At 73.4% G+C, this 57,671-nt stretch carries 33 protein-coding genes and 1 pseudogene (2 of these 34 cut by a window edge); 18 read left to right on the top strand and 16 right to left on the bottom strand.

Annotated features, from left to right (window positions below):
- From ACIQ87_RS08205 to ACIQ87_RS08185, 5 genes are all read left to right on the top strand, one after another.
- Positions 1–8,671 carry the 3' portion of an SDR family NAD(P)-dependent oxidoreductase gene (locus tag ACIQ87_RS08205; protein ID WP_402403294.1) on the top strand. 3,188 nt of this gene lie to the left of the window's left edge, so only the last 8,671 of its 11,859 coding nucleotides appear in the window; its start codon lies beyond the left edge, outside the window; its stop codon occupies positions 8,669–8,671.
- Positions 8,672–8,790: 119 nt separating this feature from the next.
- Positions 8,791–12,012: a type I polyketide synthase gene (locus ACIQ87_RS08200; protein WP_402403291.1), complete on the top strand. Its 3,222-nt coding sequence runs from the start codon at positions 8,791–8,793 to the stop codon at positions 12,010–12,012.
- Between the two features lie 97 nt (positions 12,013–12,109).
- On the top strand, positions 12,110–12,652 hold the full coding sequence (locus tag ACIQ87_RS08195; protein WP_402403288.1) for a TetR/AcrR family transcriptional regulator: 543 nt from the start codon (positions 12,110–12,112) through the stop codon (positions 12,650–12,652).
- A gap of 684 nt (positions 12,653–13,336) precedes the next feature.
- Positions 13,337–15,445, top strand: a complete 2,109-nt coding sequence (locus tag ACIQ87_RS08190) for a flavin monoamine oxidase family protein (RefSeq protein ID WP_402403286.1) — start codon at positions 13,337–13,339, stop codon at positions 15,443–15,445.
- Complete coding sequence (locus ACIQ87_RS08185) at positions 15,442–17,274, top strand: alpha-keto acid decarboxylase family protein (protein WP_402403283.1); 1,833 nt, start codon at positions 15,442–15,444, stop codon at positions 17,272–17,274. Before ACIQ87_RS08190 ends, ACIQ87_RS08185 begins: the two co-directional genes overlap by 4 nt.
- Before the next feature lie 113 nt (positions 17,275–17,387).
- Here ACIQ87_RS08185 and ACIQ87_RS08180 read toward each other — a convergent pair whose 3' ends face one another.
- Entirely contained in the window at positions 17,388–17,591 is a 204-nt protein-coding gene (locus tag ACIQ87_RS08180; protein WP_045694210.1) for a cold-shock protein, read from the bottom strand.
- Between the two features lie 504 nt (positions 17,592–18,095).
- Between ACIQ87_RS08180 and ACIQ87_RS08175 the strand changes: the two genes are divergently transcribed.
- The gene (locus tag ACIQ87_RS08175) at positions 18,096–18,323 is read left to right on the top strand and encodes a hypothetical protein (RefSeq protein ID WP_402403282.1); all 228 of its coding nucleotides are present in this window, start codon (positions 18,096–18,098) and stop codon (positions 18,321–18,323) included.
- A gap of 249 nt (positions 18,324–18,572) precedes the next feature.
- On the opposite strand, the pseudogene ACIQ87_RS08170 reads toward ACIQ87_RS08175, so the two are convergent.
- From ACIQ87_RS08170 to ACIQ87_RS08140, 7 genes and pseudogenes are all read right to left on the bottom strand, one after another.
- Positions 18,573–18,680, bottom strand: a pseudogene (locus ACIQ87_RS08170) (family 1 glycosylhydrolase); the annotation flags it as partial.
- Positions 18,635–19,927: a TIGR02679 family protein gene (locus ACIQ87_RS08165; RefSeq protein WP_402403279.1), complete on the bottom strand. Its 1,293-nt coding sequence runs from the start codon at positions 19,925–19,927 to the stop codon at positions 18,635–18,637. The pseudogene ACIQ87_RS08170 and the gene ACIQ87_RS08165, both read right to left, overlap by 46 nt.
- Positions 19,924–24,021 (bottom strand): TIGR02680 family protein, encoded by a 4,098-nt coding sequence (locus ACIQ87_RS08160; RefSeq protein ID WP_402403276.1) that lies wholly within the window; start codon positions 24,019–24,021, stop codon positions 19,924–19,926. Before ACIQ87_RS08160 ends, ACIQ87_RS08165 begins: the two co-directional genes overlap by 4 nt.
- A gap of 16 nt (positions 24,022–24,037) precedes the next feature.
- Complete coding sequence (locus tag ACIQ87_RS08155) at positions 24,038–25,252, bottom strand: TIGR02678 family protein (protein WP_402403273.1); 1,215 nt, start codon at positions 25,250–25,252, stop codon at positions 24,038–24,040.
- Positions 25,249–26,763 carry a TIGR02677 family protein gene (locus ACIQ87_RS08150; RefSeq protein WP_402403270.1) on the bottom strand — a complete coding sequence of 505 codons (1,515 nt, stop codon included), beginning with the start codon at positions 26,761–26,763 and terminating at the stop codon, positions 25,249–25,251. Before ACIQ87_RS08150 ends, ACIQ87_RS08155 begins: the two co-directional genes overlap by 4 nt.
- 690 nt (positions 26,764–27,453) lie before the next feature.
- Entirely contained in the window at positions 27,454–28,794 is a 1,341-nt protein-coding gene (locus ACIQ87_RS08145; RefSeq protein ID WP_402403267.1) for a GH1 family beta-glucosidase, read from the bottom strand.
- Between the two features lie 165 nt (positions 28,795–28,959).
- Positions 28,960–30,474: a sialidase family protein gene (locus ACIQ87_RS08140; RefSeq protein ID WP_402403265.1), complete on the bottom strand. Its 1,515-nt coding sequence runs from the start codon at positions 30,472–30,474 to the stop codon at positions 28,960–28,962.
- A gap of 396 nt (positions 30,475–30,870) precedes the next feature.
- Between ACIQ87_RS08140 and ACIQ87_RS08135 the strand changes: the two genes are divergently transcribed.
- Complete coding sequence (locus ACIQ87_RS08135) at positions 30,871–31,392, top strand: SigE family RNA polymerase sigma factor (protein ID WP_402403263.1); 522 nt, start codon at positions 30,871–30,873, stop codon at positions 31,390–31,392.
- Positions 31,382–32,419 (top strand): hypothetical protein, encoded by a 1,038-nt coding sequence (locus tag ACIQ87_RS08130; protein ID WP_402403260.1) that lies wholly within the window; start codon positions 31,382–31,384, stop codon positions 32,417–32,419. Before ACIQ87_RS08135 ends, ACIQ87_RS08130 begins: the two co-directional genes overlap by 11 nt.
- A gap of 214 nt (positions 32,420–32,633) precedes the next feature.
- Here the strand turns inward: ACIQ87_RS08130 and ACIQ87_RS08125 are convergent, their stop codons facing one another.
- Positions 32,634–34,058, bottom strand: a complete 1,425-nt coding sequence (locus ACIQ87_RS08125) for an MFS transporter (RefSeq protein WP_402403375.1) — start codon at positions 34,056–34,058, stop codon at positions 32,634–32,636.
- A 159-nt stretch (positions 34,059–34,217) separates the two neighbouring features.
- Between ACIQ87_RS08125 and ACIQ87_RS08120 the strand changes: the two genes are divergently transcribed.
- Positions 34,218–34,643, top strand: a complete 426-nt coding sequence (locus ACIQ87_RS08120) for a winged helix-turn-helix transcriptional regulator (RefSeq protein ID WP_392875880.1) — start codon at positions 34,218–34,220, stop codon at positions 34,641–34,643.
- A 127-nt stretch (positions 34,644–34,770) separates the two neighbouring features.
- Here ACIQ87_RS08120 and ACIQ87_RS08115 read toward each other — a convergent pair whose 3' ends face one another.
- The 3 genes from ACIQ87_RS08115 to ACIQ87_RS08105 all read right to left on the bottom strand — a co-directional run bounded on the left by ACIQ87_RS08115 (position 34,771) and on the right by ACIQ87_RS08105 (position 38,406).
- A complete protein-coding gene (locus ACIQ87_RS08115; RefSeq protein ID WP_402403256.1) occupies positions 34,771–35,964 on the bottom strand; it encodes an MFS transporter in 1,194 nt (397 codons plus the stop codon).
- Positions 35,965–36,988: 1,024 nt separating this feature from the next.
- Positions 36,989–37,534, bottom strand: a complete 546-nt coding sequence (locus ACIQ87_RS08110) for an EF-hand domain-containing protein (protein WP_402403254.1) — start codon at positions 37,532–37,534, stop codon at positions 36,989–36,991.
- Positions 37,535–37,782: 248 nt separating this feature from the next.
- Positions 37,783–38,406, bottom strand: a complete 624-nt coding sequence (locus ACIQ87_RS08105; protein WP_402403251.1) for a LysE/ArgO family amino acid transporter — start codon at positions 38,404–38,406, stop codon at positions 37,783–37,785.
- A gap of 69 nt (positions 38,407–38,475) precedes the next feature.
- Here ACIQ87_RS08105 and ACIQ87_RS08100 point away from each other — a divergent pair, with 69 nt between their 5' ends.
- A complete protein-coding gene (locus ACIQ87_RS08100) occupies positions 38,476–39,393 on the top strand; it encodes a LysR family transcriptional regulator ArgP (RefSeq protein WP_402403248.1) in 918 nt (305 codons plus the stop codon).
- 214 nt (positions 39,394–39,607) lie between these two features.
- On the top strand, positions 39,608–41,698 hold the full coding sequence (locus ACIQ87_RS08095; protein WP_402403246.1) for a HelD family protein: 2,091 nt from the start codon (positions 39,608–39,610) through the stop codon (positions 41,696–41,698).
- Positions 41,699–41,743: 45 nt separating this feature from the next.
- Here ACIQ87_RS08095 and ACIQ87_RS08090 read toward each other — a convergent pair whose 3' ends face one another.
- Positions 41,744–41,935, bottom strand: coding sequence for a hypothetical protein (locus ACIQ87_RS08090; protein ID WP_402403244.1), 192 nt, complete (start codon positions 41,933–41,935; stop codon positions 41,744–41,746).
- Positions 41,936–42,267: 332 nt separating this feature from the next.
- On the opposite strand from ACIQ87_RS08090, the gene ACIQ87_RS08085 reads away from it, so the two are divergent.
- From ACIQ87_RS08085 to ACIQ87_RS08055, 7 genes are all read left to right on the top strand, one after another.
- The gene (locus ACIQ87_RS08085; RefSeq protein ID WP_402403242.1) at positions 42,268–43,110 is read left to right on the top strand and encodes an ABC transporter ATP-binding protein; all 843 of its coding nucleotides are present in this window, start codon (positions 42,268–42,270) and stop codon (positions 43,108–43,110) included.
- A complete protein-coding gene (locus ACIQ87_RS08080) occupies positions 43,107–45,719 on the top strand; it encodes an FtsX-like permease family protein (RefSeq protein ID WP_402403240.1) in 2,613 nt (870 codons plus the stop codon). Before ACIQ87_RS08085 ends, ACIQ87_RS08080 begins: the two co-directional genes overlap by 4 nt.
- A 582-nt stretch (positions 45,720–46,301) precedes the next feature.
- On the top strand, positions 46,302–46,829 hold the full coding sequence (locus tag ACIQ87_RS08075) for a hypothetical protein (RefSeq protein ID WP_402403238.1): 528 nt from the start codon (positions 46,302–46,304) through the stop codon (positions 46,827–46,829).
- A gap of 404 nt (positions 46,830–47,233) precedes the next feature.
- Positions 47,234–48,766, top strand: a complete 1,533-nt coding sequence (locus ACIQ87_RS08070; RefSeq protein WP_402403235.1) for a trypsin-like serine protease — start codon at positions 47,234–47,236, stop codon at positions 48,764–48,766.
- 152 nt (positions 48,767–48,918) lie between these two features.
- Positions 48,919–50,559 (top strand): trypsin-like serine protease, encoded by a 1,641-nt coding sequence (locus tag ACIQ87_RS08065; RefSeq protein ID WP_402403232.1) that lies wholly within the window; start codon positions 48,919–48,921, stop codon positions 50,557–50,559.
- 338 nt (positions 50,560–50,897) lie between these two features.
- On the top strand, positions 50,898–54,392 hold the full coding sequence (locus ACIQ87_RS08060; RefSeq protein WP_402403229.1) for an ALF repeat-containing protein: 3,495 nt from the start codon (positions 50,898–50,900) through the stop codon (positions 54,390–54,392).
- Positions 54,389–54,901, top strand: a complete 513-nt coding sequence (locus ACIQ87_RS08055) for a DUF2247 family protein (RefSeq protein ID WP_402403226.1) — start codon at positions 54,389–54,391, stop codon at positions 54,899–54,901. The genes ACIQ87_RS08060 and ACIQ87_RS08055 overlap by 4 nt, the downstream gene beginning before the upstream one ends.
- A gap of 196 nt (positions 54,902–55,097) precedes the next feature.
- On the opposite strand, the gene ACIQ87_RS08050 is transcribed toward ACIQ87_RS08055, so the two are convergent.
- The 3 genes from ACIQ87_RS08050 to ACIQ87_RS08040 all read right to left on the bottom strand — a co-directional run.
- Entirely contained in the window at positions 55,098–55,877 is a 780-nt protein-coding gene (locus ACIQ87_RS08050) for a response regulator transcription factor (RefSeq protein WP_402403223.1), read from the bottom strand.
- Between the two features lie 117 nt (positions 55,878–55,994).
- The gene (locus ACIQ87_RS08045; protein ID WP_402403221.1) at positions 55,995–56,609 is read right to left on the bottom strand and encodes a hypothetical protein; all 615 of its coding nucleotides are present in this window, start codon (positions 56,607–56,609) and stop codon (positions 55,995–55,997) included.
- Between the two features lie 312 nt (positions 56,610–56,921).
- Positions 56,922–57,671: the end of an FAD-dependent monooxygenase gene (locus tag ACIQ87_RS08040; RefSeq protein ID WP_402403218.1), read on the bottom strand. Its footprint extends 828 nt past the window's final position; only the last 750 of its 1,578 coding nucleotides appear in the window; its start codon lies beyond the right edge, outside the window — the gene reads right to left on this strand; its stop codon occupies positions 56,922–56,924.

Genomic DNA, 57,671 nt, shown 5'->3' with positions numbered 1-57,671 from the left:
CACCTACCACCACCTCACCGAACGCGGCTACACCTACGGCCCCGCCTTCCAAGGCCTCACCAAAGCCTGGCGCGACACCGACAACACCCTCCACGCAGAAATCACCCTCCCCACCGACCTCACCCCCGAAGGCCACACCCTCCACCCCGCCCTCCTCGACGCCACCCTCCACACCCTCCTCATCACCACCACCCCCGACACCCCCCTCCTCATCCCCTTCAACTGGACCGACACCACCCTCCACACCACCAACGCCACCACCCTCCACGCCACCCTCACCCCCACCACCCCCGACACCACCCACCTCACCATCACCGACCCCACCGGCACCCCCGTCCTCACCGTGGGCTCGTTGCACCTCCGGGCGGCCGACCTCACCCCGTCGGCCACCGCCGCCGACCCCGGCCTCGGCCTCTTCCGGGTCGACTGGCAGCCCGTCGCCACCCCGCCCGAGGCGGGGCGTGCCGTCACCCGTGCGGTGCTGGGCCAGGACGTGATCGGCGTCGTCGCGGCGCTCGGCGGGGACGTCCCGCTCCACGAGGACCTGAACGCGCTGCTCGCCGCCGGGCCCGTACCGGAGGAGGTGCTGTTCGCGGTCAGCCCCGGCCGGCCGCCGCGCGGCACGTACGTCCCGGTGGAGCTGGCCAGGGAGGCCCCGAGCCGAGTGCTGAAGGTCCTCCAGCAGTGGCTCGCGGACGAGCGGTTCAGGCGTTCGCGGCTGGTCGTGGTCACCCGCCACGCCGTCTCCACCCGCTACGACGAGACGATCCGGGACCAGAGCCTGGCGGTCTGGGGCCTGGTCCGCACGGCGGAGCGCGAACACCCCGGGCGGTTCCTGCTGGTCGACGTGGACCGGGACGAGGCCTCGCACCGGGCACTGGGCCAGGCGCTGACCGTCACCGGGGAGAACCAGCTCGCGCTGCGCCACGGCGCCGTACTCGCCGCCCGGCTCGGCCGGGAGGCCCCGGGGGGCCGGCTGGCGGAGCCCGCCGGGTCGGCCAACTGGCGCCTCGGCGCGGCGGTTCGGGGCACCCTGGACCATCTGGCGCTGCTGCCCGCCGAGGACCCGGACGCCCCGCTCGGCCCGGGTCAGGTGCGGGTCGGCATCCGGGCGGTGGGCCTGAACTTCCGCGACGTCCTGATCGCGCTGGGCCAGTACCCGGGCGAGGCCCCGATCGCCAGCGAGGGGGCCGGCTACGTCCTGGCGACCGGACCGGGGGTCGACGGGTTCGCTCCCGGAGACCGGGTGATGGGCCTGTTCGAGTCGGGCGCGGGCGGTCCGGTGGCGGACACCGACCAGCGGATGCTGACCAGGGTCCCCGGACACTGGTCCTTCACCCAGGCGGCCGGCGCGCCGGTGGTGTTCCTCACCGCTCTGTACGCGCTGCACGACCTCGGCGACTACCGGGCCGGCCAGTCCGTGCTCGTCCACTCGGCGGCGGGCGGCGTCGGCATGGCCGCGGCCCAGCTGGCCCGCGCCCGCGGCCTGGAGGTGTACGGCACCGCGAGCCCGGCCAAGTGGGACGCGCTGCGCTACCAGGGCTTCGACGACGCCCACCTGGCCAACTCCCGCACCCTGGAGTTCGAGCAGCGGATCCTGGACCTGACCGGGGGCCGCGGCGTGGACCTCGTGCTGGACGCGCTGGTGGGCGAGTTCGTGGACGCCTCGCTGCGGCTGCTGCCGCACGGCGGCCGGTTCCTGGAGATGGGCAAGGCCGACATCCGCGACCCCGAGCAGGTCGCACGGCAGCACCCGGGCGTGGTCTACCGGGCGTTCGACCTGATGGAGGCCGGACCGGACCGGATCGCCGAGCTGCTCGCGGAGCTGTCCGCGGGCTTCGAGTCCGGTCAGCTGCTGCCGCTGCCGGTGGAGGCCTGGGACGTGCACCGGGCCGGCGACGCCTTCCGCCGGCTGCGCCAGTCGCGCCACGTCGGCAAGGTGGTGCTGACCCTGGCCAAGCCGCTGGACCGCGACGGCACGGTACTGATCACCGGTGGCACCGGCACGCTGGGCGGCCTGCTCGCCCGCCACCTGGTCACCGAGCACGGCGTCCGGCACCTGCTGCTCACCAGCCGCCGGGGCCCCGACGCCCCCGGCGCCACCGAACTCGCCGCCGGTCTCTCGGCGTTGGGCGCCGAGGTGGAGATCGTCGCCGCCGACCCCGCCGACCGGGAGGCCGCCTTCGCCCTGGTCGGCTCGGTCGGGCCGGACCACCCGCTGACCGCCGTGATCCACGCGGCCGGGGTGCTGGACGACGGCACCATCGAGTCGATGACCCCGGAGCGGCTGGCCACGGTGGCCCGGCCCAAGCAGGACGCCGCCTGGCACCTCACCGACGCGGTACGGACCCTGGACCTGTCGGCCCTCGTGCTGTTCTCCTCCTTCGCGGGTGTGCTCGGCAACCCTGGTCAGTCCAACTACGCGGCCACCAACTCCTTCCTGGACGGCCTCGCGGCGTACCACCGCAGCAACGGCGTCCCCGGCGTCTCGCTCGCCTGGGGTCTGTGGGGCGCCGAGGCCGGGGACGGCTCCGGCGGCGGCATGGCGGGCGCGCTGGACGGCGGTGCGCTGTCCCGGATGGCCGCCGCCGGGTTCGCGCCGCTGGCCCCGGAGCAGGGCCTCGCCCTGTTCGACCAGGCGCTCGACCGCGACGAGCCGCTGCTCGTCCCGCTGCGGCTGGACCTCGCGGGGCTGCGCGCCCGCGCCGAGGACCGCTCGCTCGCGCCGCTGTTGCGCGGCCTGGTCCGCACCCCGCTCCGGCGTCCTGCGGTCACCGCTCGGGCGGCCACGGGCGGCGGCGGTTCGCTGGCCGACCGGCTGCGCGGGGTGGACGAGGCCGAACGGGACCGGCTGCTGCTCGCCCTGGTCCGGACCGAGGCCGCGGCCGTGCTGGGCCACGGCGGCGCCGAGTCCGTCGGGCCCGAGCGGGCGTTCAAGGACCTCGGCTTCGACTCGCTGACCTCGGTGGAGCTGCGCAACCGGATCAACAGCGCGACGGGGCTGCGGATGCCGTCCTCGCTGGTCTTCGACCACCCGACCCCGGCCGCCCTGGCGGGCCGGCTGCGCACCGAACTGCTGGACGAGGACGAGGCGGCGCCGGTGCGGGCCGTCGCGGTGCCGTCGGCCCCGGCCGAGGACGACCCGATCGCGATCGTCGGCATGGCCTGCCGCTTCGCCGGCGCGGTGACCTCGCCCGAGGAGCTGTGGCGGCTGGTGGCCGAGGGCCGGGACGGGATCACCGACTTCCCGGAGAACCGCGGCTGGGACACCGAGGCGCTGTACGACCCGGACCCGCAGCGGACCGGCACCTCGTACACCCGTCGCGGCGCCTTCCTGTCGGACGCCGACCGGTTCGACGCGGCCTTCTTCGGCATCAACCCGCGCGAGGCGACCGCGATGGACCCGCAGCAGCGCCTGCTGCTGGAGACCGCCTGGGAGGCCGTCGAGCGGGCGGGCATCGACCCGACCGCCCTGCGCGGCAGCGACACCGGGGTCTTCGCCGGCGTGGTCGCGGGCGACTACGTGACCAGGCTCGGGCACTCGCCGGAGAGCGTCGAGGGCTACCTGGCGACCGGGACGACGGCCAGCGTCGCCTCGGGCCGGATCGCCTACACCCTCGGCCTGGAGGGCCCGGCCGTGTCCGTGGACACCGCCTGCTCCTCCTCGCTGGTGGCGCTGCACCTGGCGGCGCAGTCCCTGCGGGCCGGCGAGTGCTCGCTCGCCCTGGCCGGCGGTGCGACCGTGCTCTCCGGGCCCACCAGCTTCGTGGAGTTCAGCCGCCAGCGCGCGCTGTCCGCCGACGGCGTGTGCAAGGCCTTCTCCGAGGACGCGGACGGCACCGGCTGGGGCGAGGGCGCGGGTCTGCTCCTCCTGGAGCGCCTGTCCGACGCCCGCCGCAACGGCCACCCCGTTCTCGCCCTGGTCCGGGGCACCGCCACCAACCAGGACGGCGCCAGCAACGGCCTGACCGCGCCGAACGGGCCCAGCCAGGAGCGGGTCATCCGCCAGGCCCTCGCCAACGCCCGGCTGACGGCCGACCAGGTGGACGCCGTCGAGGCCCACGGCACCGGCACCAGGCTCGGCGACCCCATCGAGGCGCAGGCCCTGCTGAACACCTACGGCCGCGCCCGCGACGCCGAACACCCGCTCTGGCTCGGCTCCCTGAAGACCAACGTCGGCCACACCATGGCGGCGGCGGGGGTCGGCGGCGTGATCAAGATGGTCATGGCGATGCGGCACGCGACCCTCCCGCGCACCCTGCACGTCAGCGAGCCCACCAGCCACGTCGACTGGTCCGGCGGCACCGTCCGGCTGCTCACCGAGGCGCGGCCCTGGCACCCCGAGGGCGACCGGCCGCGCCGCGCCGCCGTCTCCTCCTTCGGCATCAGCGGCACCAACGCCCACGTCGTCCTCGAACAGCCCGTCGAGGAGGCCGCGGAGCCGGCCACCGGGACGGCGGAGCTTCCGCTGCTGATCTCGGCCCGGAGCCCCGAGGCGCTGCGCGAGCAGGCCGGGCGGCTGACCGCCTTCCTGGCCGAGCGGCCCGAGCCGCGGCCCTCCGCCGTCGCCCGCGCCCTCGCCTCCCGCACCCGCTTCGACCACCGCGCCGTCGTCCTCGGCCAGGACCGCGAGAGCCTGCTCGCCGGACTGCGGGCGCTCGCCGACGGCGTGGAGACCCCGGGGGTGGTCACCGGCAGCACGGTCGGCGACCAGCCGGGCCGGGCCGTGTTCGTCTTCCCCGGCCAGGGCAGCCAGTGGGCCGCGATGGGCCGCGAACTGCTCGACTCCGACCCGGAGTTCGCCCGCTACCTGGGCGAGTGCGCCGCGGCGCTGGCCCCGCACACCGACTGGGACCTGCTGGAGGTGCTCACCGAGGCGCCCGGCGCGCCGGGCCTGGACCGGGTGGACGTGGTGCAGCCCGCGCTGTTCGCCATGATGGTCTCGCTGGCCAAGCTCTGGCGCCACCACGGGGTGGAGCCGGCCGCCGTGATCGGCCACTCCCAGGGCGAGATCGCCGCCGCCCACCTCGCGGGCGCGCTGAGCCTGGCGGACGCCGCCAGGATCGCCGCGCTGCGCAGCCGGGCCATCACCCGGCTGGCCGGGACCGGCGGCATGCTGTCCGTGCAGGCACCGGCCGCGACCGTCGCCGAGCGGCTCGCCGAGCGACTCGCCGATGAGCTTGGCAAGGGGCTCGGCAAGGGACTCGGCAAGGGCGAGGACGCGCACGTCGCCGCCGTGAACGGCCCTGCGGCGACCGTGGTGTCCGGGGCGCCGGAAGCGCTGGCGGCGCTCCGGGACGCCTTCGAGGCCGACGGCGTCCGGGCCCGGCTGATCCCGGTGGACTACGCCTCGCACTCCCCGCACGTGGACACGCTGGAGGAGGAGCTGCGGACGCTCCTGGCCGCCACCGCGCCCACCGCGGGCGACGTCCCGTTCTACTCGGCCGTCACCACCGAGCCGCTGGCGGGCACGGAGCTGGACGGTGCGTACTGGTTCCGCAACCTGCGCGAGCCGGTGCGCTTCGAGGAGACGGTGCGACGGCTGCTCGACGACGGGCACACCGCCTTCATCGAGGTCAGCCCGCACCCGGTGCTGACCACGGCGGTGCAGGACACCATCGAGGCCGCGGGCGCGACAGCCGTCGCGCTGGGCACCCTGCGGCGGGACCAGGGCGGTCCGGAGCGCTTCACGCTCTCGCTCGCCGAGGCGCACGTCAGCGGCACCTCCCCCGCCGCCTGGGCGCCCGCCACGCCCGCCGCGCCCGGCACCGCCGTACCGGAGCTGCCGACCTACCCGTTCCAGCGGGAACGCCACTGGCTGGAGGCGACGCACACGGCGGTGGACGCCGACGGTCTCGGCCTGGACCGGGCCGGGCACGCACTGCTCGGCGCGAGCGTGCCGCTCGCGGACGGCGACCAGCTGGTGCTGACCGGCCGGATCTCCGTCCCGACCCACCCCTGGCTGGCCGACCACGCCGTCGAGGGCACGGTGCTGCTGCCCGGCACGGCCTTCGTCGACCTCGCGCTGCACGCCGCCGAGCTCGCCGACCCGGAGGCCGAGGTGCCCGCCGTGGAGGACCTGGTGCTGGAGGCGCCGCTGGTGCTCGCCGGACGGGACGCGGTGACCCTCCAGGTCAGCGTCGGCGCTCCGGAGGAGGGCGGCCGACGGCCCGTCGGGGTGCACTCCCGGACGGCCGGCGCCCCCGGCTGGACCCGGCACGCCGCCGGCTTCCTCGCCCCCGGCGACCCGACGGCCCCCGGCAACCCGACGGCCCCCGGCGACCTGCCCTGGCCGCCGCCCGGTACCGAGGTCGACCTGTCGACGGCGTACGACGAACTGGCCACGCGGGGCTACGCGTACGGACCGGTGTTCCAGGGCCTGACCGGCCTGTGGCGCGACGGCACCGACCTGTACGCCGAGGTGACGCTGCCCGAGGACACCGACGCCACCGGCCACGCCGTGCATCCGGCGCTGCTGGACGCGGCGCTGCACGCGCTGGCGCTCGGAGCGCCGGACGGCGAGCAGGGCCCCCGGCTGCCGTTCTCCTTCGCCGGACTGCGGCTGTACGGGCGCGGCGCCACGGCGCTGCGGGTGCGGCTCACCCGGGCCCAGGACGGCACGGTGGCGCTGAGCGCCGCCGACGCCTCGGGCGCCCCGGTGGCCGGGCTGGCGGCGCTGGCGCTGCGGCCGGTGACGGCCGAGCAGCTCGCCGCGCTGCGAGCCGGCGCCGAGAGCGGCGCCCTGCCGCTGCACACCGTGGAGTGGACCGCGCTGCCCGCCGGCCCCGCCGCGCCCGCCCCGGCGCCGGGCGCCTGGGCGGTGCTCGCCGCCCCGGCCGTCGCCGACCTGCTCGGCGCCCCGGCCTTCACCGACCTGGCGGCGCTGCGCACGGCCGTCGAGGACGGCGCGGCGCCGGTCCCCGAGGTGGTGGTGGCCGCGCTGCCACCCCTGGCCGACTCCGGCCCGGAGGAGACCCGGGCCGCGCTCGGCGGGCTGCTCGCACTGCTGCGCAGCTGGCTGGACGACGAGCGCTTCGCCGCGTCGAGGCTGGTGCCGCTGGTGCCGGGCGGCGCCGCCGGGGACACCGGCGCGGCGACGCCCGCGGCGGCCGCACTGTGGGGCCTGCTGCGCACCGCGCGGACGGAGAACCCGGACCGGCTGGTGCTGGTGGACCTCGACCCGGCCGACGAGGCCGCCGTGCTGGCCCTGCCGACCGCCCTGGCCTCCGGCGAGTCCGAACTGGCCGTCCGGGCCGGCACGGTGTCCGTCCCCCGACTGGCCATCGCCCCGGCCGAGCCCGCCGACCACCCGTGGGCGGCCGCGGCCGACGGCACCGTCCTGATCACCGGCGCGACCGGCACCCTCGGCGCCCTGGTGGCCCGTCACCTGGTCACCGAGCACGGCGTCCGGCACCTGCTGCTGACCGGCCGGCGCGGCCCCGCGGCCCCCGGCGCCACGGAACTCGCCGAGGAGCTGGCCGAGTCGGGCGCCGAGGTGCGGATCGAGGCCTGCGACGCGTCCGACCGGGACGCCCTCAGCGCCCTGCTGGCCACCGTACCGGCCACCCGGCCGCTCACCGCGGTGGTGCACGCGGCCGGGGTCCTCGACGACGGCGTCCTGCAGTCGCTGACCCCGGAGCGGCTGGCCACCGTGCTGGCCGCGAAGGCCGACGCGGCCCGGCACCTGCACGAGCTGACCCGGGAGGCGCCGCTGTCGGCGTTCGTCCTGTTCTCCTCGCTCGCCGGGGTCACCGGTGCCGCCGGCCAGGCCAACTACGCCGCCGCCAACGCCTACCTGGACGGCCTGGCCCGACTGCGCGGCTCGCTGGGCCTGCCCGCCACCTCGGTGGCCTGGGGCCTGTGGGCGGACGCCAGCGGCCTGACCGGTCACCTGGACGCCCGGGAGCGGGACCGGATGGGCCGCACCGGCGTGGCACCGCTCTCGGCGCAGGACGGCCTCGGCCTGTTCGACCGGGCCCTGCGCTCCACCGCACCCGCCCTGGTCGCGGCCAGGCTGGACACCGGGGCGCTGCACCGCCAGGCGGCGGCCGGGCTGCTGCCCCCGCTGTTCGGCGGTCTGGTCCGGCGCACGGCGCGACGCGGCACCGTGCAGCCGGCCAGGTCGCTGGCCGAGCGGCTGGCGGCGGTGCCGCAGGCCCAGCGGGAACGGCTGGTGCTCGACCTGGTCCGGGACACCGCCGCGCTGGTCCTCGGGCACGCGGACTCCTCGGCGGTCGACGACGAGCAGTCCTTCAAGGAGCTGGGCTTCGACTCGCTGACGGCGGTGGAGTTCCGCAACCGGCTGAACGCGGCGACCGGCGTGCGGCTGCCCGCCACCGTCGTCTTCGACCACCCCTCGCCCGCGGCGCTGGCGGCCCGGCTGCTCACCGAGGCGGAGCCCGCCCGGTCCGCCGCCTCGGCACCGGAGTTCGGCGGATCGGCGCTGGCGGGACTGGACGCGCTGGAGAAGCTCCTGGTGCGCGCACCCGAGGAGGACCCGGCGACCCGGGCGGAGATCGGCCGCAGGCTGCGCGAGTTGCTGCGCGGCTGGGAGTCGGAGCAGACCGGCGGCGCGGAGCCCGACGTGGCCTCACGCATCCAGTCCGCCTCGGCCGCCGAGATCCTCGATCTGATCGACAGCGAGTTCCGCGGGAAGGGCGGATCGCGATGACCAAGGACCCGGCACCTCCCACAACCCCGACCACTCCCACAACCCCGACCCCGACCCCTCCCACGACCCCTCCCACGGCCCCGGAACGAACGACTGCGGAAGAGACGGCGAGCACACCGATGAGCAACGAGGAGAAGCTGGTCGACTACCTCAAGTGGGTCACCGCCGACCTGCACGAGACGCGGCAACGGCTCGCGGAGCTGGAGGCGGCCGCCCAGGAGCCGGTCGCGATCGTCGGGATCGGCTGCCGCTACCCGGGCGGCGTCCGCGGCCCCGAGGACCTCTGGCGGATCGTCGACTCCGGCACGGACGTCATCGGGGACTTCCCCGACGGGCGGGGCTGGGACGTCGACACGCTGTACGACGCCGACCCGGACCGGCCCGGCACCTCGTACACCCGCCACGGCGCCTTCCTCCCGGACGCCGCCGAGTTCGACGCCGGCTTCTTCGGGCTGAGCCCGCGCGAGGCCCTGGCCACCGACCCGCAGCACCGGCTGCTGCTGGAGACCGCCTGGGAGGCCCTCGAACACGCCGGGCTGGACCCGCACACCCTGCGGGGCAGCCGGACCGGGGTGTTCGCCGGCCTGATGTACAGCGACTACGCGGCCCGGCTTCCGTACGTCCCCGAGGAGTTGGAGGGGTTCATCGGCAACGGCACGGCGCCGTCGGTGGCCACCGGTCGGATCTCGTACACCTTCGGCTTCGAGGGCCCGGCGGTCACCGTGGACACCGCCTGCTCCTCCTCGCTGGTCGCGCTGCACCTGGCGGTGCAGTCGCTGCGGCAGGGCGAGTGCTCGCTCGCCCTGGCCGGGGGCGCCACGGTGCTGAGCACACCGGGCCTGTTCACCGAGTTCAGCCGCCAGCGCGGGCTGTCCGCCGACGGCCGCTGCAAGTCCTTCGCGGCCTCCGCGGACGGTACGGGCTTCGGTGAGGGCGTGGCGCTGCTCGTACTGGAGCGGCTGTCCGACGCCCGCCGCAACGGGCACCGGGTGCTGGCGGTGGTCCGCGGCAGCGCCGTCAACCAGGACGGCGCCAGCAACGGCCTCACCGCCCCCAACGGCCCGGCCCAGGAGGCGGTGATCCGCCAGGCGCTGGCCAACGCCCGCCTCACCCCGCAGGACGTGGACGCGGTCGAGGGGCACGGCACCGGCACCACGCTGGGCGACCCGATCGAGGCCCAGGCGCTGGTCAACACCTACGGCCGTGAGCGCGACCCGGGACGACCGCTGTGGCTGGGCGCCCTCAAGTCGAACATCGGGCACACCCAGGCCGCGGCCGGGGTGGCGGGCATCATCAAGGTGGTGATGGCGCTCCGGAACGGACGCCTGCCACGGACCCTGCACGTGGACGAGCCGAGTCCGCACGTCGACTGGACCGGTGGGGTGCGGCTGCTGACCGAGCCGCGGCCCTGGCCGGCCGCCGAGCGCCCGCGCCGCGCCGCGGTGTCCTCCTTCGGGATCAGCGGCACCAACGCGCACGTGATCGTGGAGGAGGCGCCGGCCGTCGAGTCCGCACCGGCGGAGGCGGCGGAAGCCGGCGAAGCCACCGGTGCGCCGTTCCCGCTGGTGCCGTGGGTGTTGTCCGGACAGGGCCGCCCCGCCCTCGCCGGGCAGGCCGCCCGGCTGCTCGACCACCTGCGCGCGCGCCCCTCGTACGAGCCCGCCGAGGTGGCCCGGGCCCTGACCGCCCGCAGCGCGTTCAAGGACCGCGCGGTGGTGGTCGGCGAGGACCGCGCGGAACTGCTGCGCGGCCTGGAGGCCCTCGCCGCGGGTGGCGCGGCGGCGTCGGTGGTCACCGGGCGGGCGGAGCGCGGGGCCGGGACGGCGTTCCTGTTCACCGGCCAGGGCAGCCAGCGGCTCGGCATGGGCCGGGAACTGTACGGCAGCCACCCCGAGTTCACCGCCGCCTTCGACGAGGTGTGCGCGCTGTTCGACCGACGGCTGGAACGGCCGCTGCGCGAGGTGGTGTTCGCCGCGCCCCGCACCCCGGAGGCGGAGCTGCTGCACAGCACCCGCTACGCCCAGGCGGCACTGTTCGCGCTGGAGACCTCGCTGTACCGGGTGCTGGAACACCACGGCCTGGTCCCGGACTTCGTGCTCGGACACTCGGTCGGCGAGGTGGCCGCGGCCCACGCGGCCGGGGTGCTGGACCTGGCGGACGCGGTGACCCTGGTCGACGAGCGTTCCCGGCTGATGCAGTCGGCCCGCTCGGACGGCACGATGCTGTCGGTGCAGGCCTCCGAGGAGGAGGTCCGCGCGTTCCTGGACGCGGACGGCGGCGGACGCTTCGCCGGGCGGCTGGAGATCGCGGCGGTCAACGGCCCGCAGGCGGTGGTGCTCTCCGGTGACACCGATGCCGCCGCCGAGGCCCTGGCGCACTGGCGCGGCAACGGCCGCAAGACCAAGCGGCTGCGGGTCAGCCACGCCTTCCACTCCCCGCACATGGACGGCATCCTGGCGGAGTTCGGCCGCGCGATCGCGGGCCTGACGTTCCGACCGCCGACAGTCCCGCTGGTGTCCGACCTGACCGGACGACCGGGCACCGCGGAGGAGTTGGGCAGCCCCGAGTACTGGGTGCGGCAGGTGCGCGGGACGGTCCGCTTCCACGCGGGCGTCCAGTACCTGGCCGGGCAGGGGGTGCGGATCCTGCTGGAGCTCGGACCGGACGGGGTGCTGTCGGCGATGGCCGGGCAGAGCCTGCCCGCCGAACCACTGGTCCTCACCCCGGTGTTGCGCGCCGACCGCCCGGAGGGGCGGTCCCTGCTGGCCGCGCTCGGCCTGGCCTGGGCCCACGGCCGGCCGGTGGACTGGCACCGCCCCGTCCCCGCGGACGGCACCGGCGCGCTGCCGCTGCCGACCTACGCCTTCCAGCGCCGCGGCTACTGGCTGCACGGCCCCGCCCGGCAGGCCGACCCGGCCTCCGGGCGGGCCGCCTCGACCCCGGCGCCGGACGGTTCCCCCGTGCCCCCCGAAGCGCTCGGGGAGCACGTCGACGCCCCCGGGGGGACCGTCCTGCGCCGGCAACTCGCCGCCCTGGAGGCCGACGCGGAGCGCGAGACGCTGCTGCTCGACCTGGTACGGGGCTCGGCCGCCTCGGTGCTGGGGCACGAGTCGATCGAGGAGATCGCGGCCGACGTCTCCTTCCTGGACGCCGGATTCACGTCCTTCACCGGCCTGGAACTGCGCAACCTGCTCTGCGCGGCGACCGGCCTGGACCTGCCCGCGGTGGTCGCCTTCGAGCACCCGACCCCGGCGGGCCTGGCGAAGCGGCTGCTCACCGAGCTGACCGAGCTGACCGAGGAGGCGTCCACCGCCGGGGAGGACGGGTCGGCCGACGGGTAGAACGGGCTAGAATCCGGGGAAAGGCCCCGGTACGGTGCTGCCCCCATGACCGGCGGGGGCAGCACCACGCCCAGTACGGCTAGGAGAAGGTGGCACCATGCGCGCAGACGCCCGCCGCAACTACGAGCGGCTCCTCGCGGAGGCCAAATCGGCCTTCGAGCAGCACGGCACCCAGGCCTCGCTGGACGACATCGCCCGCCAGGCGGGCCTGGGCAACGCGACCCTCTACCGCCACTTCCCCACCCGGGAGAGCCTGCTGGAGACGATGCTGCGGGACAGCCTCAAGGAACTCGGCGACACCGCCGAGGAACTGATGGCCACCGACCCCCCGGGCGAGGCCCTCGCCACCTGGGTGCGCGCGGCGGTCGCGCACGCCACCCTCTACCGCGGCCTGGTCACCATGCTGATGGAGAGTCTCAAGGACGAGGCCTCCGACCTCAACTGCGCGTGTACCGCGATGCAGTCCTCCGGCCGCCTCCTGCTCGAACGCGCCCAGCTCGCCGGTGAGGCCCGCCAGGAGGTCACCGCCAACGGCCTCTTCACCCTGATCGCCTCCGCCGCCTGGGCCCGCGAGCACGCCCCCGAGGACAGCGACCAGGTCCTCACCGTCCTCATCGACGGCCTCCGGCCCCGCCCCTGAGCCCCATCGACGGCCTCCGGCCCTGCCCCTGAGCCCACCCCCTCCCGCAGGGTCGGCCCCGGCCCGTCGAACCGGCTGTCGTCCGGCCGGCTGCCGTCCGGCCGGCCGCAGACCGGTCACCGCCGGTGGCCGAGCCCGTCCGGCACCTCGACGGTGGCGCCCGTGGCGAGCCCGCCCGGCGGGGCGACCGCGAGGCCGTCGGCGAGGGCCGGACCGCACAGCGTCGCCGGGCCGTCGCATACGAGGCCGCACCTCTGGTTGAACCCCTCGGCCCGTCGAACGCCCTGCCCTGGCAGCCAGGAGCGACGAGAACCACCCCGGTCGGCCCGCCGCATGCCGAGGACGCCACCGTCGCCACGACCAAGCCTGCCGGACCCGCCACACGCCGCCTCCGCAGGCCCGCGCCACCTCGCTCTCGACCGCGCACCTGTACGGAAGCGCGGCGCCCGGTGACGCTGTGCGACCCCACCGAGAGGCTGACCTCCGGTTGACAGGACTCTCGACGACAAAGCTACGTTGAGTAGCGCATCTCTCGCATCTTGTGACCGGCGCTGCCTGTCCCGCACCCCCGGCGCGAGAAGCCCGACCCATGCCCACACCCCACGCTGCGCCTGCTCGCCGAGGGCAAGGACCTCCCCGACAAGCCGGTCGGCTCCTGGCCCCTGAGCGCCCCGAGGAGACACCATGGAGAACCCCGTCATCAAAGGCACCCCCGACGAACGCGCCCGCCGGCAGACCTGCCTGCGGCTGGCGCGCGAACTGCTGCTGATCGGTCCCGACGACAAGGACCTGAAGCTGCGCTACCTCGACGTCCTGATCAAGGACGGCATCCCGCCGACGGACGAGTCCAAGGACGTGCTGATCGTCGGCGCGGGCATCGCCGGCCTGGTCGCCGGGAAGCTGCTCAAGGACGCCGGACACCGCGTCACCATTCTGGAGGCCAACGCCAACCGGGTCGGCGGGCGGATCAAGACCTTCCGCTCCACCGACGACGAGGTGGACGGCCCGTTCTACGACCCGGAGCAGTACGCCGAGGCCGGGGCGATGCGGCTGCCCAGCTTCCACCCGCTCACCCTGGCCCTGGTCGACAGCCTCGGCCTGCAGCGGCAGCTCTTCTTCAACGTCGACGTCGATCCGGACACCGGCAACCAGAACCCGCCCGTGCCGCCGGTGGTCTATGAGTCCTTCGAACCCGGGAAGGTGTGGACGTACGGCGCGGACAGCCCGGACTTCCGCGAACCGGCCAAGCGCTTCAACTCGTGGATCCGCGCCAACCGGATCCAGGCCCGGCGCAGCGAGTACACCGCGGACCCGAGCAGCGTCAACGAGGGCTTCCACCTCACCGGGGACGAGGCGCGGATCACCGCCGCCGAGATGGTCAACCAGGCACTCGAGCCGGTCCGCGACTACTACTCGGTGATCAAGGACGGCAAGCGCGAGAACAAGCCGTTCGCCGAGTGGCTGGACGGCTGGGCCCGGGTGATCCACGACTTCGACGGCTACTCGATGGGCCGCTTCCTGCGCGAGTACGCGGGCTTCAGCGACGAGGCCATCGAGGCGATCGGCACGATCGAGAACATGACCTCGCGGCTGCACCTGTCCTTCTTCCACACCTTCCTGGGCCGCAGCGACATCAATCCCACGGCCACCTACTGGGAGATCGAGGGCGGCAGCTGGAACCTGCCCCACGCGCTCGCCGAGGAGCTCCGGACGGAGCTGCGGATGGGCGAACGGATGATCCGGATGGAGTACTGGGACACGCGCCGGGACGGCGGGGGAGCCCGGAGCGTCGGCCCGAACGGGCCGCAGGTCGCCGTCATGACCGTTCCCGAGGACGACCCGGAGGCCGAACCCACCACCTGGACGGGCGACTTCGCGATCGTCACGGTCCCGTTCTCCGCCCTGCGGTTCGTCCAGGTGACGCCCCCGTTCTCGTACAAGAAGCGCCGGGCGATCATCGAAACCCACTACGACCAGGCCACCAAGGTGCTGCTGGAGTTCTCCCGCCGCTGGTGGGAGTTCACCGAGGCGGACTGGAAGGTCGAGCTCGACTCCATCGCACCCGGCCTGTACGAGTACTACCAGCGGGCCGGCGAGGATGACGCCGAGGCGGCCGTGGCCGCCGCCCACAACGGCCACCGGCCCCCGCGCAACCTGCCGGATGTACTGCTCGGCGCGCACGCGAGCGTGGACGAGCGCCGGATCAGCCAGGGCCAGCGGGAGGCCTACCAGCACACCCCGCTGCTCCGGGCGAGCGTGCGCCCGGCCACCAACTGCTTCGGCGGCGGCTCGACCACCGACAACCCGAACCGCTTCATGTACTACCCCTCGCACCCGGTGCCCGACAGCGACGGCGGCGGCGTGGTGCTGGCCGCCTACAGCTGGTCGGACGACGCGGTGCGCTGGGACTCCATGGAGGACGACGAGCGCTACGTCTACGCGCTGCGCAACCTCCAGTCGGTGCACGGCCGGCGGATCGAGGTGTTCTACACCGGCTACGGGAAGACCCAGAGCTGGCTGCGCGACCCGTACGCGTTCGGCGAGGCGGCGGTGTACACCCCGCACCAGATGACCAGTTTCCACCTCGACGCGGTCAAGCCGGAAGGCCCGGTGTACTTCGCCGGCGAGCACGTCTCGCTCAAGCACGCCTGGATCGAGGGCGCGGTGGAGACCGCCGTGCGGGCGGCCATCGCCGTCCACGAGGCACCCCCGCCACCGCCCGCGGTGGAAGCGGGGATCCGGCCCGATGTGCGGGTCCACGGGGAGCGTCGACAGGAGGCGGTCAGCAGATGAGCGGCGAGCACGAATGGACGGTGGCCCGCTATCTGGCCACCAGACTGGAACAGTTGGGCATCCGGTACCTGTTCGGGGTGCCGGGCGACTTCCTCGGCCCGTTCCTGACGATCATGCAGGCCACCACCACGGTCCGCTGGATCGGCACCCCGACCGAGATGGGCGGCGGCTACGCCGCGGACGCGTACGCCCGGGTGCGCGGCGCCGACGCCGACCCGGACAAGGGCGAGGTCGGCGTCGGCGCGGTCGCGGTGACCTACGGGGTGGGCGCGTTCAGCCTGCTCAACACCGTCGGCGGCGCGTACGTCGAGGACGTGCCGCTGATCGCGATCAACGCGGCGCCCTCGTACGAACAGTGGCTCAACCAGCAGGCGGTCGGCCTGCTCACCTCGCACATGAGCCCGCGCCGGGAGAGCAACCTGGACGTCTACCGGCAGGTCACGGTGGACGCGCAGGTGCTCTCCAACCCGGGGCTCGCGCCCTGGCAGATCGACAGCGCGATCACCGCGTGCCTGACCGAGCACAAGCCCGTCTACCTGGAGGTGATGGAGGACGTCTGGCACGCGCCGTGCGAACCGCCCCAGGGTGAACTCCGGGCCCACGAGCGGGTGTCCACCAAGCGGAACGAGGAGATGCTGGCCAAGGCAGTCAAGGCGGCGGTGGAGCTGATCGGGAAGTTCGGCACGCCGATCGTCTGGGCCGGCGAGGAACTCGTCCGCCAGCGACTGGAGGCCGAGCTGCTGGAGTTCGTGCAGACCACCCGGATGCAGTTCTGCACCACGGTCGGCGCGAAGTCCGTGGTCTCCGAACGGCACCCCCTGTTCGCCGGCGTCTACAACGGCAAGGCGAGCCTGCCGGAGATCCGGGACACCTTCAAGAACGCCGGGTGCCGGATCGGCCTGGGCACCTGGTCCACGTCCAAGAACCTCGGCGGCGAGCAGTCGATCGGCGACGACTGGATCGTGGCGGCCCGCGGCGGTGTCAGCGTCGGCGCCACGTACTTCCCCGACGTCCGACTCGGCCGGTTCATCCCGGCGTTGCGCGACGCGCTGCGGGGACAGACCTTCCCGGCCGACCACTTCGCACTGGCCAACGCGGCGGGCCTGGACGTCCCGGCCACCACGGCCGAGTTCCTGGAGTCGCTGAGCAGCGACCGGTACCCGGAGGAGCTGACGTACGACAGCTTCTTCGAGCACGTCAACCACTTCCTGGAGCACCAGGCCACCGGCGGGGACCCACAGGCCCCCTCGCCGTTCACGGTGGTCTCGGACGCGGCGTTCGCGCTGATCGGTTCGATGAACCTGCGGATCACCGAGCGGGCCGGCTTCCTGGCGCAGAACAGCTGGCTGTCCATCGGCTACTCGGTCGGCGCGGCCACCGGCGTGGCGCTGGGCCGGCAGACGCCGCCGAAGCGACCGCTGGTGTTCGTCGGGGACGGCTCGTTCCAGGAGATCTGCCAGGAACTGTCCACCCATGTGCGCCACCACCTGCGGCCGGTGGTCTTCGTCCTGGACAACGAGGGCTTCTACGGCATCGAACAGATGCTGGTCAGCCCCTGTTACTACCAGGACAAGCCGTCCGACGGCGCCGACTTCTACAACGTGCTGCACCCGTGGCGGTACGAGAAGCTGGCCGAGGTCTTCGGCACGGACAAGGACCGGATGCACGGGTACGAGCTCACCACCCACGCCGAGCTCGAATCACTCCTGCTGGACATCGCCGACCCCGGCAACGACATCAACCACGCGCCGATCCTGGCCCGCGTCCGGCTCAGCCGGCACGACTACCCGAGGGCGCTCCAGTACAAGATCGACGAGCAGTGCCAGTAGGCCAGGGGGCCTGAGCGGCCGGGAACGCGTCGTGGCGCGATGCCAAGGGGCCCGCACCGGGCGTGTGCTCGGTGCGGGCCCCTCACTGCTTGGCGGGTGCCGTGGCAGATGAACTACAGCGGGCGAATGTTCTCGGCCTGCGGGCCCTTCTGGCCCTGCGTGACGTCGAACTCGACCTTCTGGCCCTCGAGCAGCTCACGGAAGCCGTTGGCGTTGATGTTCGAGTAGTGGGCGAAGACGTCGGGGCCGCCACCCTCCTGCTCGATGAAGCCGAAGCCCTTTTCCGAGTTGAACCACTTCACGGTGCCATTAGCCATTAAGAAATCTCCTTCAAGAGGCTGTCCGAAGCGCGCACAGCGCACGCCTCGAGTCGCCGCGGGAAGCGCCCACCCGGGAAGAGCCGGGAAAACAAAAAATGCGCCTGCGAATACATCAGCAGGCGCACACAAAGTTCATGGGAACCACTACTGCAACTAAAACGACTCTAGCAGGCCCGGGCCCGCTGTGGGCGAATTTTCAACCCCCAGTTTCGGAGAGACGCCCCCGGGGTCGCCGAACCTGGGCCGCCATGGGCATCAACACGCCTTGGCAGCAGTCTCGTTGGCACGTTCCCGAGGTGTCGGCGCCGAAGGCCCGGAAGGATGATCCGCGCGGGCGCGGCGAGGCCGGCCCTCGTCCCGACAGCCCCCGCGCAACCGATCACGCCACGCGCCGGCACCGCCCGGGGGCGCACCGGACGGCGTCCGCCGCTTACGCCCCACTCGAACTCGAGTACGCCGAAAGGGGCCCGCTCCCGTGACTTCCGGCGCATACTGGAGGGGATGAAAGAATTCTCAGCAACCCGCCGCCCACTGCCCAACAGCCCCTTCAAGGCCCCACCGCAGGCGCCCCGCAAGCATTTCGCCGTCGGTGACCGGGTCACCCACGACAGGTACGGCCTCGGCCGGGTCGTCGGCGTCGAAGGCGACGGCGACACCGCCGTGCTCGTCGACTTCGGTTCGCAGCAGGTACGCATCTCCCCGCCGTACAGCACGCTGTTCGTACTCTGACCCGGCCGCCCCCGGCTCCCGCGCCCATGGCGCACACGCCGCCCGGGCGGAGCGCCCGGACGGCATTGCCAGGTGGCGGGCCGGGGGTGTCCGCGCGGGCGGATTCCGACGGGCTTCGATCAGCACGGCGCCCACCGCGCAGTGGACCGACACCCGGCCAACGCCGACTCGGCGGGACATCCACCTCCTGGCGCGGGCCGGATGCGGCGTGCTCGCCGAACCGCCCGTGGAAGAACCACCGGGACCGGGTCACGGACCTGTCGAACACCCTGCCCTCCGCCGCAACGAGGCCTTCGGGGTGCGCCGCTGCGTCACGAAGTCGACGTGGACGAGGCCGAAGCGTTGGTGGTAGCCCTCGCCCCGTCGAACAGCCTGTCATTCCATTCGTGACGGTACTCTGCCAAGTCGTCGAGGAGAAGGTCGGCGACCACCTCCTCGACCACCGCGGTGCGCAGTTCGGCGATGGAGCCGACGAGCGCCCGGTCCCACGGGGCGGGCGTGAGGCGCCCCGGATCGGGGCCCGGGGGAACCCGGGGCACGGCGGCCCGGTAGTCGTCGGCCGCCATCCGCCAGGGGACGGCTCCGGTCTTGGCCATGACGTGAGCCGCGATGCGGATGCCCTCGCCGTCGAAGTCGCCGTGGTAGCGCAGGGAGGCGCCGTCGTCGGCGAGTCGGCGCAGCAGGTGGATCACGGCGGTGCTGGGCCAGCCGGAGGTGCAGACCAGTGGCGGGCAGTGCCGGCCGAAGCGCCGTAGGGCCAGGGCGAGCACGCTGGGATTCTCGGTGATGTACACCGGTCCTGCGGGACCGGCGAACTCGCCGGGTGAGCGCAGCTGGGCAAGAGTCAGACCGACCGGGTGGCCGGCCCCGGCGCAGATCCGGGAGATCCTGGCGACCGGGCCTTCCCCCTCCGGGCGGAGGCCGACGGCGAGCACGGTGGCGGACAGCTCGTCGTCGGCCACGCCGCCCCGGCTCCAGAGTGCGCGTCGCCCCTCGGCGGCATCCGGCATGTCGGTGCCGTACAGCACCGCCAGTGCACGCAGGACGAGGGAGGACAGCCGGGTCCCGTCGTCGAGGGCGTGCGAGTCGCCGAGGAGGCGAGCGGCGAGCACAGGCAGTGGCTCGCCATCGGCCGGGAGTGCGGCCAGGACGGCCAGCGCGGCGGTCAGGAGGCCCCTGGTCCGGTCGGGAGAGCCGTCGACGAGGCCATTGCCGCGTAGATGGCCGACCCATTCCAGAAGAACGGGCTGGGCGGTGACCACCTCGTGCCCGGCCAACCAGCCCCACAGGGCGTCGCGTTGACCGGCCTTGCGCCGGCGCTCGGCGGCCCGGTCGTCGATCGGGCCGAGGATCGCGGCCACCGCCTCCCGGACCGGCCGACCGCAGGCGTCCATCACAGCGGCTTCCAGTACCGCGAGCGGGATCGTCGGTTCGGCGCCGGGGAGCCGGTCCAGTCCGAGGAGGTCGGCCAGGGCCTCCCGGCCGGCGTCGCCGAGCGGTCCCGACCGCACCCGGCTGACGGGGCGGCCGGTCGACAGGCGATCGTGGACGGCCGACCAGAGGGGCCGGAGTTCGGGGACGTCGAGGGGATGGCGGCCTGTCATGCCGATCCCTCCAGGCCGGCTTCGTCGGGCAGCAGGTCGGCACCCGTCCAGGTGAAGCGGGCGCTGGTGACGGCATCGTCGCCGTCGCCTCCGGTGATCAGCTGGTGGACGGCGATCCCGGAGAGCTCCCGATAGGTGCACCACTCGTGGTCGGAGGTGAGCACCAGGTCGAGGTCGAGCGCCGCGAGGAGGGCGAAGACCTGCCCTCGGTTGACGGTGTCGACGCCGACGAAGACCTCGTCGAGCAGGATCAGCCGCGGGGACTCCGGCACCGCCTCGTAGTGGGCGGCCACCGCGGCGAAGAGCGGCAGGTGGAGTGCGATGGCCTTCTCACCGCCCGACAGCGCGCCGTGGAGCTTCTTGGTGAGCAGCTGCCACCCGGCGCCGTTGGCGCGGTCCAGCTTGACGACGAACTGGTGCCAGGCCGTGTAGTCGAGGACCTCCGCGAGCTGCTCTTCCCAAGTCGCCGCCGTGTTACGGGTCTTGGCCTCCTCGATGCGACCCCGGAAGAAGGCGTGCAGGGCCTCGCGGTCCGCTTCGGTGATCCGGGCCGGGTCCTTGAGAAGCAGTTCACGGGCTGTCCGGGTGCCGGCGGGCAGGTCGGGGTGGATCTGCCACACCAGACGGACCGCCACCCGTGAGGCGGTGCGAACCCGTTCGAGGTGGCCGTTCATCCGCTCGACGAGTTCACCGGCCTGGCGGATCCGGGAAGCGAGGTGGCGGCGGGTGTCGCCGGTGAGGGTTCGGTCGAAGAGGCTCCGTTCCGCGGCGGTGATGTCGCCCTGGCTGCGGTCACGGTCGCCGGCGAGGATGGCGAGGAGGCTGGTCGCGCCGACGCGGATGCCGTCGATGGTGGCGGTGAGGACGTGGATGTCCTCCTCGGCTTCGAGTTCGAGGTCGGCACGGCTGCTGAGGCTCTGGCGGGCTCGGTGGACGGCCTCGGAGAGGCGGTTCAGGGAGTCGCCGAGGTTCCTGGTGCCGTGCGGCAGGTTAGGCCATGCCGCGGCGGTCTCGCGTGCCGCTTCGAGGGTCGCGCGAGTGCCGTCCACGGAGGTGAGGACGAGGTCGAGGCCCGCGTCCTCGGGGAATCCGAGGACGCACAGGTGCCGGAAACCGCGGGCTGTCTCGTTCCGGGCGGCCACGGCCCTGTCGTGCAGGGCCCCGTCCTGGGCCATGGTGGCACCCAGCGCACCGATGCGGCCTTCGAGGGTGAGAAGTGCCTGGGTTCCGGAGTCGATGTCACGGCGGATCCGGTCGAGCGACGTCCGGAAGTCACCGATGCGGGCGGCCACTTGGCGGTAGTCCTCGCCGACGGTGCTCTCGACGGCCCGGAGCGTGGATCGGAGCCCGCGGGCGGCGGCCTCGACACTCTCCGCCTCCTCCAAGCTCTCGGCTGCCGCGCTCCTGGATGCCTCGGCATGGCTGCGCGCGGAGTGCCAGGCGTGCTGGGCGGCTGTCCGGGCAAGGTGGGCGTCGAGCCAGACGTCGGCCTGTTCGCGCAACGCGTCGACGGCCGTGGCGGTCATGTCCAGGGCGGCGCGTTCGGTCGGCAGGGCGTGCTCGGCCGAGGCGACGGCGAGCGCGCGAAGCGCGTCCGCGACCGCGACCTCCTGTCGCGCGAGCCGTTCGACGGCCTCGCGTACGGCGTCCTCACGGGCGCCCACCTCGGACTCGGACCGGTCCCAGAGGCGCTTGGCCCGCTCCACCTCCTGGTGGTGCGGTCGGGAACGAAGGTCGGCGCCGAGGCGCGTCCGGCGGTCGGCGAGGGCACGCAGCCGCGTCTCGTAACCGGTGACAGTGGTGTCGGCCTCGGCCAGTTCGGCGGTGAGGTCCGCGATCCGCCGCTGCCTGGCGCGTTCCCGGGCCGCGGCGCCGATGTGGCTGGACTCCTCCTTGGCCCAGGAGCCGACCACCGTCGCCAGCCGCCAGCTTCCGTCGGCCGCCACGGCGGCCGGGTGGCCCGTCGGGAGCGTGGGGCCGTAGGCGATGCCTGCGAGCAGCCGCTGTACCCGGCTCGGCGGCACCGGGCCGTCGGGCTCGGGAGAAAGGACGTCGAGCAGCGAGGGGCCCGGCGCGGGCACGGCCGCTGCCGGGTCGGCCAGGGTGTCGTGTCCGGCGACGACGAGGCCGCCGTCGGGGGCCATCCAGGCGTCGAGCAGGCCTGCCGCTTCCAGGGCCGCTTCGATGCCTGCCTGATCGGCGGGCGGCACGTCCGGCCGGAAGGCCAGCAGGCGCCACAGTGGCGCCCCCGGCAGGACCGACCGGTCGGCCGTGCGGGTCCGTGGTGGAACCGGCGGGAGATCGACCGCGGCCGCGGTGCGTTCCAGTTCCCCAACGATCCGGTCGCGCCTGGCTCGGGCGTCGTCCCGACCGGCGCGGGCGGTCGTCTCGCCGGCGGTGATGGAACTCTCCGCCACCCGGGCGGCGGCCTCGACCAGCACGAGGACCTCGGTCTCGACGGCGGCACGGGACGCGAGCTCCTCGGCGTCGTCGATCGACAGCTCCGCGCAGTCCTTCGTCGCCCAACGGCGCAGCAGGGCGGCATGGGCGTCGACGGCGACCTCGTGGGCGTGGGCGTGCCCCTCGCGCTTCGCGATCGCACCGGCCAGCCGTTCGCGCGCCGAGTCGAGGTGCCGCTCCGCCGTCGTCCGGTCCGCGAGGGAACGCTCGTGGCGCTCCACGGCGGCGCGGACCTCGCCGATCTGGCGATGCCGCGAGACGACCGCACCGCGCAGCAGGCGGCGCGCCGTACGCCCCTGCTCCTCCGTCTCCCCGGACGGACCGGGTGCGGCATCGAGCACCGACTGCACCTCGGCGCAGACGGACTCCATGGCTGCTCGCCGCGCCGCACCCCGCGCCTCCTCCCGGGCGGCCCGGGCGTGTTCGGCCCGCTGCTCGGACCGCAGCCGCGCGTCGTCGGCACGCCCGGCGTCCTCGTCGGCCGCCCGAACCTTCCGGTCGGCGGCGGTGCGGGCCCGGGCTGCGACCCGGTCGGCCTGTTCGGTCCTGCGGCGGAGCTGGTCGAGCTCCTGCCCCTGCCGGTAGGCCTCGGAGTCGAGCAGCCCCTCGATGGCGCCCTCGATCTCCTGCCGTCCGTGTTCGAGCTCCAGCTGCGCCCGCTTGTTCTCGTCGCGCTCACGCACGGCTTCCGCGTGCGCCTCCCCGCTCTCCCTGGCGATGCGGGCGAGGTTGTCCATCTCGGTCGTCGCGGAGATGAGCGCCGCCGCTCCGGCGCGCAGAACGCGCTGGGCGTAGCCGCGCTGCTGGTTCGCGACGGCGGTGGCCGCGGCCACCTCGTCGTCCAGGGCCTTCAGGTGTTCACGCTGGCGGTCGAGGCGTTCGAAGCCCTCGGCCAGTTCGGTGATCTCGCCCTGGCCGAGCGGGGGCAGGGCCCGCGAGAGCAGGGAGGACAGCAGCGACGGATCCAGGCGCTCCGAGAGCTTGGGGGTGCGGAGCTGGAGCAGCGCGGTGATCAGGGCGTCGTAGCGCTGCTCGCTCAGCCCGGAGAAGAGCGTGCTCCGGACCGTGTTGCGGTAGTCGGTCGGTGATCCGTGCAGCTCGCCCCGGCCTTGCAGGGCTTCGGCCAGCGCGGCTCGGGTGAGCGGCTGGCCCGCGTCGTTGACCAGGGAGAGACCGCCTGGGCGGTCGATCCGCGCGCCGGTGGTGAAGTAGTCGACGGTGACACCGGTGGTGTGCACGCTGGCCTGAAGTCTGGCGCCGCAGGTGAACCAGCCGGAACCGCCGTCGTCCTCTCCGTCGTCGCGGACGAACTCCAGCCACACGTATCCGACGCGGGTCTTGCCCGAGGCGCCCTCGCCCATCAGATTCCAGTGCATGGTGCGCTCGGATCCACCGAAGGTGGACAGCCGGTTGGGTCGCAGGCTGGCGTCGAGCAGGAAGGGCAGGAGCACCTCCAGCGCCTTCGACTTGCCGGTGCCGTTCTGCCCCCGCAGGAGCAGTCGGCCCTCGTGGAACGTGAAGACCTCGTCGTAGTAGCGCCAGACATTGAGGATGCCGGCCCTGGAAGGCTGCCACCGCGTTGCTGCGGCCGCCGTCGGGAACGCGGAGCACTGCGGGAACTGTGTCACGGTCATCGGCATTCTTCCCTGGTCATGTCGCGGAACCGTCGGGCACGGTGGTCCGGTACCGGAACGCCGCGGGCCGGGGGACCGTGCGGTCGCCGATCCGGCGGGCCAGGCCGAAGTCGCCGAGGACGCGAACGGCGTCGGCCGTGAGGCGCTGGGCGCCGTCCTCCGACTGGTAGCTCTTCGCCCACTGCGGGAAGCGCCGCAGGAGTTCGTTCGCCTCGACCGCGAGCTGTTCCGGTGTCAGCCCGTCCGGAGCGGCTGTCAGCGGTTCCAGCAGGAGCAGGGCCGCCACACGGGCCGTCGCGGAGTCGTCCGGGAAGCGGCTGTCGGTGGCGATCCCGTCCGGGTCCACGAGCAGCAGGCCGTCGGCCCGTTCCTCCAGCACGAACCCGCCCTGCTCGGCGGCGCGCCGGACGATCTGGCGCCCGGTCGGCGAGGTGAGATAGGCCAGTTCGTCGGCGCCGAGCTCGTCGTGGTGGAGGACCGGATCGTCGAGGAGCCGGCGCAGCACCGAGTGCCGCAGTCGGAGGTTGCGCTGCGCATCGGAGGCGTCGGCGCCACCGTACCGGCTCTCGCGCACCGTGCCCCGCAGGAGTTCCTCGAAGCGCAGCGGCACGTCCTCCGCCGGCACGGCCAGCCGGGACGGACCGACGGGTGCGGCGAGGAGACGCATCAGTACGGTGGCATCCACCCGGTAGAGGACCTTGGCCTTCGCCGAGTCGACGAAGCTCTCCGTGAGGCCGTCCACGGTGAGGAGCGCGCCGTACGCCTCCAGCAGTTTGAGGACGTCCACGAAGGCCATGCGCTCGGGCCTGCTCGCCGTGTCGAAGGGCGGCAGCGCCTCGTCGGTGGCACAGGCCTGGACGACCCGGTCGGCGAGCAGGCCGACCGTCGTCACCGAGACCGGGAGCAGCTCGGCCGCGACGACGCACAGCAGGGTGTAGCGGCGGCGGTCGAACGGTGCCTTGCCGGACCGCAGCCGACGGGCGGGGCGCGAGGCGTCGGGAACGGTCCGGATCTTGAGCAGCCGCGCGTACCCCAGGCGCGGTTCCACCGCCAGCTGCCAACCGCAATGGTAGTCGAACCACTTCGTCAACGGGTCCTGCCGACGGCGGATCATCTCGAAGGCGGACGGGTCTCCGCGTTCGGTGATCAGCGGCCGGGCGAGGAGCAGCCTGATGCCTCGGGCGACGTCCTGCCGCTCGGCCAGCACCAGCTGGTTCGCAAGGGTGCTCATCCTGCCTCCCGCCCGGCGGGCTCCCGTATGCTTCCCGCGCTGCGGATCTCCACCAGGTGATCAGGTCCCTCCAGCTTCCCGCGAGGTGTCCGCAGAACGGCCCGCCCGCCGTCGGGCAGCGGCCGGAGGAGAATCTCGACCCGGCCGTCGGAGGTGACCGCCCGGCGCACTCCGCGGCCGTCCGGTCGTCCGGCGAGCGCCCGGCCGAGGAGGTCGAGCAGCCGCTCGAAGACGGCGTGGTCCAGCGTGCCGAAGCCGGAGAGCCGCACCGGACCGTCCGTGGCCAGGACGTCCCAGGCCGCTTCCAGTTCGGCGCGTTCCTTCCGGGCCCGCTCGGCGCGGGCCGCCTTGATCCCGCCGATGTCGCGCACCTTCCCGGTGCGGGTGAACCGCTCGGTGCGGCCACTGGTGCGCAGCAGCGCCGACACCTCCACCGGCGGAGCCTCGGCCCAACTGCCCGACGAGGGAACCAACTCCGGGTCGGGGTGGGCGAGATGGGCGTGACGGGCCGGCCCCAGGCCGAAGGCGGCCGACCAGAGGCGGTGCAGGTCCTCCTCGGTGGGCGCCGCGGCGAACCAGCGGGCCAGCTCCCGGAAGTCCTGGACGGCGCTGGAGGAGCGGCGCCGTGACTCGGTGATCCGGTCGAGGACCTGCAGGAGCGTCACGATCGCTCGGCGCGCCACGCCATGCAGTTGCTCCGCCCGGGGTCGTGCCCCGTCCACAGGCCGGAACCAGGCCTGCAGCCCCTCCCAACGCGCCCGGCGCCGCTCCAACCAGGCCGGCGCGGGATCACCGTCCACAACCGGCGGCAGCTCGGCACCCCGCAGCGCCCGCTCGTGCAGCAGGCTCACGCCCCGCCCCTCGACCCGCTCCACGGCGGAGGCGACCGCCTGTCCCCGCTGGTCGAGATTGACGAGGAACTCCTGGAGATAGGCCACCGTCGCGGCCTTCACCTCCCGGAAGGTCGCCAGGTCGGCACCTTCGGCGCGCAGCAGGCGCTGCAACTCGCCGTTGAACGCCTTGGTGTTGGCCAGCAGTGCCTCCAGGTGGCCCTCCAGCTCCTGCAGCGTCGTGAAGATCCGCCGGTCCGAGGACGTGGAGTCCCCCAGCAGGACGTACAGCTCGTCGAGCCGGTCCGTGATCGCCTCCAGCACCGCCGTCTGGAGCGCACCGGACGAGGCGAGGACGGACAGGGCGTGCTCGACCCCGGCGGACGCGGCCTCACCGCGCCGGGTCAGCGAGTACTGGAGGTTGCGGCGCTCGTACTCCTCGGCGGTGCGGTAGTTCTCCGCGTGGTTCTGCACGACGTCCAGCAGCTGCCACTCCCTGAGCTTCCTCAGCGCGTCCTGGAGCTCGTCGTCGTCCACCGCGTCGAGCCAGCCGACCGTCCGCAGCCGGGCGCGCACGTCGTCCAGCCCCAGCGCGGTCTCCAGCCGCTCGTTGGCCGCGCCGAAGGCCTGGAGGATCGCACCGTAGAGTTCGGCCTTCTCCCCCGTCGTGAACCGGAACATCTCCGGCGGCACCCTGCGCAACTGCTGCCCTCCCCGTCCTCCGGGCCCCACAGTACTCGGACGTGCCGACGCTTGACGACGCCATCGCCGGCGGTCCGTCCGCGGTGCGCGGGTCGAACGGTCGGCCTCGACGCCGGAACGCGCCGCGTCGAGTGTTTCCTCCACGACGCCGCCGACGATTCGTTGCCGTTCCTCCGCCCCGAGGGTGGCCAATCCCGTCTCCGTACTCTCCAGTCGGACCCGGACGATCCGGGTGACCACCTCCCGGCTCGGCTCGGGGGCCTGCTTCCGAAGGTCCCTGTAGACGCTCCAGGCCAGGGTGGCTGCGGCGACAACGAGTGATCCGATGGCGAACGGCTCCGACATCACCCCGTCAGGTTCAGTAGCGGCACCGGCCGGCGAGTGTGTTCGGGAGATCGCCATGACCCAGGCCACGTCACATGGCAAGAGTCGCTCAGCACAGACGTTCCGTCGGGTGGGAGCGCGGTGACGAGCGACCCCGGAATCGTAAGACTGTCCGTCCCCGCACGACCGCCCTGCAACTGAACCACTGGCGATTGGCTGCAGACTTGTCGAACACCCTGTCTTTTGCACAGTGACTGGGGCGCAGTTGTTGTGGGCCACGCCATCAGGATGGCCCCTCTCGGTCGACGCCAAGAGGCCCTACGATCCCGCATCGACTGATGTCAACTACGTTGAACGATCGGCCCGGTGGGTGGCGATGAGATCGCGGTACCACGCGTACGACGCCTTGGGCGTGCGCTGCTGGGTCTCGAAGTCGACGTGGACGAGGCCGAAGCGCTGGTGGTAGCCCTCGGCCCATTCGAAGTTGTCGAGCAGGGACCAGGTGTAGTAGCCGCGGATGTCGATGCCCTCGGCGGCGGCCCGGGCGAGGGCGTCGAGGTGGGCGGCCATGAAGTCGATGCGGGGCTGGTCGGGGTCGGTGGACTCCTCGACGGAGCAGCCGTTCTCGGTGACGGTGACGGGCGGGAGGGCCTTGCCGTAGGTGTCGCGGAGGTCGAGGAGGAGGCGGGTGAGGGCGTCGGGGACGACGGGCCAGCCGAAGGCGGTGTGGGGGACGTCGGGGATGTCGACGAGGTCGAAGGGCAGGCCGGGTTCGGTGGGGGCGGCGACGCGGGTGGGGTTGTAGAAGTTGAGGCCGAGGCCGTCGAGGCCGGGTGTGTGGATGAGGTCGAGGTCGCCGTCGCGGACGGCGCCGAAGATGTCGTCGGGGACGCCGAGGGCGGAGAGGTCGGGGTAGCGGCCGAGCAGGACGGGATCGGTGAACAGCCGGTTGTGGAGGGCGTCGTAGGCCTGGGCGGCGGCCGTGTCCTCGGCGGAGTCGGAGGCCGGCTCGACCGGGGTGAGGTTGTTGGAGAGCATCACCTCCAGCCCGCGCTCGTGCAGGAGCGAGGCGGCCAGGCCGTGGCCGAGGAGCTGGTGGTGGGCGGCCGGGAGGGCCTCGAACATCAGGGTGCGGCCGGGGGCGTGGGTGCCGAGGGCGTAGCCGAACACCGTGTGGACGAAGGGCTCGTTGAGGGTGATCCAGGCGGGGACGCGGTCGCCGAGGCGGTCGGCCACGACGGTCGCGTACTCGGCGAAGCGGTACGCGGTGTCGCGGTCGAGCCAGCCGCCGCCATCCTCCAGGCCCTGCGGGAGGTCCCAGTGGAAGAGGGTGGGCAGCGGCGTGATGCCGGCCTCCAGCAGGGCGTCCACCAGGCGGTCGTAGAAGGCGAGTCCGGCCGGGTTGACGGCACCGGCGCCGGTCGGCAGGACCCGGGACCAGGAGACGGAGAAGCGGTAGCCGTCCAGCCCGAGGCCCTTCATCAGGGCGATGTCCTCGGGGTAGCGGTGGTAGTGGTCGCAGGCCACCGCGCCCGTGTGGCCGTCGCGGACGGCTCCCGGCCGGGCGGCGAAGGTGTCCCAGACGGAGGGCCCGCGGCCGTCCTCCCCCACCGCCCCCTCGATCTGGTAGGCGGCGGTGGCGGCACCCCAGCGGAATCCCGCCGGCAGGTCGTAGCGGTCCGGCATGACAGCCTCCTGACGTGAACGTGAGGGACACTCATGTTACTGGCGCGGCATCGAAACGCCAGAGGGCGTCGGCAACCGCCGTACGGGCAACTGCCGTACGGGGGAAGGCCCGTCCTCCCGGTGGGGCGGGAGGACGGGCCCGGGTGGAAGGACGGACCGGAGCGGTCAGTGACGGGTCAGCGGCGGGAGGGGCCGCTCATGGTCGGGCGAGGTGGCAAGGACCGGGCCGGTGCTCGAAGGGGTGCTGCCGGCGCGGACGGGCAGGCCGCCCGGGACGGCGTACATCGCCTCGTCGAAGGCCCGCCCGTCGGCCGGGGCCCTGCCGACCGCGAAGACCGCCACCGCCCTGCCGTCGAGGACGGAGGTGGAGAGGTAGTCGCCGACCATGCTGCCCCCAGTGGTGGCGGCGATCCTGGACAGCGGCATCGGGCCGGCGACGGTGAGCGGTGTGCTCCAGGTGGCGCCGCCGTTGGTGGAGGAGATGTAGCCGACCTCCAGCCGGCAGGTGACGTCGGTGCAGTCGGCGTCCGGGTAGAAGTAGTAGTAGAGCCCGAGCTTGGCGGTGGGGCCGGAGGTGGCGCGGTCGACGCCGAGGCCGGGCAGGAAGTGGTCCGCGCCGCTGGTGGTGGGGTCGATCGGCACCCTGGTCACGGCGGACCAGGTGACGCCGTCGGGCGAGGTCGCGTAGACGATGTCGTTGGCCGGGCAGCCGGCGCGGAAGCGGCAGTCCTGCCAGGCGACGTAGACCCTGCCGTCGGCGTCGATCTCCGCCGAGGGCAGGCCCTCGCCGTCGCGCAGGCCGCCCGCGACCTCGTGCGCGGAGACGTCCGCGACCAGGACCGTGGAGCCCCAGGACCTGCCGCCGTCGGTGGAGGTGAAGGAGCGGATCGAGGTGGTGTCGGTCGAGAAGGGGACCACGACCGTGCCGTCCGGCCGCACCAGCGGTTGACCGCCGAGGCCCAGGTTGACGCCGGACGGGGAGGCCGGGGCGGACCAGGTGGCGCCGCCGTCCCGCGAGACGGACATGACCATCAGGTCGTCGGAGGACGGGATGTCGACCTCGATGTAGCAGGTGCCGAAGTAGCGGCTGGTCGGAGTGTTGTCGCAGACGATCCACTCCTTGTCGTAGGCCTGGCCGTCGAAGCCGACCGCCCGCACCGGCTCCCGCCAGCTCCGGCCGTCGGCGGAGCGACTGACGGTCACGCCCACGGGGTTGCGCCCCGAGTCGATGACCAGGCCGGCGACCATCCAGGTGCCGTGCCTGGCGTCGTAGGCGACCGACGGATCGGAGGCGCGGGCCCAGCGGCCGCCCTGCTGGACGGTGATGCCGGGCAGCATCCCGTGCCGCCAGCTGACGCCGCCGTCCATCGAGGTGCTCCAACCGAGGCCGGCCGCGCCGCCGTCGGCGAACCGCCCGACCTGGAAGGAGGAGACGATCGTGCCGCCCTGGGCGAAGGTGTCGGGCTCCACCTCGGTGGCGTGCTGGCTGCCGGTGTCGGTGAGCGGGTCGGCGCTCACCCGGACCAGGCCCGGCCCGACGGCGGCGGGGGCCGGGGCGGGGGCGGCGGCGCTCGCGGCCGCCGGCGCGGTGCTCCAGGCGGCGCCGGCCAGGGCGAGGGCGGCGGCCGCGACGGCGGCGAACGGCCGCCGCCAGAGGGTGGGGGTGCGCGGGTGCTTCATCCGAAGCTCCTTTGCGTGGGGGTGGGAGTACGGACGACGGGGGCGGGCGCGGTCCGGGGGCACGGCGCCCACCCCGGCTGGTGCGTACGGTCGGAGGAGCGCGGCGTCGTCGGACCGAGCGTCCGGGGATGTCCGACGGTGATGGCGACCGTCCTCCGGACCCGGCCGGAGGAGGCCATGCGGCAGCCGGGGAGCACCCGGCGGACGAGAAGTGGAGGACCTTCGTGCGGAAGCGCACGTATGGTCGCAAATCGGTAGTGTGAGCCCGGCCATGACATCACACAAGACATGTGACCGAACTCACAGAAACTCAGGCCCGCCGCCCGTCGCCCGGATTTCCGGGGCGAATACCGGTGGTGTGTCATCCGTTTTCGGCGGCCCGGACGTCCTGGGGACATGAAGCGCGAATCGATCCGCCCGGGGGGCTCCGGGCCCGACCCGTTCGACGAGTTCGTCGCAGCGCGGTACCAGGCCCTGCTCCGGGGGGCCTACTTGATCACGGGGGACGTCCACGACGCCCGCGACCTGCTGCACGACGCCCTGGCCCAGGTGTACCCGAGACGTTCGGCGATCCGGGACGTGGCGGCGACCGAGGGGTACGTCCGCAGGACGATGGTCCGCACCCACGTGTCGCGGTGGCGGCGGACCAGACGCGAGGTGCTCACCTCCGCGCTGCCGGACGGGCCGGCGGTTCAGGACGCCGAGCGGGACGACGAGTTGGCGGCGGCACTGGCGGGGCTGCCGCGACGGCAACGGGCGGCCGTGGTGCTGCGCTACTACTTGGACCTGCCGGTGGCGCAGGTGGCGGAGGAGCTGGGGTGTTCGGTGCCCACGGCGAAGACCCACCTGGCGCGCGGGATCAAGGCGCTTCGACAGGAGATGGAACCGGTGAGGGAGTTGGTGAGTCGTGAGCGCTGATGACAGGTTCGAGGAGGAGCTGGTCACCCGGCTCGGAGCGCATGCCGCGGGCATCGGTGGCAGCCCGCCGCTGGCCGAGCTGCACGAGGCCGGGCGGCGCCGGGCCCGACGGCAGGCGGTCGTACGGGGAGTCACGGCGGTGGCGGTGCTGGCCGTCGGAGCGGGGGCGCTGACACAGCTCGTCGGCGGCCTCGGGGCCGGCCGCACGGGGGCGGCCGGGCCGGGCCTGGGCACGACGAGCCCGACGCCGAGCGCGACGGCGCCGGGACGGGTGGCCGTGATGCTGAACTGCACGAACGGGCCCTCGTCGATGCGGACGCCGGGCTGGCACCAGCACGACGCCCGGCTGCCGCCGAGTCCGGCGTCGGGCCTCCCGGGCGGGACGCAGTCGTCCGGCCTTCCGGCGACGGACCAGCCCTCGTCGGTGATGCCCCCGACCGGCGGCCCGACAACCGGCGGCCCGACGACCGGGGCCGCGGCCTCCGACACCCCGGCCACGTCCGGCTCGTCGTCGACCTGGCCCACGGCCTCGGGCTCGGGCTCGGCCTCGGGCTCGGGCTCGGGCTCGGGCTCGGGCTCGGGCTCGGGCTCGCTGTCGCCGTCGCCGTCGGCGTCGATGACGGAGGATCCGGCGGAGCTCGCCCTGAACCGGGCCGGTCAGGCCATCGAGGGACTGGCGATGACCGACTACCCCGACCACTACTTCGGCACCTGCCGCGACCGGACGACGAACACGCTGTACGTGATGCGCGTCCCCGGCAGCGGCCTGGACGCCGCCGTGACCCGCATGGCGGCGCCCACGGTGAAGGTGGCGTTCGCCGACGCGGCCGGCTCCCGCGACCAGCTCATGACGTTCCTGAACCGGATCCGCGCGGACACCGAGGAGTGGCAGGCCAAGGGCGTGGAGATCGAGGGCCTGACGCTCGCCATCGACGGTAGCGGCGTGATCGTCGACACCCCGCAGTGGCAGTCCGCGGCAGCGGACATCAAGGCGAAGTACGGTTCCCTGGTGGCCGAGGTCCGCTGACGGTCGGATCCGCAACGCTCCCTACTGTCAATGGACTTGACGCCAGGAACCACAGCACCGGACCACCGCACCGCCGGACCGCCGCTGACGGCAGGCCCCGCACCCCCATGTGCGGGGCCTGCCCGTGCTGCACCGGTGCCCGGTCAGGCATCCCGGGCCCGAGTCCCGGACCCGAGTCCCGGCCGGGCGCCCCGGAGAGGCCTCAGGAGAGGCCTCAGGAGACGAGCGCCTCGTCCTCCCGCGCCCCGGCCACCGGAGCGGCGACGGCACGCTTCCGGCCGAGGCCGAAGGCGGTGACGACCGCCCCGAGGAGCACCGCGCCCACCGGCACGACGAGCGCCGCGTGGAAGCCGTCCAGCTTGTCCCGGACGGTGCCGTCGGCCTTGGTGGCGGCGAGGTTGACGGTGGTGACGACGGAGAGGCCGAGCGCCGCGCCGAACTGGAACGAGGTGTTGACCAGGCCACCGGCCAGGCCCTGTTCCTCCTCCTCGATCCCGTCGGTGGCCGCGATGGTGAGCGGGCCGTAGGCGAGCGAGAAGGCCGTACCGGTGAGGATCATGGTCGGGAACATCGCCGCGTAGCTCCAGTCGAGGCCCACCGGCAGGAACAGCGCGTAGGACACCGCGGCCAGCAGGAAGCCGCCGAGGATGACCTTGACGTTGCCGAACCGGTCGACCAGCTTCGGGGTCAGCATCGGGGCGAGGACCGCGTCGCATCCGACCGCCAGCAGGGCGAGACCGGTCTGCAGCGAGCTCCAGCCGCGCAGGTCCTGCAGGAACAGGGTGACCACGAACTGGAAGCCGAAGAACGAGCCGGCGAAGAGCATCGCACCGAGGTTGGCGCGCACCAGCGGGCCGGAGCGCAGGATGCCCAGCCGCACCAGCGGCGTGGACGAGCGCTGCTCGGCGACGACGAACAGCACCAGCAGGAGCAGGCCGCCGCCCAGGATCGCCAGGGTGACCCCCAGCTCGGCGTCGGACTCGCCGAAGCGGACCACGGCGTAGACGAGCAGCAGCATCGCGCCGGTCGCGGTGATCGCGCCCAGGACGTCGAACCGCTCGTTCGGATCGCGCTGCGGCGGCGCCTCCCGGGGGATCAGCGCCAGCGCCCCGAGCAGGATCGTTCCCGCGAGGATCACCGGGGCGAAGAACACCCAGCGCCAGCTGATCCCGGTGAGCAGACCGCCGACCACCAGGCCCAGCGAGAAGCCCGCCGCGGCGGTGCCCGCGTAGAGCAGCAGGGCCCGGTTGCGCTGCGGGCCCTGCGCGAAGGAGGTCGTGATGACGGCCAGGCCGGCCGGCGTCATGAAGGCCGCCGACAGGCCGGTCACGAAGCGCGCGAGGATCAGGATCCAGCCCTCCGTGGCGAATCCGCCGAGGCCGGAGAAGAGCACGAAGGTGGTCAGCCAGAACAGGAACATCCGCCGCCGGCCCAGAAGGTCGGCGGTGCGGCCGCCCAGCAGCATGAAACCGGCGTAACCGAGGACGTAGGCGCTCAGCACCCAGCTGAGCGCCCCGGTGGACATGCCCAGGTCGGCGCGGATGGAGGGCAGCGCCACGTTGAGCATCGCGACGTCGATCCCCTCCAGGAAGATGGCGCCGCACAGGACGATCAGTACGCCCAGGGATCGGCCGGTGATCCGGCCTGAGTCGCCTTCCGGCGATGCGGTTCGGGTTGACACGGAGCTCTCCTTGCGAGGCGTCACGGAGCCCGGGACCGGACGGCCGGGGTCGGTTCCCGCACGGCCTGCCAGTTCCCTCTTGTAAGCAGTCGCCATCCTGCGGCAGCATGAGGAACCGTGGAAGAAGGCACTTCGAAGTTACCGACGCACTGCACGGATACCGACGGCGACTACGCGGTCCTGCAATGGGACACCCGCGAGGACTGCGAAGTCCGCCAGATCCTCGACCGGATCGCCGACAAGTGGTCGCTGCTGGTCATCGCCCTGCTGGACCGGCGCTCCCTGCGCTTCACCGAACTGCGCCGTGAGATCGACGGCATCAGCCAGCGGATGCTCACCGTGACGCTCCGTCAGCTGGAGCGGGACGGCCTGGTCAGCCGCACCGTGCATCCGGTGGTCCCGCCCCGGGTGGACTATGAACTCACCCCGCTCGGGCGCACCCTGCACTCGACGATCCAGTCCCTGGTCGTATGGACGGAACAGCACCAGAACGAGATCGCCAGGGCCCGGTCCCGCTACGACATCCGGTCCGACGCGCCCTGACTCCCGGTGTCCCCGGTGTCCCCGGTGGCGCCGGCCAGGCCCCCGACCCCGCCCCGCCCCGGCGCGGCGGTCGGCCCCACCCGGCGGAAGCGGAACCGCCGCGCGCCGCGAGCCGCTCAGGCCGCGGTCAGACGAGGTCACGCACCCGCCGGATCGGGCCGACCAACAGGATCGCCGGCCCGGCCAGGCCGCACACCGCCAGCACCAGCAGGGCGGTGCGCGGCCCCCAGCCGGTGGAGGCCGCGCCGGCCAGCAGCGCGCCGACCGGGGTGGCGCCCCAGGAGACGAACCGGACGGTGGCCATCACCCTGGGGAGCAGCTCCGGCGGGGTGTGGGTCTGCCGGTGGGTGCGGGCGACGATGGTGGTGACCACGACGCCCGCCGAGAAGCCCACGTTGCCGACGGCGAAGACCAGCACCGCCCAGCCCGAACCGGCCGCCGGGAGCAGGAAGGTGAAGAGCGCGGCCGCGAGCGCCGCCCACCGCAGGGCGCCGCCGCCGCCGATCCTGGACACCACCCGGGGTGTGAGGGCGGCGCCGGCCAGGCTGCCGAGGCCGCCGGTGGCCATCAGGGCGCCGACGGCGGCGGCCGGCGCGTCGAGGGTGTCGACCAGGAACACCGGGGTGAGCGTCATCAGCCCGCCCGCGACGAAGTTGACGACGGCGGCGTCGGCGGCGCACGGCCCGATCACCGGGTGCCGGGTGACGAAGTGCCAGCCCTCGCGGATCTGTTCCCGCATCCCCGCACCGGCCGGCCGCCCGGCGGGCCGCTCCGCGCGGGGCAGGCTGCGCAGCAGGGCCGCCGAGACCAGATAGCTGACCGCGTCCAGCACCATCGCGGCCGCGCCGCCGACGAGTTGGACCAGGACCCCGCCGAGCGAGGGGCCGGCCAGCTCGGTCGCGGCGCTGCTGCCGGAGAGCAGGCTGTTGCGGGCGGTCAGTTCCTCCTTGGCGACGATCGACGGCAGGAAAGTGGAGTTGCCGACGTCGAAGACCACGCTCGCCAGCCCGACCAGCAGGGCCACCGCGACCAGGTGCGGCAGTCCGAGCACCCCCAGCGCGGCCGCCACCGGCACCGTGGCCACGGCCAGCCCGCGCACCAGGTCCATCACCACCTGGGTGCCGCGCAGCGGGAGCCGGTGGACCAGGACGCCGGCCGGCAGCCCGACCAGCAGCCAGGCCAGGTACCCGGCGCCGGTGACCAGGCCGACCTGCCAGGCCGTCGCGTGCAGGGTGAGCACGGCGATCAGCGGCAGGGCCACGGCCGTCACCTGGTCCCCGAGCCGGCTCACCAGCGATCCGGCCCAGTAGCGCCGGAACACCCCTGCGGAGATGCGGAGTTGCGCCTCCCGTCGCGCCGCTTGCCGCGCCTGCCCTTCCGCCTCCCGTTGCGCCTGCGCTTCCGCCTCCCGTCGCACCTCCCGTCGCACCTCCCGTCGCACCGAGCGGTCCGTCGTGACCGCCGTCCGCGTCGTCACATCCACCCTCGGTCCCACCCCTTCTGTCGCCGACCGGCCCACCCACCGGGTGGGGGGAGATCCCCGGCGCGGCCGGCCGCACCCCTGAGTCCGACACCGACCGTGACCGGATGGCCGAATCAACCGCCCGCGACGTCCGGGCCGTAGCTGCAGCACCCAACGCCCGTACCAGGCAGCCACGTCGGCGGAGTCCGCCACACGGTGAATCGACCCGGCGGGGATCGGCCGAGGACGCACCCACGCTGATCGGCGGGCTCCTCGCACACTGACGGCAGGCCGCCACCGGCCCCGCTCCGACGCACCGGGCGTCCGCACAGCCGCCCGGGTCCTGACGCGTCCCTGCCCAACTCTCCCGACACTCACACCCCAGGCGTCGACAACACTCGACAGGGCCGGCCCCGGACGCATCGGCGCATCGCCGTGTTCGACGGGACGGGGTGGGTCGGCGAACAGGTGCGGAAGCGGAGGAGGAAGGGCCGATGTCGAGGTACGACATGCCCGTGAACTCCAGGACCGGACGAACCCCGGTGACGACGGCCACCTTCACGTCGGCAACACCGGACGCGGCGGGTACGGTCCTCAGCACCCTCAATCCCCGCGACAAGTAGGACGTCCTGTCCCTGCGGATCGGAGGCCCGCGCCTGCCGCACCGGCCGGACGCCGCCGCAGGGCCATGCCCGACTCGCGGTCGGGCGCCTCGACTACGGCCGGCCGCCCGACCGGCGGATCCCGGGGGCCGCGAAGGCCGGCGGCTTGTCTTCGACAGCCTCACCGCGCCGCACGGCCGGCTCGCCGAAGCCGCAGCCGCAGCCGAAACCGCCGGAGCCCGCAACCTGCCGGACCCCGGTCGGATCGGAGTTCAGGACCGCTACTCGATGGGGCCGATCAGCCAGTTCCCCGGCGCGTTCTCGTCGGTGCTCAGATAGAACTCGGTGATGGCCGTCCTGAATTCCTCGTGACTGATCACCCCGTTGCCGTCCCGGTCGAGCCGCCGGAACGCGTCCCCCGAATGCTCGGGCGGGATTCCCAGGGCGTCGTACATGCGCACGTACTCGTCCTTGCCCAGCACCCCGTCACGGTTGGTGTCCAGCGCGCGCATCAGAGCGTCCGCGATCGCCAGCACCGCCTTCTCGAAGTGCTCCGGGGCCGTGACGTTGGCCTCCATGACGTCGAAGAACTCCTTGCGGTCGATCCTCCCGTCCCCGTCGGCGTCCCCGTGTGCGAGCAGCACCCGCCACCAGTCCTCGAACGCCTTCCGCATCGCCGAGGCGTTCTCCTGGTCGTCCTCCGCGGCCAGCCCGCCGAAGAGCTCTCCCATCGCCTGGAAGTCATCATGCGTGAGCATTCCGTCGCCGCCCTGGTCGAACCAGTCGAAGAGCATGCTGAACTTCTGCTTCTTCACCTTGACCGGCATTTCCGCTTCCTCTCTCCCGCCCGGCGAGGGGCACGCCGCCCCGCCAGGACTTTCGGCGCACGTTAGGTCGGAAAAGAACGGCCAGGCAATTGCTTCCCGGGAAAATCACGCCTTCGACGGAAGAATGCGCCATGAACGCATGATCTGCGCGCGAGAGGGCAGGACAGCACGGCGCCGATGCCGAAGCCGCTCCACCGGGAGATGCCGCCGAACGCCCCGGTCCGACGGCCGGGGCGCCTCGGAGCGCCCTACGCCCCGGCGACGAGCATCCCGCCCATCACCAGCATCGTCACCGCGACCAGCCCGTCCAGCACCCGCCAGGCCTTCGGCCGGGACAGGACGCCGGTCAGCAGCCGGGCGCCGAAGCCCAGGGCGGCGAACCAGCACAGGCTCGCCACCGCCGCGCCCGCGCCGAAGGCCCAGCGCAGGTCGCCGCGGTCGGAGGCGAGCGAGCCCAGCAGGAGCACGGTGTCGAGGTACACGTGCGGGTTCAGCCAGGTCATCGCCAGGCAGGTCAGGACCGCTCGCCGGACGGAACCCGCCTCCGGTCCGCCGCCGGCGAGCGCGGCCGCCGGATCCGGGCGCAGCACCCGGCGGGCCGCCAGGAAGCCGTAGCAGAGCAGGAACGCCCCGCCGACCAGGCCCACGGCGGTCAGCGCCGCCGGCCAGGCCGTGACCACCGTGCCCACGCCTGTCACCCCGAGCGCGATCAGCGCCGCGTCGGAGAGGGCGCAGATGGCGACCACCGCGAGGACGGCGTGCCTGCGGGCGCCCTGGCGCAGGACGAAGGCGTTCTGGGCCCCGATGGCCACGATGAGGGAGAGCCCGGTACCGAATCCGGCGATCACGGCCGCGATGGTGCTGCTGTTCATGGCTTCGACCGTATGGATCGCGTATCGATGAGTACAGCTAAAGATTCTAAAGTAACCTTAGCCGTACTTATGGACGAGCTTCCCCTGGACCAGGTCCGGACCCTGCTCGCGGTGGTCGACGAGGGCACCTTCGACGCCGCGGCCGCCGCCCTGCACGTGACCCCCTCGGCCGTCAGCCAGCGCGTCAAGGCCCTGGAGCAGCGCACCGGGCGGGTCCTGCTGATGCGCACCAAGCCGGTACGGCTCACCGAGTCCGGCGAGGTGGTGGTCCGTTTCGCCCGCCAGCTGGCCCGCCTGGAACGCGACGCCCGCGCCGAACTGGGCCTGGCCGCCGAGCAGGGCCCGGCCCGGGTCCCGATCGCGGTCAACGCCGACTCCCTCGCGACCTGGTTCCTGCCCGCGCTCACCCGGGTGCCGCAGGACCCGCCGATCTGCTTCGAGCTCCACCGGGAGGACGAGGCCCACACCACCGCCCTGCTGCGCGAGGGCCAGGTGATGGCCGCCGTCACCTCCTCGCCCGACCCGGTGGCCGGCTGCACCGCGCGGCGGCTCGGGCTGGCCCGCTACCTGGCCGTGGCCACACCGGAGTTCGCGGCCCGGCAGCTCACCGGGGACCTGGCCGAGGACCTGTGCCACGCCCCCACCGTGGTCTTCGACCGGCGCGACGAGCTCCAGGACGAGTTCGTCCGCTCCCTCACCGGGGGGCGCTCCGGCGCCGGGCGGATCCGCCACCTGGTGCCCGCCTCGGACGGGTTCCGGGACGCGGTGGCCGCCGGTTTCGGCTGGGGCCTCGTGCCCGAACCGCAGGCGGAGCCGCTGCTGCGGTCCGGCCGACTGGTGGAACTGGCGCCCACCCGGCCCATGGACGTCCCCCTGTACTGGCAGCAGTGGAAGCTGGACTCGCCGGCCCTGTCCACGGTCGCCGAGGTCGTCGCGACGGCCGCCGCCGAGGCCCTGCTGCCCGAACCCACCCGCCGCCGGCCGTAGCCGGCCCGGCGAGGAGCGGCGTAAAAGGGAGCGGCTCCGGAAACGCCATACCGTGCGACGGCTCTGGCGGTCCGGCGGGCGCGCGACCGTTTCCGGAATTCCCCGGAAAGCCGCACCACCGGAAATCGAGGTCACATCCGCGCCGGAAAATCAACATTTACTTTCCCGGAATGGCTCTGCATAGTGGTGGGTCGAATCGAGAGGGGGCTCTTCCTTGTCGCAGATCCACGGCAACACCGCACAGCAGGTGGAGCTGGAGCGGGTGCAGGTGTCCGTCATCGGCGAGCTGTTCGACGAGCGGCTCGCCGGGGCGCGGGCGCAGCTGGGCCGGGTGCTCGCGTCGGCGGCCGGCAGTCCGGGCGAGGTGTACGAGCGGGAGGTGGCGGCCGGGCGGCTGGCGGGAGAGGTGCGCCGGCTGGAGGGCGCCGAGGGAGGGCTGGTCTTCGGCCGGATCGACCTCGCGGACGGGACGGTGCTGCGGATCGGGCGGCTGGGCCTGCAGCGGGACGAGGACGAGCTGCCGTTGCTGGTCGACTGGCGGGCGGAGGCGGCCCGGGCCTTCTACGAGGCGACGCCGGTGCACCCGATGGGGCTGCGTCGGCGCCGTCATCTGAGCCTGGCGGGCCGCACGGTGGTCGGGGTGAGTGACGAACTGCTGGACGGCTCGGAGCCGGCCCACGGGGACGTCGTCGGTGACGGCCCGTTGGCGGCGGCGCTGCGGGAGCGGCGCACGGGTCGGATGGGGACGGCGGTCGCCACGCTCCAGACGGAGCAGGACGCGATCGTCCGGTCGTCGCACCGCGGGGTGACGGTGGTGCAGGGCGGGCCTGGCACCGGGAAGACGGTGGTGGCGCTGCACCGCGCCGCGTACGTGCTGTACGCGTTCCCGAAGGCGGCCGAGCGAGGCGTGCTGGTCCTGGGGCCGAACGCGCGCTTCCTGGACTACGTCTCCCAGGTGCTGCCCTCGCTCGGGGAGAACGACGTCGTCCTGGCGACGTGCGAGGAGCTGGCCGGCGTACGGCCGGGTGCCGTGGACGGGTTCGGGGTGGCGCGCCTGAAGGGCGGTGCCGAGCTGGCCGACGCGCTGGCCGGCTCGGTCCGTGCGCGGCAGGCGCCCGACGGGGACTTCACCGTCCGGGTCGGGCAGGAGTGGGTCCGCCTGGCGGAGGGGGAGGTCGCCGGGGCGCGGGAGGCGGCGCGGGCGAGCGGACTCGCCCACAACCGGGCGCGCCGGCTGTTCCTGGAGCTGCTGGTGGACGCCCTGACCGGCGCGCTGGCCCGCGGCATGGCCGAGGACCTGGAGCGCATCGACGCCGAGGTCGCCCAGCTCACCGGCGTCGACTTCGACAGGATGGCGGCCCGGGACCTTCGCAACCTCGGCATCGACGGCGAACCCTCCACCGGGGCCGACGAGTTCGACGCCGACGCGGTCCGGTCCGCGCTCCTGGACGACGCGTACGTGGACCGGGCCGTCGAGGAGCTCTGGCCGCGGCTGGTGCCCGGCGGGGTCGTCGACGCCCTGCTGGCGGACGCCGACGCACTCGCCGAGTACCTGCCGCACCTCACCGACGACGAGCGGGCGTCGCTGCTGCGCACCCCCGGCGCGCCGTGGACCGAGGCCGACGTGCCGCTCCTCGACGAGGCGGCGAGCCTGGTCGACGGGCCGCCCGAGCAGACCTTCGGGCATGTCGTCGTCGACGAGGCGCAGGAGCTGACGGCCATGCGGTGGCGGATGATCGTGCGCCGGTGTCCGGGGCGGTCGATGACGCTGGTCGGTGACTTCGCGCAGGCGGGCCCGGCGGCGACCGCGCGGGACTGGGACGAGGCGCTCGCCCCGCACCTCGGCCGGCGCTTCGATCTGCGGACGCTGACCGTCAGCTACCGGACCACACAGGAGATCCTCGCCACCACCGGGGAGTTGCTCCGCCGGATCGCCCCGGCGCAGCCGCCGGTCCGGTCGATCCGGCACGGTGACGAGCCGCGGTCCGTCGCCGTGGCCCCGGAGCGGCTCGTCGGCGAACTCGTCCGCGAGCTGCGGGCGCAGGCCGCCGCGCACCCCGGCGAGCTGCTCGGCGTCGTCTGCGCGGACGGCCGGGTGGCGGAACTGGCGGCCGCCGGGGTCGAGGAGTACGCCCGGCTGGTCCCGGCGTCCGAAGCGCGCGGCCTGGAGTTCGACGAGGCCGTCGTGGTGGACCCGGAGGGGATCGTCGCGGCCCGCCCCGCGGGCGAACGGGACCTGTACGTCGCCCTGACCCGCGCCACCAAGCGGCTGTGCACGGTCGCCGTCCGGGGGTCAGGGGCGTAACGGGGTGCCCCACGTCCCGCTGAACCGATGTGACGGGCCCCGTCGTCACCGTCGTTGCCGCGTCGCACGGTCCTCCGCCGCGCGTCGCTGCCGGTCGGCCCTGCCCTTCGCGGCGTCCTTGCGGGCCTGGGCCGCGTCCGGAGGCTCCACGACGTGGTTGCAGTTGCCGCAGACGTAGCCCCCGCGCGGGCCGTAGGTGATCTCCGCGCCGCACTGCGCGCAGTTCATGTCCGACACGCCCACCTCCCGAGTGGTGACCTCTCGGGAGGTGGCGTGGGCCGGCGGGGGGACGACGTGCCAGCACGAGCCGCACACGTACCCGCCCAACGGCCCCTCGGCGGCCGGTTTCCTGCACTTGCCACAGCGCGGAGACTTCATGGCTACCTCTCGGCGGGCTGGATGCTTCGGAGGAACAGCCTAGGGAGGTGTTCCGGGTCCACCCGGGTGGGGTTAACCCCACCCCTCGTCCGCCGGCAGCCTCCATGGCTCGCGGTACCCGCCGTTCCTAGCCTGGGTCACGTCGACGACCAGCGACGATCCGCCGACGATCCGCGAGGGAAGGCCCCACCATGGCACGCCGCCACGACCGCTCCGAGCACCGCTCCGAGCACCGGTCCGAGTACCGGCCGACCGGGCCTAGCGGACCTACCGATCCTTCCGGTCGGGCCCGGGCCGCGATCGAGTTACGGGCGGTACGGCGCAGCTACGGGCGCGGCGGTGAGACGGTGCACGCGCTGCGCGGCATCGACCTGGCGCTGGCGCACGGCACCTTCACCGCTGTGATGGGCCCCTCCGGCTCCGGCAAGAGCACCCTCCTGCAGTGCGCCGCCGGCCTGGACAAGCCGACGTCGGGCCAGGTGTTCCTCGGCGGCGAGGAGATCACCCGCCTGAGCGAGAACCGGCTGACCGAACTGCGGCGCAGCCGGGTCGGGTTCGTGTTCCAGGCGTTCAACCTGCTGCCCTCGCTGACCGTGCTGCAGAACGTGCTGCTGCCGCTGCGCCTGGCCGGCGAGCGTCAGGACCGTGGCAGGGCAGGGGAGTTGCTCGACCAGGTCGGTCTGGGTGGCCATGCCTCGCGCCGGCCGGGCCAGTTGTCCGGCGGTCAGCAGCAGCGGGTGGCGATCGCCCGTGCGCTGATCACCCGCCCCGACGTGGTGTTCGCGGACGAGCCGACGGGTGCCCTGGACACCCGCACCGCGCACGAGGTGCTGGGACTGCTGCGGCACGCGGTGGACACGATGGGTGCGACGGTGGTCATGGTGACGCACGATCCGGTGGCGGCCTCGTTCGCCGACTGCGCGGTCTTCCTGGCCGACGGCGCCCTCGCGGGCGAGTTGCCCCACCCGGATCCGCAGTCCGTCGCCGACCGGATGGTCACGCTCACCACCGGCCGGGTGGAGGCGACGGCGTGAGCAACGGCCTCGCGCGCGCCTCGGTGCGCTTCCGGCCCGCCTCCTTCGCGGGCACGTTCATCGCCCTGCTCTTCGCCGCGGCGGTCATCATGGCCTGCGGCACCATGCTGCAGACCGGCATCACCGCCGCCGTGCCCCCGGTCCGCTACGCGAACGCGCCGGTCGTCGTCGCGGCCGAGCCGGACGTCGAGATCGTCCGCAAGGTCTCCGACAAGAAGGAGAAGACCGTCGACCGGCCCGTCTCCGACCGGGCCCGCGTCGATGCCGCCCTGGCCCGGCACATCGCCGCGCAGCCGGGCGTGGCGGCGGCCCGCGCCGACTCCGCCTTCCCGATCCAGCCGGGTCCGGCGGCGCCGGGCCTGACGGGGCGCGGGTACGCGGCGCTCGGCATCGCCGGCAGCGCGGACACCCTGGTCGAGGGCGTCGCCCCCGGCGACGGCGAGGTCGTCCTCGACGCCGCCACCGCACGCGCCGCCCACCTCGCCCCGGGCGCGAGCCTGAACCTGGTCGCGCCGGGCGGCAGCGGCACCTACCGCGTCTCCGGCCTGGCCGCGCCGCAGAGCGCCGGCCCCACCGCCTGGTTCGCCGACGACACGGCCGGCCGGCTCTCCGGCCACCCCGGCCGCGTCGACGCCATCGCCGTCCAGCCACGCGAGGGCGTCAGTGCCGGGGACCTCGCCCGGCACCTGCGCGACGCGCTGCGCGACACCGCCGACCGGAAGGCCCCCGGAGCATCCCAGCCCGCCACCTCCCCCACCGGGATCAGGGTGGTCACCGGCGACGCCCGCGGATCCGTCGAACAGCCGGCGCTCGGGGACGGCCGGACCCTGCTCATCGCGATCGGCGGTTCCTTCGGCGGCACCGCGACCATGACGGCCGTCTTCGTCGTGGTGTCCACCATCGCGCTGGCCATCGGCCAGCGAGCCCGGGAGTTCGCCCTGCTGCGCGCCGTCGGCGCGACGCCCCGCCAGATCCGCCGCTCCGTCGCCACGGAGGCGGCGCTGGTGGCCCCGCTCGCCGGAGTGCTCGGCCTCGTCCCGGGCGTGGCGCTGGCCCGTTGGTGGTTCGACGGCCTCGCCTCGCGCGGCGCCGTCCCCCGGGGCGTCGAACTGGACGTCGGCCCGCTCCCCGCGCTCGTCGCCGTCGCCACCTGCCTGCTCGCCGCACTGGCCGCCGGCCACCTCGCCGCCCGACGGCCCTCCAACCTGCGGCCCGGCCAGGCGCTCGGCGAGGCGTCGGTGCCGGTGGCGCGAACGGGCGTGCTGCGGACCCTCCTCGGTGTGGTGGCCATCGCCGGCGGCGTGGTGCTGACCGCGGTCGCCGCCAACCTGAGCGGCGAGAACGCCGCCAACACGGCGCTCGGCGTGGTCATGTGCTTCCTGGTGGCCATCGCCCTGCTCGGCCCGTGGGTGGCCCGGATCGCCGCCGGAGTACTCGGCCTGCCGCTGCGGGCCGGCGCGGGCGGCGCCGGCGGATCACTGGCCGCCGACAACGCCCGCGCCAACGCCCGCCGACTGACCTCCGCCCTCACCCCCATCGCGATGGTGACCGCCTTCTGCGGCACCATGCTGTTCATCCAGAGCAGCGTCCAGCACGCCACCGGCGAGCAGGTGCGCGACGGCATCGCGGCCGACCACGTGCTCGGCTCCACCGGCCCCGGCCTGCCCGCCACCACCGCCGAACAGGCCGCCCGGGTGCCCGGCGTCGACGCCGCGATCGGACTGCTGCGCACCGGTGCCGTCTACCGCTCCGACGGCAAGCTCCGCTCCGCCAACGTCCTCGGCGTCTCCGGCGACCCGGCGAAGCTGCCCCGGGTCCTCGACCTGGGGGTGCGGACCGGTTCGCTCGCCGACCTCGCCCGCGGCACCGACACCGTCGCCCTCGACACCGCGCTCGCCGACAAACTCGGCCTCAAGGCCGGTGACCGTGCCTCCTTCTGGCTCGGCGACGGCACCCAGGCCCGGCTGACGGTCGTCGCCACCTACGAACGCGGCCTCGGCTTCGGCCAGTTGATCCTGCCCCGGGCGGCCGTCGCCACCCACGCCGCCGTCGCCTACGACAGCCAGGTCCTGGTCGCGGACTCCCCCGGCACCGACCACGCCGACATCGCCACCCGCCTGGCGAACCTCGCCGCCGACACCTCCGGCACCGCCACCGCCACTCCCGGCGCACTCACCGTGGCCGACCGCGCCGGATACCTCGCCCAGACCGACCGCAAGCGGGCGGCCGGCGACTGGGCGAACTCCGTGATGGCGGGCGTCCTCGGCGGCTTCGCGGCGATCACCGCCGCCAACACCCTGGTGATGACCGTCCTCGACCGGCGCCGTGAAGTGGCCCTGCTGCGCCTCACGGGCGCCACCCGCCGCCAGATCCGCGGCATGATGCGCTGGGAGGCCCTCCTGGTGGCCGCGGCCGGACTACTGCTGGGCAGCGCGATCGCCTGGATCACCCTCGTCCCGATCGCCCGCGGCCTCGCCGGCACGGCACCGTACGTCCCACCGGGCACCGCCCTGACCCTGGCCGCCGCGGCCGTCACACTCTGCCTCGCCGCAACAGCCCTACCGACCCGAGCCCTGCTGCGCACCCGCCCGCTCGCGGCGGACGGCTGAACCACGTCCGGATCGGGCACCTCACCAGTGCCATGTGTCCTCGGTCACCGGTGTGCCGAACGAACATGTTCCGCCAACGCTGACTGAGGACACGGCGTTTGCCGGCTGCCGACGGCGCGAGTGCTTCGCGAGCGGCGCGGATCTCCTGCTCCCGCCCACTCCAACTGTGAGTCGACGGCGGGTCGCTACGGCGACAGACAACGGAAACGGGGCTCCACTGCTGAAAGCCCATGACCTTCGCGAGTGCCACCCGGTTCTCCGCCCGTGCCGATCCCGCTTCCTGACGCTCCAAAGGATTTCAAGGTTTGCTCGGCGGCAAATTCATGTTGCCGGTTGACTGAGTACGTACGCTGACGTACGGACTGTCGGGAAGCGATGCCTATCGACTCCAGGCGCGAGCGTCTCCGGGGATTCGTACACATCAGACGTATCGTCAGGACCCGCCCTGGCGGTCTTACTTGCGCGCTTAATTCGGCCCACCGGGACGTGCTGTGCTGATACGTTGCACATGCTTTACTCATGTCAATCTCATCTGAAGGCCTGGCCGATCGAGCCGGGCCTCCTCGGAATTAAGGATCGGCCGTGGAGATATCCCGCTTCCGCAAGCCCTTCATCGTCGGCGCGATCGGCGTTCTGGCCGCAGGCGTCGGGGTCGCCTCCCTGACGGTCGCGCAGGCCGCCACCGGGAGCAGCTCGGCGGACGTCTCGGCGATGCCCGTCGCCGTGGAGGACTTCCAGCACCCCGGAGCCGACCGCCTGCTGCAGGAGCGTCAGATCACGCTCCGGCAGGGCGACGGGCACATCTGGCTCAAGGAGGGCCCGGGGAACACGGTGCCGACCGACTGCCAGGCCTCGAACGAGATCTTCATCGAGTCCCGCCTCGACAAGCGCGGCTACTGCTTCACCACCAACAGCAAGACGGGCTACCTCGCCATGGAGCTGCCGGACGTCTACGGCATCTGGACCGAGGACCGCGCCGTCAGTGCCAAGCTCACCGCCGGAGGGCAGGAGAAGCAGGTCGACGTAGCCCCGAACTCGGCCGCGCCCGTCGGCGAGAGCCTGCCCGGCGGGAAGCGCTCCGTTCTGGTCGAACTGCGCGTCACCGGCTGACGAACCCCCCCCCGCGCAGGCCTCGCCGGCTGCTGTGCGGCCTGCGAGGATCCGGCAGGCATCAACACCAGTCGGACGGCTGCCGACCGCTGACGACAGGCACCCCGGCGCCGTGTCCGTGCCTACGAGGGCCCCGGATCCTACGGATCGACGCCGGCGCCCTGAGCCATCCGGAGATCCGAGTTGCCGTCAGCGGCGGGCGTCGAGCAGCACTCCGGTCGGCTGCCCTGGCCGTCCATGCCGAGGAGCCGACCGATTCACTTCGGCCCATACCTGTGGGCATCCCGCATCCGTTCATTCTTCGCAGGGACCTCCCCATGTATCGCAAAACCCAGCCCCAATCTCAGTCTCAGTCTCAGTCTCAGTCTCAGCACCAGTCTCGTTTCCGGCGGACGGGGGTGCTGATGGCGGCCGCGACCGCCGCCACGCTGAGCACCGTCTCCCCGGCCGGCGCCGTGGTGGGCGACGCGGCCGCCGACAACACGTACGCCAGTACCGCCCGGATCGTCGTCGGTGACAACCTGCGTGGCTGCACGGGTGCGCTGGTCGACCGCAACTGGGTACTGACCGCCGCGTCGTGCTTCTCCGACGACCCGGCGCAGCCGCAGGCGCTCGCGGCGGGCGCGCCGAAGTGGAAGACGACCGTCACGGTCGGCGGCAAGTCGGTCCAGGTGGCCGAGTTGGCGCCGCGTCAGGACCGTGACCTGGTGATGGCCCGCCTGGCCACGCCCGTGGACGGGGTCGCTCCGCTGGCGCTGGCGACCACGGCTCCGGTGGCCGGGCAGAGCCTGCGGGTGCCCGGTTTCGGTCGGACCAAGGACGAGTGGGCGCCGCTGAAGCTGCACACCGGATCCTTCAGTCTCGACACGGTGAGTGCGACCGGCATCGGCACCACCGGCACCGGCGGCGCCGCGATCTGCAAGGGCGACACCGGTGCTCCGGCGATCCGTGAGGTGAACGGCAAGGCCGAGCTGGTCGCCGTCGCCTCCCGTTCCTGGCAGGGTGGTTGTCTGGGCGTGCCCGCCACGGAGACCCGCACCGGCGCGTACAACACCCGGGTCGACGACCTCGGCGGCTGGGTGCAGCAGGTGAAGATGTCGGGTCTGGTGAGCCGGCTGTTCGTGGTCGGCGGTGACGGCCGGATCTGGGGGAACGGCGGCGCCTACACGGAGAACGTGTGGGGCACCTTCGGCCCGGTGCCCGGCAAGAACGACGTCCGGCAGGTCAGTGCCACCACGATGGGCGACAAGGTCCGCCTGTTCATGGTCGGCGGCGACCAGCGGATCTGGACCACCACCGGCGACTACGCCGCCGGCGGCTGGAGCCCCTACGACGTGGTCCCGAACAACAGCGGCATCCAGCAGGTGACCGCCGTCGCGATGGGCAGCAAGGTGCGCCTGTTCGCGATCGGCGGCGACCAGCGGGTCTACACCGCGGCCGGCGACTACGCCGCCGGCGTCTGGACCACGTTCGAGGCGCTGCCCACCAGCAATATCAACCAGGTCGCGGCCGTCGCCGTCGGCGACACCGTGCGCCTGTTCGTGATCGGCGGCGACAACCAGATCTGGACCACCACCGGCGACTACGCCGCCGGCACCTGGACCCCGTTCACGGCCGTGCCCAGCACCGGCATCCAGCACATCGCCGTCACCGCCTCCGGGAACACCGTGAGCCTGTTCGCGGTCGGTGCGGACCAGAAGGTCTGGACCACCAGCAGCACCGGCAACGGCCCCTGGGCCACCTTCGAGGCCGTCCCGAACACCGGCGGCATCAAGCAGGTCGCGGCCACGACGATGGGCGACAAGGTGCGCCTGTTCGCCATCAGCAGCGCCGACGAGATCTGGACCGCGGACCGGAAGGCCGACAGCGGCTGGACGACCTTCTACCCGGTCGCGAGCAGTTCCATCCGGAGCGTCTCCGCCGCCACCACCGGCTGAGCCGGTCCGGCACCCAGGCCTCGCCGACCGTTGTGCGGCCGGCGAGGCCTGGGCGGGCATCGGCGCCGACTCGAGCACGAGCCCCTGAACCTCATCCGCACCCCCGGCTCTCGCGGGGTGCCGCCTTTCGACGTCTCGAGGAGACCTCTGTCATGTCCCGCAAGACCCCGTCCCGTTCCTGGCGGACCGGTGTGCTGGTCGCGGCCGCGACCGCCGGCACGCTGAGCACCTTCTCCCCGGCCGGAGCCGTGGTCGGCGATGCGGCCGCCGACGGCTCCTACGCCTTCACCGCGCGCCTGGTGATCGGCGACAACCTGCGGGCCTGCACCGGCGCGCTGGTGGACCGCAGTTGGGTGCTGACCGCCGCCTCCTGCTTCGCCGACGACCCGGCGCAGCCGCAGGCCCTCGCGGCCGGCGCGCCGAAGTGGAAGACGACCGTGACCGTCGGCGGGAAGTCGGCGGAGGTCTCCGCTCTGGTGCCGCGTGCCGACCGTGACCTGGTGATGGCCCGTCTGGCCACGCCCGTCGACGGTGTCGCCACGCTGCCGGTCGCCACCGCCGCCCCCACCGCCGGGCAGACGCTGCGGGTGCCCGCCTACGGGCGGACCAAGGACGAGTGGGTGCCGAACAAGCTGCACAGCGGCGCGTTCTCCCTCGACACGGTGAGTGCTGCGGGCATCGGCACCACCGGCACGGGCGGCGCGGCGATCTGCAAGGGCGACACCGGCGCTCCCGTGGTGCGTGAGGTGAACGGCAAGGCCGAGCTGGTGGCCGTCGCCTCCCGCTCGTGGCAGGGCGGCTGCCTGGGCGTACCCGCCACCGAGACCCGCACCGGCGCGTTCAACTCCCGCGTCGACGACGTCGCCGGGTGGGTGCAGCAGGTCCGTGCGAAGGCCGTGGGCTGGAAGACCCAGGCCCTGGTGCGCAGTGACGCGAACCTGTTCTTCGCGTCCCGGCTGTACGACGGGTCGTGGACGCCGTTCGAGGATGTCCAGGCCGTGGCCGGGAACATCGGTGGTGTGCGGGCCGCGTCCTCGGTCGGTATCAACGGTGACACCCATGTGGTCGCGCTCGGCGGTGACGGGCACCTGCACTACGCCGTGCACAACCTCGACGGCGGCTGGGGGCAGAAGTTCGTCGACCTGAACACGACGGTGTCCGACCTGGGCAACATCACCCAGGTGACCATCGCCTCGGTCGGTGGTGACCTGCACGTGGTCGTCGTCGCGGACGGCTACCTGTTCCACAACGTCCGCTCCGCGAGCGGGCAGTGGACGTCGTTCAAGCTGGTCACCGACGCGACCGGCCCGCTGAACGGGATCACGTCCATCTCGGCGGCCGGTGCCGCGGGCGGGGAGCTGCACATCGCCGCCGTGTCGGGCGGGAAGGTCTACCACGCGGCCCGTTTCGCCTCCGGGAGCTGGTCCCGCTGGGGCTCGGTCGCCGAGGCCGCCGGTGCCACCGCGCCGGTGAGCGCCGTCGCCGTCACCCGGCAGAACGACGACCTCGACCTCGCCCTGATCGCGAGCGACGGCCAGTACCACACCATGCGCTACGCCAGCGGCAGCTGGCAGCCGGTCAGGTCGCTCGGCAGCGTCGTCGGGAACATCGCCGGCACCGGTATCAGCGCCGCCACCGTCGACACCGACGCCGTGTTCGCCGTCACCACCAACGACAACAAGGTCCTGCTCACCGCCCGCCACACCGACGGCGGCTGGAGCGCCCCCGAGGACCTCAACCTCACCGCGATCCCCGGCAACCACACCGGAACCGTGATCACCAGCTCCCTCTGATCACCACACCGTCGAGTCAGGGCTCCGGCGGGAGAGGCCTTGGCCCTTCCTGTCGGAGCCCTGGCCCCCTGCCGTCGGCGGCCGTATCCGCGCCGCCGGCCAGGAAGCCCATGCCCCACAGAGAGGAACGTCTCATGAAACGCTCACCGCGCTCCCTGGGAGCGCCGGAAGGCACTGGGAAGAGGCACCCCCGGGGGAGCCGAACGGCGGGGGTGCGCCGCGCGTGCGCGGTTCTCCTGCCCATCGCTCTCGCCGCCGGCCTGCTCGGCACGACATCCGCGTCAGCGGCGGAGTCCGACGGCACCCCGGACCTGCCCGGGCTGACGGACCGTGGCCGCGTGGTCGGTCTGTGGACCATCGGTGGCCCGGGCGTGAAGGCCGCGGCCGAGGCTGCGCTGACCGGTTCGGACGAGGACGTCAAGCGGTTCCTCGACGTCGAGAACGGCGACGCGGCGTACCACGACAACCGGGTGAGCGCGTTCCAGATACTCGGCCTCGGCGGGCCCGGAGTGCAGGAGGCCGCGACCAAGGCACTGCGGGGTTCCCCGGCCGATCTGCGGGCCTTCCTCAGGGACGGCTGGCAGACCCCGCTGGAACAGGACCGGCGGGTCGAAGCCTTCCAGCTCGTCGCCACCGGCGGCGTCAGCGTCAAGGAACAGGCCACCACCGCGCTCAAGGGCACGCCCGAGGACGTGAAGAGGTTCCTGGAACAGGGCCAGTACGACGCCCGGGAAGTCGACAACCGCGCACGGACGATGCAGCTCCTCGGCTCCGGTGGCCCGGCCATGAAGGAGGCCGCCAAGGTCGCGCTGCGTGGCACGCCCTCCGACATCGTCGAGTTCCTGGAAATCGGTCAGTTCGTCGCCGCTGCCCGGGACAAGGAACGCGCCACCATCTCGCAGCTGGCCGACCAGGCCGAGCAGGCCGGCGCGCAGGCCCTGGCCGCCAAGGATGCCGCCAAGGCGGCGTCCGAGCGCGCGGTCAAGGCCTCCCAGCTCGCCAAGGACGCCGCGGAGACCGCGGCGACGGAGACCGAGAAGGCCGGCCAGGACCTGGCCCGTGCCACGGCGGCCGCCAAGGACGCGGCCGATGCGGCCCAGGGCGCGGCGGCGGCCGCGCAGCAGGCGACGGCCGCCGCCGGTGCCGCCAACCAGGCCTCCCGGGTCGCCTCCAGCGCCGCGGCCCAGGCCGCCAGCGCGGCCAGCGGCGCAGCCCTCGCGGCGGCCGGTGCCCGCAAGGCCGCCAGCGCCGCCTCCTCGGACGCGGGCAAGGCCGCCGAGGCCCGCCAGCGGGCCGAGGAAGCACGCAATGCCGCCGGTGACGCCCAGCGGGCCGCGGACGCCGCGAACAGTGCCGGCACCGCTTCCCTGGCAGCAGGCGAGGCCGCGACTGCGGCCAAGAGCGCCAGTGGCAACGCGAACGCGGCCGCCGGTTCCGCGGAGAAGGCGGGTCGTCTGGCAAGCGCCGCCGGTGCCGGCGCCAACCGCGCACAGGCCGCGGCCGAGCAGGCCCGCCGCCAGGCGGCCGAGGCCAACCGGGCCGCGGACGCGTCCGCGGCGCTGGCCGCCCAGTCAGCCCAGGCCGCCTTCCAGGCCCGCGACGCCGCCCGCTCGGCGGCCACGCACGCCCAGAACGCGGCGGCGGCCGCCGACCAGGCTGCCGCGCACGCGGGTGAGTCCGCCGTCTCGGCGGCCGAAGCCGCCCGACAGGCAGAGGCGGCACGCACCGCCGCGTCGGCGGCGGGCGAGGCCGTGAAGACCGCCGGCGGCGTCTACGAACTCGCCCGCAAGACCGAGGCGGAGGACCTCACCGCCCGCACCGCAGCCGCCATCGAGACGGCTCGGGACATGAAGAAGGCCGACGACGAGGCCATCGGTGGCATCGGCACGCTCCTCGCCGACTGGCGGGCCCAGGACGCGGAAGCCGCCGCTCTGGCCGCCGAGGCCGGTCGGCCCGGCGCGGACCCGAAGGCACTGGCGGCCAAGGGCCGCAAGGTCGCGCTCCGGACCATGGAGACCGGCGGCTCGTGGTCCCAGGAAGCCGCGGCCGGCGCCCTGTCCGGTACCGACGACACCGTCCTGGACTGGGCGCGCACCGGTCGGCACAAGGCCGAACTGGACGACATGCGCCAGAACGTGCAGGAGATCGCCCAGGACAGCCCCGACGAAGCCGTCCGGACCGCCGCCACGGCCGCGCTCAAGGGCAGCGCCCAGCAGATCGAGGCCTTCTACACCACCGGCCAGCACGAGGCCGCGGTGACCGACAACCGGGTCCGCGCCTACCAGGTGATGGCCGCCGGCGGAACCAGCGTCAAGGAAGCCGCCGAGAAGGCCCTGCGTGACGGATCGCCCAAGGCCGTCGCCGCCTTCCTGGCGACCGGCCAGTACAACGCCCGTCAGATCGACGAACGGGTTCTGGCCACCCAACTGCTCGCCAGTGGCGGCCCGGAGGTTCAGGCCTCGGCCAGGATCTCGCTCTCCGGCACGCCCGACCTCGTCAGCTCCTTCCTGAAGACCGGCCAGTACATGGCCGACCGCAAGGACCAGCTGACCTCCGCCCATGTCGCGCAGATGCGCCGTCTGATCGCCGAAGCCTCCCAGACCGCGGCCAACGCCCAGCAGGACGCCTGGGAGGCCACCGAGGCCGCCGCCATCGCCGCCAACGCCTCCGGCGAGGCCGACAACGCCCGCGACCAGGCCCGTTCCTTCGCCGACCAGGCGGCCGGCTTCGCCGCCGCGGCCGGCCGGTCCGCCCAGGACGCCGAAGCCTCGGCCACTCGCGCCGCCCAGTCCGCCACCACCGCCCGCAACGCCGCCCAGGCCGCCGGGCGCGATGCCGCCAAGGCCACCGCCGCGGCGACCCGCGCCCGCGCGTCCGCGGCCCAGGCGCGCTGGTCCGCCGCCGTCGCCCGCGACGCCGCCACCCAGGCCTACAACTCCGCGATCGCGGCGGGACGGGACGCCGGAGCCGCCCAGCAGGCCGCCGACGAAGCCTGGGGCATCGCCGCGGAGAAGGCGATCCAGGAGCGCCAGGCCGAACTGGCGGCCGGGGACCCGGGTATCGAGGCCCAGAGCAAGCAGCTCGAGGAGGAGTTCACCAAGGCGCTGGAGGCGCAGATCCGCCAAGAGATCTGGAAGGCGCAGTACTTCAGCCAGTTCAACTGCTTCTTCATCACGCCCGACACGCCGCGGGAGTTCATCGCCCAGTGCAACATGGCCAAGGCGAACGGCACGTACGGGCCGGGCGGCGTGTTCGGACCGGGCACCATCACCGGACTCCTCGCCGAGTGGGGGTCCAGCAACGAGGTGCAGATCCTGAAGCAGCTCACCAAGTCCGTTCTCGGGGTGGACACCGCCGAGGAGTGCGTCAAGGAGAAGAACCTCGTCTCCTGCGCAGAGCTCGCCGTGACCTTCTTCCCGGCCGGGCGGGCCGCCAAGCTCGCAGAAATCGCGACCAAAGCCAAGACCATCGAGCAGATCACCCGGGTATCGAGCGCCACGATCAAGTGGATTGAGAAGATTGACTATCTTCCCTCGCCGATGGAAGCGCAGCGGGCGATCGAAAAGCTTCCGCGCTGGGGTTCCGGGCTGATTCGAGACGGCCGGCACCTCGCGCCCGACTTCGTGGTGAAGGACATCTCCTCCAAGGGCACGGTGTTCAGGATCACCGGCGGTGACGGAAGGCCACGCGTCCTCGTGCAGATGCCGGGCGAAGTGAACGGCGTTACGGGCCGCTTCGAGTGGCTCATCGAGGACCAGGGCGGCATCCAGGTAGTATCCCACCAAGGGTTCGTCAAAAACGGAACGATCAACGGTATCCCCAATAAGCCATGAGTGACTTTCTGAACTTCAAGATCCCGGCGGACTTCATCGAACCGCGTGTCCGCCCAAGCCTCGCGGAGCTCGAGTACGGGCACCGCGAAGGCTGGATCGACGCCGACGGTGTCATCCGTCTCTGCACGCGACGCCTCGAGGCAGGCCAGGCGTCGCCGACGGAGGAGACGATCGCACTTCTGCTGTCCGACGAAGCCGACCAGGTGGCCGGACTTCTGGAAGGGTCCGATGCGGGCCATACCGCGGACGACCTGCGGCTGGTGTGGCGATACCTGGCGCTCGCCTGGGCCTATGAGCACCGCGAAGACCTGGGCGACGCCCTGGGGGTGGTCGAGATGCTGTACGCGGGCTTCGACTACCCCTCCGAGATGGAGGGCTTCGTCCGCTACATGCCGGCACAGCCCGGGCAGACGACGGGAATCGATGCCCTCATGTCGCGGTGGGAGGAATTCGTCCGCAACGAGGGGGAGTTCTACCGAGGTCGTGATCGGGAGTCCGAAACCGACTGACGCCACCGGTGTCCGACACCGATCCGCCCGGCCATCGGCTGGGAAGGGCTGCTTCCGCGGGACCGCGGAAGCAGCCCTTGCTTGTGGGCTGAACGGCGGACCTCCCTCCACGAGCGGGTCCTTGTCGGCGCGCTGCGGGCAACGGCCTCGCGCGGCACGCTCACCGCCCAAGCCGTGGCCCTCACCCCGGGCCGCGTCAGCGGGGGCAGCCGATTCCCCAGGCGGCGGCCCGGGCCGCGGCGGCCGCGCGGTTGGGGAGGTCGAGCTTGGCGAGGATGTGCTCGATGTGGGTCCCCACGGTGCGGGGCGTGACGTACAGCCGTTCGGCGATCTCCCGGTTGGTGCGGCCGGCCGTCAGTTCGGCCAGGACCTGCAGCTCGCGCGGCGAGAGCCCGCCGGGCCGGGACGCGGCGCCCGGACCGGGCACGGCGGCCACGGCGGGCTCCTCGGACCGCGGGCCCGCGTGGGGGGCGACGGCCTCGGCGAGCGCCTCGCTGAGCAGGGTGACCACGGCCCGCGCGGGATCGGGCGCGCACCGCGGCCGGCGGGTGCTCACGTTCAGCACCCCGACGTACCGGCCGTCGACGGCGAAGAGGCACTGGGCCACCCCGTCCTCGATGCCGAGCGGGCGCAACACCTCCCGGAAACCCGGGGAGGCCGCCAGGAGCCGTCCGGGAACGTCCCCGAGCCAGAGGCCGCCCCGGGCCGGGCTGCGGAGCACCGGGAACACCGGGTCGCGATGGAGCCTCGTCTCGATGTACGCGGTGGCGTCCTCCGGGTAGCTCCCGGCCAGGGTGGTGTGGCAGCCGCGCAGCGGATCCCACCGGGCCAGCGAGGCGTGGTCGTACTCCATCACCCCCGACAGCGCCGCCAGGACCGCGTCGGGGCCGGCCGTGCCGGCCGCCGCGCCCCTGGCCGCCTCGCGGACGCCCACGGCCGCGTCCAGGATCTCCGCCACGCTGCGCTCCGCTGCCATCGTTCCAGGATGATCACGTGCCCGGAACGCGTCAAACGCGCGGCGCCTCGTGCACGATCCGCCCGTCCATGACGCCCTGTCGCGTGCCGGGGGCCGTGGCGCCGACGGCGCCGCCAGCTAGTCCCGGCCGTCGGGCTTCAGGGGCCTGCCGTCCAGGGAGGTGGTCGTGAGCGAGGCACGGAGCTCGGTGATGACGGTGGTTCGGCCGACCGCCGCGCAGGTCATCTCCAGGAGCACGAAGCCCAGGCGGTGCTTTCCCCGCACCATGCCGGAGCCGACCAGGCTGCCGATCCCCTCGCACAACCAGTCGTAGGCGCTCTGCGCGTCGCCGTCCTGCCATCCGTCGAAGGCCGCCGCCTCGATGCCGAGGGCCAGCTTCTCGGCCAGGTACTCGGGGTCCAGGACGGTACGGAAGCGGATCGTCAGACGCTCGAACTCGTGACCCGCGCCGAACTCCCACAGCGCCCACAGCTCGTCGACGCCGTTCGCCCGGGGCGTGGCTTCGAGGAGCCAGTCGTACCGCTCCATGAAGGGCGCGTCGAGGTCCAGCCATCGGTCGCGTTCGCGCGGCAGCACCAGCCAGGGGCTCGGAACCTCTTCGAAGGCCGGCCAGTCCACCTCGGGGCATTCCCAACGCCCGGTCCACGAGCGGACCTTCTCCCGGTTGGCGATGAACTTCGCGCGTGCCTCGTCCGCTTCCCGCCGCTTCCGCCTGCCCAGGACCATGCGCACCTGCCTTCCCCGGTCGCCCCCCGCCGGCCGCGGCTCCGTGCCCGTCCGCGACTCAAGCCCGACAGGTGGGGACCGGATCAATGTATCGACGCACAGGTCGTTCGAAAACCACTGCGGCACATCGGAGTTGGGATTCCGGACCGCCCCTGCGAGCCTCCGTGCCAGGAACGCCACCGTCGCCGAGGGCCGGTCACGCCGGCCCCGCGGGGGCGGCGCCGGAGGCACCGCACGCGATGCGGTGCCTCCGGCCGGGTCGATCAGCCGGAGGACCGGGCGCCGGACGTGCCGTGGTGGGTGCCCGCCTTTCCGCTCCTAGCGGCGGGCGAGGGTCGCCGTGACGGCGGTGCGGGCGGGTTCGCGGGGGTCGGGGGCGGTGGAGAGCCAGGCGAGGTGGCCGTCGGGGCGGACGAGGGCAGCGGTGACTCCGGACCAGGCGGGGCGGTGACCCTGGGGGCGGTGACCGGCCGGAGGGGCGGTGTGGACGTCGAGGCCCGGCGTGACGTCGTGGGCCAGCGGCGCGAGCGGTGACGGTGCGTCGGGGGCGGTGGTCAGGTCGAGCAGGACGTAGCGGCCGCGGCGCAGCAGGGGCAGCAGCGTCGCGCCGCCGTGGACGGCGAGGTCGGGGGCCCGGGTCCCGGTGAGCGGGTGGCTGCCGGACGGCTCGGCGGGCGGGTAGTGGACGGCGAGTCCGGAAGCGCGCAGGGCCAGGGCGTCGGAGAACTCCGGTACCTCGCCGATGAGTTCGCCCATCAGATCACGCATGGCGAGGTTCTCCGGGGTGTAGCCGGTCATCAGGCCGGTCTGCGCGCTGGTGCTGCGCAGCAGGTCGGCGCCGACGGGGTGGCGTTCGGTGTGGTAGCTGTCGAGCAGGCCGTCGGGGGCGGTGCCGGCGAGGGTCTGGGCGAGCTTCCAGCCGAGGTTGCCGGCGTCCTGGAGGCCGACGTTGAGGCCGGGGCCGCCGGCGGGGAAGTGGGTGTGCGCGGCGTCGCCGGCGAGCAGGACCCGGCCGTGGCGGTAGCACTCGGCCTGGCGGGTGGCGTTGCCGAAGACGGAGATCCAGTG

This window comes from Kitasatospora sp. NPDC096204 (genome assembly GCF_044763205.1).
Taxonomy (GTDB): Bacteria; Actinomycetota; Actinomycetes; order Streptomycetales; family Streptomycetaceae; genus Kitasatospora.
Note: the sequence above shows the minus strand (reverse complement) of the source record. Positions and strands in the feature narration are given on the sequence as shown.

Excerpts from the sequence above, each read along its gene's own strand:
- ACIQ87_RS08200 (WP_402403291.1), top strand. The coding sequence starts at position 8,791 with ATGAGCAACGAGGAGAAGCTGGTCGACTACCTCAAGTGGGTCACCGCC.
- ACIQ87_RS08065 (WP_402403232.1), top strand. The coding sequence starts at position 48,919 with ATGTCCCGCAAGACCCCGTCCCGTTCCTGGCGGACCGGTGTGCTGGTC.
- ACIQ87_RS08190 (WP_402403286.1), top strand. The coding sequence starts at position 13,337 with ATGGAGAACCCCGTCATCAAAGGCACCCCCGACGAACGCGCCCGCCGG.
- ACIQ87_RS08070 (WP_402403235.1), top strand. The coding sequence starts at position 47,234 with ATGGCGGCCGCGACCGCCGCCACGCTGAGCACCGTCTCCCCGGCCGGC.
- ACIQ87_RS08165 (WP_402403279.1), bottom strand. The coding sequence starts at position 19,927 with ATGACAGGCCGCCATCCCCTCGACGTCCCCGAACTCCGGCCCCTCTGG.
- ACIQ87_RS08135 (WP_402403263.1), top strand. The coding sequence starts at position 30,871 with ATGAAGCGCGAATCGATCCGCCCGGGGGGCTCCGGGCCCGACCCGTTC.
- ACIQ87_RS08155 (WP_402403273.1), bottom strand. The coding sequence starts at position 25,252 with ATGAGCACCCTTGCGAACCAGCTGGTGCTGGCCGAGCGGCAGGACGTC.
- ACIQ87_RS08180 (WP_045694210.1), bottom strand. The coding sequence starts at position 17,591 with ATGGCTAATGGCACCGTGAAGTGGTTCAACTCGGAAAAGGGCTTCGGC.
- ACIQ87_RS08185 (WP_402403283.1), top strand. The coding sequence starts at position 15,442 with ATGAGCGGCGAGCACGAATGGACGGTGGCCCGCTATCTGGCCACCAGA.
- ACIQ87_RS08085 (WP_402403242.1), top strand. The coding sequence starts at position 42,268 with ATGGCACGCCGCCACGACCGCTCCGAGCACCGCTCCGAGCACCGGTCC.
- ACIQ87_RS08175 (WP_402403282.1), top strand. The coding sequence starts at position 18,096 with ATGAAAGAATTCTCAGCAACCCGCCGCCCACTGCCCAACAGCCCCTTC.
- ACIQ87_RS08140 (WP_402403265.1), bottom strand. The coding sequence starts at position 30,474 with ATGAAGCACCCGCGCACCCCCACCCTCTGGCGGCGGCCGTTCGCCGCC.
- ACIQ87_RS08050 (WP_402403223.1), bottom strand. The coding sequence starts at position 55,877 with ATGGCAGCGGAGCGCAGCGTGGCGGAGATCCTGGACGCGGCCGTGGGC.
- ACIQ87_RS08100 (WP_402403248.1), top strand. The coding sequence starts at position 38,476 with ATGGACGAGCTTCCCCTGGACCAGGTCCGGACCCTGCTCGCGGTGGTC.
- ACIQ87_RS08105 (WP_402403251.1), bottom strand. The coding sequence starts at position 38,406 with ATGAACAGCAGCACCATCGCGGCCGTGATCGCCGGATTCGGTACCGGG.
- ACIQ87_RS08160 (WP_402403276.1), bottom strand. The coding sequence starts at position 24,021 with ATGACCGTGACACAGTTCCCGCAGTGCTCCGCGTTCCCGACGGCGGCC.
- ACIQ87_RS08150 (WP_402403270.1), bottom strand. The coding sequence starts at position 26,763 with ATGTTCCGGTTCACGACGGGGGAGAAGGCCGAACTCTACGGTGCGATC.
- ACIQ87_RS08110 (WP_402403254.1), bottom strand. The coding sequence starts at position 37,534 with ATGCCGGTCAAGGTGAAGAAGCAGAAGTTCAGCATGCTCTTCGACTGG.
- ACIQ87_RS08145 (WP_402403267.1), bottom strand. The coding sequence starts at position 28,794 with ATGCCGGACCGCTACGACCTGCCGGCGGGATTCCGCTGGGGTGCCGCC.
- ACIQ87_RS08195 (WP_402403288.1), top strand. The coding sequence starts at position 12,110 with ATGCGCGCAGACGCCCGCCGCAACTACGAGCGGCTCCTCGCGGAGGCC.
- ACIQ87_RS08055 (WP_402403226.1), top strand. The coding sequence starts at position 54,389 with ATGAGTGACTTTCTGAACTTCAAGATCCCGGCGGACTTCATCGAACCG.